At 67.1% G+C, this 57671-nt stretch carries 38 protein-coding genes; 13 read left to right on the forward strand and 25 right to left on the reverse strand.

Going from position 1 to position 57671, the window contains the following annotated elements:
* Positions 1-364, reverse strand: a 364-nt coding sequence (locus tag U0177_RS04775) for a hypothetical protein (RefSeq protein ID WP_409569457.1), incomplete at its 3' end; no start/stop codon positions are given.
* 324 nt (positions 365-688) lie between these two features.
* Between U0177_RS04775 and U0177_RS04780 the strand changes: the two genes are divergently transcribed.
* From U0177_RS04780 to U0177_RS04810, 7 genes are all read left to right on the forward strand, one after another.
* Positions 689-1993: an ATP-binding protein gene (locus tag U0177_RS04780; RefSeq protein ID WP_409569458.1), complete on the forward strand. Its 1305-nt coding sequence runs from the start codon at positions 689-691 to the stop codon at positions 1991-1993.
* Positions 1994-2428: 435 nt separating this feature from the next.
* Positions 2429-3547: a hypothetical protein gene (locus U0177_RS04785; RefSeq protein WP_409569459.1), complete on the forward strand. Its 1119-nt coding sequence runs from the start codon at positions 2429-2431 to the stop codon at positions 3545-3547.
* Positions 3532-4431, forward strand: a complete 900-nt coding sequence (locus U0177_RS04790) for an AAA family ATPase (protein ID WP_409569460.1) — start codon at positions 3532-3534, stop codon at positions 4429-4431. The genes U0177_RS04785 and U0177_RS04790 overlap by 16 nt, the downstream gene beginning before the upstream one ends.
* A gap of 3 nt (positions 4432-4434) precedes the next feature.
* The gene (locus U0177_RS04795) at positions 4435-5511 is read left to right on the forward strand and encodes a hypothetical protein (protein ID WP_409569461.1); all 1077 of its coding nucleotides are present in this window, start codon (positions 4435-4437) and stop codon (positions 5509-5511) included.
* Positions 5512-5571: 60 nt separating this feature from the next.
* Positions 5572-8559: a CHAT domain-containing protein gene (locus tag U0177_RS04800; RefSeq protein ID WP_409569462.1), complete on the forward strand. Its 2988-nt coding sequence runs from the start codon at positions 5572-5574 to the stop codon at positions 8557-8559.
* 13 nt (positions 8560-8572) lie between these two features.
* The gene (gene aat, locus U0177_RS04805) at positions 8573-9157 is read left to right on the forward strand and encodes a leucyl/phenylalanyl-tRNA--protein transferase (RefSeq protein WP_409569463.1); all 585 of its coding nucleotides are present in this window, start codon (positions 8573-8575) and stop codon (positions 9155-9157) included.
* 1163 nt (positions 9158-10320) lie between these two features.
* Positions 10321-11937, forward strand: a complete 1617-nt coding sequence (locus U0177_RS04810; RefSeq protein ID WP_409569464.1) for a DUF4173 domain-containing protein — start codon at positions 10321-10323, stop codon at positions 11935-11937.
* Between the two features lie 6 nt (positions 11938-11943).
* Here U0177_RS04810 and U0177_RS04815 read toward each other — a convergent pair whose 3' ends face one another.
* From U0177_RS04815 to U0177_RS04830, 4 genes are all read right to left on the reverse strand, one after another.
* Entirely contained in the window at positions 11944-12798 is an 855-nt protein-coding gene (locus tag U0177_RS04815) for a pyruvate, water dikinase regulatory protein (RefSeq protein WP_409569726.1), read from the reverse strand.
* A gap of 84 nt (positions 12799-12882) precedes the next feature.
* Entirely contained in the window at positions 12883-13344 is a 462-nt protein-coding gene (locus tag U0177_RS04820) for a hypothetical protein (RefSeq protein ID WP_409569465.1), read from the reverse strand.
* Positions 13345-13472: 128 nt separating this feature from the next.
* Positions 13473-16103 (reverse strand): DUF3656 domain-containing protein, encoded by a 2631-nt coding sequence (locus U0177_RS04825; RefSeq protein ID WP_409569466.1) that lies wholly within the window; start codon positions 16101-16103, stop codon positions 13473-13475.
* A 215-nt stretch (positions 16104-16318) separates the two neighbouring features.
* On the reverse strand, positions 16319-20380 hold the full coding sequence (locus tag U0177_RS04830; protein ID WP_409569467.1) for a hypothetical protein: 4062 nt from the start codon (positions 20378-20380) through the stop codon (positions 16319-16321).
* A 373-nt stretch (positions 20381-20753) separates the two neighbouring features.
* Here U0177_RS04830 and U0177_RS04835 point away from each other — a divergent pair, with 373 nt between their 5' ends.
* Positions 20754-21353, forward strand: coding sequence for a PKD domain-containing protein (locus tag U0177_RS04835; RefSeq protein ID WP_409569468.1), 600 nt, complete (start codon positions 20754-20756; stop codon positions 21351-21353).
* A 343-nt stretch (positions 21354-21696) separates the two neighbouring features.
* A complete protein-coding gene (locus tag U0177_RS04840; protein ID WP_409569469.1) occupies positions 21697-22077 on the forward strand; it encodes a PadR family transcriptional regulator in 381 nt (126 codons plus the stop codon).
* 141 nt (positions 22078-22218) lie between these two features.
* On the opposite strand, the gene U0177_RS04845 is transcribed toward U0177_RS04840, so the two are convergent.
* From U0177_RS04845 to U0177_RS04870, 6 genes are all read right to left on the reverse strand, one after another.
* The gene (locus U0177_RS04845; protein WP_409569470.1) at positions 22219-24267 is read right to left on the reverse strand and encodes a protein kinase domain-containing protein; all 2049 of its coding nucleotides are present in this window, start codon (positions 24265-24267) and stop codon (positions 22219-22221) included.
* Between the two features lie 61 nt (positions 24268-24328).
* Positions 24329-24628 (reverse strand): PadR family transcriptional regulator, encoded by a 300-nt coding sequence (locus U0177_RS04850; protein ID WP_409569471.1) that lies wholly within the window; start codon positions 24626-24628, stop codon positions 24329-24331.
* Between the two features lie 127 nt (positions 24629-24755).
* A complete protein-coding gene (locus tag U0177_RS04855; protein WP_409569472.1) occupies positions 24756-25232 on the reverse strand; it encodes a DNRLRE domain-containing protein in 477 nt (158 codons plus the stop codon).
* Positions 25233-25248: 16 nt separating this feature from the next.
* Complete coding sequence (locus U0177_RS04860) at positions 25249-25734, reverse strand: hypothetical protein (protein WP_409569473.1); 486 nt, start codon at positions 25732-25734, stop codon at positions 25249-25251.
* A 1503-nt stretch (positions 25735-27237) separates the two neighbouring features.
* Complete coding sequence (locus tag U0177_RS04865; RefSeq protein ID WP_409569474.1) at positions 27238-28032, reverse strand: ABC transporter permease subunit; 795 nt, start codon at positions 28030-28032, stop codon at positions 27238-27240.
* A gap of 170 nt (positions 28033-28202) precedes the next feature.
* On the reverse strand, positions 28203-29129 hold the full coding sequence (locus U0177_RS04870; protein WP_409569727.1) for an ATP-binding cassette domain-containing protein: 927 nt from the start codon (positions 29127-29129) through the stop codon (positions 28203-28205).
* Positions 29130-29297: 168 nt separating this feature from the next.
* Here U0177_RS04870 and U0177_RS04875 point away from each other — a divergent pair, with 168 nt between their 5' ends.
* Both U0177_RS04875 and U0177_RS04880 read left to right on the forward strand, forming a co-directional pair.
* On the forward strand, positions 29298-30686 hold the full coding sequence (locus U0177_RS04875) for an MFS transporter (RefSeq protein ID WP_409569475.1): 1389 nt from the start codon (positions 29298-29300) through the stop codon (positions 30684-30686).
* A 253-nt stretch (positions 30687-30939) separates the two neighbouring features.
* Complete coding sequence (locus U0177_RS04880) at positions 30940-31380, forward strand: hypothetical protein (protein WP_409569476.1); 441 nt, start codon at positions 30940-30942, stop codon at positions 31378-31380.
* Positions 31381-31571: 191 nt separating this feature from the next.
* Here the strand turns inward: U0177_RS04880 and U0177_RS04885 are convergent, their stop codons facing one another.
* From U0177_RS04885 to U0177_RS04930, 10 genes are all read right to left on the reverse strand, one after another.
* Complete coding sequence (locus U0177_RS04885; protein ID WP_409569477.1) at positions 31572-33047, reverse strand: NADH-quinone oxidoreductase subunit N; 1476 nt, start codon at positions 33045-33047, stop codon at positions 31572-31574.
* A gap of 154 nt (positions 33048-33201) precedes the next feature.
* Entirely contained in the window at positions 33202-34734 is a 1533-nt protein-coding gene (locus U0177_RS04890; protein WP_409569478.1) for a NuoM family protein, read from the reverse strand.
* Positions 34735-34824: 90 nt separating this feature from the next.
* Positions 34825-36825, reverse strand: a complete 2001-nt coding sequence (nuoL, locus tag U0177_RS04895; RefSeq protein WP_409569479.1) for an NADH-quinone oxidoreductase subunit L — start codon at positions 36823-36825, stop codon at positions 34825-34827.
* An 88-nt stretch (positions 36826-36913) separates the two neighbouring features.
* Positions 36914-37216, reverse strand: coding sequence for an NADH-quinone oxidoreductase subunit NuoK (gene nuoK, locus U0177_RS04900; RefSeq protein WP_409569728.1), 303 nt, complete (start codon positions 37214-37216; stop codon positions 36914-36916).
* Between the two features lie 76 nt (positions 37217-37292).
* Positions 37293-37808, reverse strand: coding sequence for an NADH-quinone oxidoreductase subunit J (locus U0177_RS04905; RefSeq protein ID WP_409569480.1), 516 nt, complete (start codon positions 37806-37808; stop codon positions 37293-37295).
* Between the two features lie 100 nt (positions 37809-37908).
* Positions 37909-38406, reverse strand: a complete 498-nt coding sequence (nuoI, locus tag U0177_RS04910) for an NADH-quinone oxidoreductase subunit NuoI (protein ID WP_409569481.1) — start codon at positions 38404-38406, stop codon at positions 37909-37911.
* A 48-nt stretch (positions 38407-38454) separates the two neighbouring features.
* Entirely contained in the window at positions 38455-39705 is a 1251-nt protein-coding gene (nuoH, locus tag U0177_RS04915; RefSeq protein WP_409569482.1) for an NADH-quinone oxidoreductase subunit NuoH, read from the reverse strand.
* Between the two features lie 54 nt (positions 39706-39759).
* Complete coding sequence (nuoG, locus tag U0177_RS04920) at positions 39760-42528, reverse strand: NADH-quinone oxidoreductase subunit NuoG (protein ID WP_409569483.1); 2769 nt, start codon at positions 42526-42528, stop codon at positions 39760-39762.
* A gap of 21 nt (positions 42529-42549) precedes the next feature.
* Positions 42550-43863 carry an NADH-quinone oxidoreductase subunit NuoF gene (gene nuoF / locus U0177_RS04925; protein WP_409569484.1) on the reverse strand — a complete coding sequence of 438 codons (1314 nt, stop codon included), beginning with the start codon at positions 43861-43863 and terminating at the stop codon, positions 42550-42552.
* A 230-nt stretch (positions 43864-44093) separates the two neighbouring features.
* A complete protein-coding gene (locus tag U0177_RS04930) occupies positions 44094-46397 on the reverse strand; it encodes a xanthine dehydrogenase family protein molybdopterin-binding subunit (protein WP_409569485.1) in 2304 nt (767 codons plus the stop codon).
* A gap of 410 nt (positions 46398-46807) precedes the next feature.
* Between U0177_RS04930 and U0177_RS04935 the strand changes: the two genes are divergently transcribed.
* Entirely contained in the window at positions 46808-48859 is a 2052-nt protein-coding gene (locus tag U0177_RS04935; RefSeq protein ID WP_409569486.1) for a polysaccharide deacetylase family protein, read from the forward strand.
* On the opposite strand, the gene U0177_RS04940 is transcribed toward U0177_RS04935, so the two are convergent.
* The 4 genes from U0177_RS04940 to U0177_RS04955 form a co-directional block, all read right to left on the reverse strand.
* The gene (locus U0177_RS04940) at positions 48840-49892 is read right to left on the reverse strand and encodes a UbiA family prenyltransferase (protein WP_409569487.1); all 1053 of its coding nucleotides are present in this window, start codon (positions 49890-49892) and stop codon (positions 48840-48842) included. The two genes, U0177_RS04935 and U0177_RS04940, sit on opposite strands and share 20 nt — an antisense overlap.
* Positions 49889-50947: a UbiA family prenyltransferase gene (locus tag U0177_RS04945; RefSeq protein WP_409569488.1), complete on the reverse strand. Its 1059-nt coding sequence runs from the start codon at positions 50945-50947 to the stop codon at positions 49889-49891. Before U0177_RS04945 ends, U0177_RS04940 begins: the two co-directional genes overlap by 4 nt.
* A 177-nt stretch (positions 50948-51124) precedes the next feature.
* Positions 51125-52117, reverse strand: a complete 993-nt coding sequence (locus U0177_RS04950) for a hypothetical protein (RefSeq protein WP_409569489.1) — start codon at positions 52115-52117, stop codon at positions 51125-51127.
* A gap of 267 nt (positions 52118-52384) precedes the next feature.
* On the reverse strand, positions 52385-56605 hold the full coding sequence (locus tag U0177_RS04955; protein WP_409569490.1) for an AAA family ATPase: 4221 nt from the start codon (positions 56603-56605) through the stop codon (positions 52385-52387).
* Between the two features lie 179 nt (positions 56606-56784).
* On the opposite strand from U0177_RS04955, the gene U0177_RS04960 reads away from it, so the two are divergent.
* Positions 56785-57624: a UbiA family prenyltransferase gene (locus U0177_RS04960; RefSeq protein WP_409569491.1), complete on the forward strand. Its 840-nt coding sequence runs from the start codon at positions 56785-56787 to the stop codon at positions 57622-57624.
* Positions 57625-57671: the final 47 nt, after the last annotated feature.

Raw genomic sequence — 57671 nt, forward strand, 5'->3', positions numbered from 1 at the left:
GCGACTGCTGCGCGCCGCAGGTTGCCAGCGCCCGGCCGAGGTCGGGCATCAGTGTGCTGGCCCACGTTGCGGCCGAAGGAAACCCAGGCGTAAACTCGGCGACCCAATCGAGCACAAGGTGATCGGGGGGCTGCGCCGTGTGGCCGGGAAACGTCACCAGGTCGACGTGAATTGCGCCCGGTGGCAGCAGCGCGTCAAGTTGCATGTTCAGCCTCTCGATCGCCGCGCGAATGTCGTCCATCTCGGTATGAATCTCGGGCGGCGTGCTCAGGCCAAGCTGGGCAGCCCTGAGCTCAAGCTGGTGCAGGCGCCGCTCGTGCTCGTTGCGGATCTGCTCGATCTGCTGGCGCTGATCAGATGTCATTGGCGTACGCCTTTCGCTGATAGTGCGCGGGCATCCTGCTGCCGGGCTGCGTGCTCGCACCCTGCTGCGCGAACAGATACACCATCGGCTCACTCCATCGGTAGCTCACGGATCGGCGTTGCAGGGATTTACTATAGAACGTGGCTCAACGAATTTTTAGGAGATGCATGGCAGGTCTTTTTTTGGTAGCGTGCGGCGGGCTTCGCCAACCGAGCCGTGCGCGCACCATTGCGATGCGGCACCCGCTATGCTATACTGCCAGGGCAGCCGAGGCGCAGCAGAGCGCCAACACGGCACAACCACACGCTACACCTGGAGGCGGCAATGCAACAACCATTGACCTCTTTGCCCCTGACGGATACAGCCCACCGGCCGCACCAGCTGCCGCCGCGCCCGCGCAGCATCGAGGAAACCGGCCTGGCGATGACCTTCATCTCGGACATGATCGTCCGCGCGCTGTACCTGATCGGCGAAATGACCGGCCAGCAGATCGTTGACCTGCTGCACCTGCCCTACGACAACGTGATCGACCAGGCGATCACCTACCTGCGCCGCGAGCAGATGTGCGAGATCAAGGGCACCGGCGGCATCGGCGAGAAGGCCTACCGCTACCAGGCCACCGCCCGCGGCATCGAGCGCGCCAAAGAGATCGGCGAGCGCACGCAGTACCTCGGCCCCGCGCCGGTGACGCTGGCGGCCTACACTAGCATGATGGCCGAGCAGAGCACCCAGGGCCTGATTATTACCGAGGACTCGATCCGCCAGGCGTTCGCGCACCTGGTGATCGGCGAGTCGCTGCTGCAGCAGCTCGGCCCGGCGATCAACTCCGGCAAGTCGATCTTCCTGTTCGGCCACGCCGGCAATGGCAAAACCAGCATCGCCGAGGCTGTGTCGAAGCTCATGTCCGACACGATCATGATCCCCCACGCCGTGATCATCGACGGCCAGATCATCCGCGTCTTCGACCCGATCCACCACGACCGCGTGCCGGTGGCGGCGAACCTCGAGCATACCTACGACAAGCGCTGGGTGCTCTCGAAGCGCCCGATCGTGATCGCCGGCGGCGAGCTGAACCTCGACTCGCTCGACCTGGTGTACGACGAGTACAGCAAATACTACGAGGCGCCGCTGCAGATGAAGGCCAACGGCGGCCTGTTCCTGATCGACGACTTCGGCCGCCAGCAGGTGCGCCCGCGCGAGCTGCTGAACCGCTGGATTGTGCCGCTCGAGAAGCGCCAGGATTTCCTGACGCTGCACACTGGCAAGAAGATCGAGGTGCCGTTCGACCAGCTGATCATTTTCTCGACGAACATCGAGCCCAAGCAGCTCGTCGACGAGGCGTTCCTGCGCCGCATCCGCTACAAGGTCGAGGTCGGCAATCCCTCGCCGCCCGAGTTCCGCGAGATCCTGCGGCGCATCTGCAAGGCCAAGAACGTGCCCTATAGCGACGAGGGCCTGCGCTATTTGCTCGAGCAAGAGTACGGCAAGCGCAATATAGAGCTGCGCGCCTGCCACCCGCGCGACCTGATCGACCAGCTGATCGACATCGCGCGCTTCACCCGCACCCAGCCGACGATGTCGCGCGAGCTGCTGGCGGCTGCATGTAAGTCGTACTTTGTCGAGGTGTAGCGGGGAGCGGTCGAGCGGTCGAGCGGAGAGCGGGGGCGAGCACAAGGCTCGCCCTTACGGTGGGATACGGTGGGATGTGGCACACTACATCTGCTAGAGCGGGGGTGAGCACAAGGCTCGCGCTTACGGTGGGATGTGGCACACCACATGTGCTAGAGCGGGGGGCGAGCACAAGGCTCGCCCTTACGGTGGGATGTGGCACACCACATCTGCTGTCGCGCCACGAGGCATGTGCCGCCGACGGTGCACACGTGAGGGCGTTCATTATGGGGTCTGGGGCGTAGCCCCAGCAGGGGGATGCAAGGGGCGGCTGCCCGCCCCTTGCGCGGGGTACGGGGGCGCAGCCCCCGAAAGACCTCCGCGCGGGGTACGGGGGCGCAGCCCCCGAAAGACCTCCGCGCAGGACAGGGGGCGCAGCCCCGAAAGACCTCCGCTATGCCTAGCCAGGAAGAGATCACCACACAGCTCGAGCTGCTGCGCACCAACCGCCGCACCCTGGCCTATGGCCTCGAGCAGCTGGGCCGGTTTGGCCCATCGTATACGCCGCCGAACGTGCGCGCCGACATCGACGACGCGCGCGCGGCGATCGGCCGCATCAAGCAGACGCTGCGCGGCTGGCAGGTGGCCGTCGACGACCTGCCCGACGACGCGCCGGCCGCCTCGGCCGCCTCGGCCGCGCCGGCCGTGCCGGATCTGGCGCAGCAGCTCGCGGCGCTTGGCATCGCGCCCGGCGCTGGCATCAACCCGAACGACCTGCAAACCCTGGCGCGCGCGCTGCAGGCCCAGAGCCAGGCCTCAGGCGACGGCAACCTCTACCGCGCGCTGCTCAACCTCGACTACCGCTCGCAGACCGGCACATTCGCGCAGTCGGTCGCGCCGCGCAGCCTCGCGGCCTACCTGATCGACGGCCCGCGCCTGTTCGGCCAGCGCTGGCTGCTCAACCGCCTGCTCAAGCGCTACGAGCGCTCGATCCAGCCGATCTCGATCGACCTGCGCCGGCTCGGCCGCGGCAAGAGCGTGGCCGACCTGTGCCAGGAGATCGGGCGCAAGGCCGGCGTGGCCGCCAGCACGCCCGAGCAGATCGCCACGGTGCTGTGCAAGTGGTGGGAGACGCAGCACACCATCCTGATCTTTCACTCGATCGACCTCGTGGGCGAGGCCGCGCTGAACGCGATCCTCAGCGGCTTCTGGGCGCCGATCGTCGCAATCGCCCGCCAGTCGCCCTGCTGCGCCGGCAGCAACAAGCTGCTGCTGTTCCTCGTCGATAACCAGGGGTCGTCGGCCGGCTGGAATGTGCCGATCGCGCAGGGCCCGGCCGACGACCCCGCGCGGCCGGTGCGCCTGCCGACAATCGCGCGCTTCTCGAGTGCCGACCTGGCCGACTGGATCGAGGCGTCGCTGATCGATCTGCCCGACGACTTCAGCACCCGCACCGACCCCGAGACCATCCTGGCCCACTCGGACGACGGCATCCCCGAGAGCGTGCTGGAAGAGATCTGCGTTGTGTGCGACTATGATTGGAACGAGGGAGCGAGCCGATGGCTGAAGCATTGAACCGCCCCGCGCTGGAGTACGGCACGCAGCCGCGCCAGGCGGCCGGGTCGCCGCCATACCTCCCCAGCCAGGCGCTGGCCGAGGCCGTGAACCTGGCGATCTTTCTCGGGCGCCCGCTGCTGATCAAGGGCGAGCCGGGCAGCGGCAAGACGCGCCTGGCGCGCGCGGTGGCCGAGTACCTGGGCCTGCCGTACGAAGAGTGGCACATCAAATCGACCAGCCGCGCGCGCGATGGCCTGTATACCTACGACGTCGTCGGCCGGCTGCGCGACGCCCACCTGGCCGCCAATGCCGCCGCCGACCCCGGCGCGCTCGAGCGCAGCAAGAGCCCGGTAAACTATGTGCATATGGGCCCGATCGGCCGCGCCTACGCCAGCGAGCAGCGCACCGTGCTGCTGATCGACGAGGTCGACAAGGCCGATATCGACTTCCCCAACGACCTGCTGCTCGAGCTCGATCAGCAGCGCTTTATTGTCGAAGAAACTGGCGCCACGGTCGAAGCGCGCCAGCCGCCGATCGTGCTGATCACCAGCAACGACGAGAAAGACCTGCCCGACGCGTTTCTGCGGCGCTGCCTGTTCTACTACATCGACTTCCCCAGCCCCGAGCGGCTGCGCGCGATCGTGCTGGCGCACTTCCCCGACGCCTCGGCGGACGTGGTCGCCGCCGCAGTTGAGCGCTTCAATGCGCTGCGCGCGCGCATGCTGCAAGACAAAGGCGCCACCGGCAAGCGCGTCAGTACCAGCGAGCTGATCGACTGGTTCCGCGTGCTCCAGCGCTTCCCGCACGACGAAGCGCTGCGCCGCCTGGGTGGCGAGCTGCCGTTTGCCGGCGTGCTGCTGAAGAGCTGGGAAGATCACCAGCGCTACCTGGCCCAGGGCTAAGCCATGACGAGCACAGAACTGCCGCTGCTCGAGCTGTTCGCCGAGCTGCGCCGCGCCGGCATGCAGCTCGGCGTCGATGAGTATATGCTGGCGCTGCGCGCGCTGCGCGGCGGCTTCGGCCTGGACGGCCGCGAGTCGCTGCGGCGGATGTGCCATACGCTGTGGGCCAACACGCCCGACGAGCAGCGCCTGCTCGATTACCACTTCGACCGGATCATCGCCCAGGACGCGCCGCCGCCGCCGATGCTCGGCGAGGCGGGCGCCGGCCCTGCGGCGGCGCCGCGCGTCGAGGATATTCAGCTCGCGGCGCCGGCTGCCGCCAACGCTGGTGCTGCCGCGCCTGCGCCCGCGCCGGCCCCGACCGCCCAGGCGGCGCGCGTGCTGGCGCGCATGGGCGCGGCCGGCGGCCCGCTGGCGGTGTTCGCCAGCGCCGGCGAGCATTTCCCGCTCACGCGCCGCCAGATGAAGCAGGCCTGGCGCCACCTGCGCCGCCCGACGCGCATTGGCCCGCCGGTCGAGCTCGACCTCGACGCGACAATCGCGCGGATCGCGCGCGATGGCATGCTGGTGATGCCGGTGCTGCGCCCGCGCCGCGTCAACCGCGCCGAGCTGCTGCTGCTGATCGACCGCAACGGCTCGATGGTGCCGTTTCACGGCCTGAGCCAGCAGCTGATCGAAACCGCCACGCGCGGCGGGCGCCTCGGCCAGGCCGGCGTCGGCTACTTCCACAACTGCCCCGCCGACTACCTGTACCACGACGCCGGGCAGCAGCGCGCCGAGCCGATCGGCGAGTGGCTGGCGCGCCTCAGCGGCGAGCGCGTGTCGGTGATGATTATGAGCGACGCAGGTGCCGCGCGCGGCGGCTTCAGCCCCGAGCGCGCGCTGCTCACCGCCGCGTTCCTCAGCCAGCTCAAAGCGCGCTTCGCGCGGGTCGCCTGGCTCAACCCGATGCCGCGCGCGCGCTGGCAGGGCACCACCGCCGAAGTGATCGCCCGGCTGGTGCCGATGTTCGAGCTGGGCCGTATTGGGCTGGACGGCGCGATCGACGCGCTGCGCGGCCGCGCCAGCCGGGGAATGTAGGCGGAAGCGAGCGGCCCGCGAGATCCGCTGTGTCCGGCCGAGAACCTGCGACGTTGAACCATGAGCGAACCCGCTACAACCAGCGCCCGGCCCGCGTTCCCGCGCCACCCGCGCCTGCGCTCGTTTGCGCGCAAGTTTGGCCGCGCGTACGTCGACCTGGCCTGCCACGCGGCGTTCCCGATCGCGCTGACGCCCGACCTGCTGTATATGCTGTGGGGCGGCTTCCCGCGCGACGTGCTCGACCAGCCGATCGGCGCGCCGTGGGTGGCCGTGGCCGACCTGCTGCTCTCGAGCATGTGCGACGAGGTCGGCCACGAGCTGTACGAGCTCGACCCGGCCGTGCGCGAGGAGCTGCTGGCCGAGCTGCGGGCCAACCCGCGCTTTGGCCCGCAGCGCGCCGCCGAGCTCTCGGACTTTGTGGCGCGCTATGTCGAGCAGCAGCTGCGCAGCAGCGACCCGTTCGTGCGCGACTTTGCCGAGGCCCAGCACTGGGCCGCGCGCGCCGCCGTCGACCCGGCCGCCGCCGCCGCCGAGCTAGCGCGCGCCTACGCCGAGGTTCAGGGCGACGATCGCGAGCGGCTGCTGCGCCTCGAGGCGATCGTCGCGGCGCTGGCCCGCCCCGAGCGCGCCGGCGAGATCGAGTCGCTGCTGCCCTACGCCCGCGCGCTGGCCGACTGGGCGCGCGGCGACACCGCGCGCGCCGCCACGGTGCTGCGCGCCATGGCCACCGCCGGCGGACAGATCCAGATTGGCGGCGTGGTGCTGCCGGTGCCGCAGGATCTCGCTACGCCTCCCGCGCCCCAGGCAGCGAGCGCCGCCGCGCAGCAGGCGGATTTCGGCGAAGCGGCGCAGCAGGCCGCGTCAGCGCCCAACGCCCCGCAGGTGCCAGCTGAACCGAGCGAAGAGCTACTGCTGCTACTCCAGCGGCGCGAGGCCACGCTGCGCCGGCTGCGCGCGCTCGAGCAGCAGCAGGCGTATTTTGGTCTCAATAGCCCGGTGGCACTTCTGAACGATCTTCAAGAGGCCCAGAAAGAAATCAGCAATCTGGATACGCAAATCCAGTTGCTTGGCGGTACGCCCGTAAGGTCAGGCGAATTGGCCGAAGAGATCGCGCATCTGCAGGCGCTCTACGCCACCCAGCAGCGGCGACTGCACATCCTCGAAGAGCAGGTCGCTAGGTTCTCGGAGCAGCTGGCGCCGCCACAAACCATGGCCGAGCTGCGCGCGGTGCAGGAGGATATCGCCGCTACCTCCCGGCGCCTGCGCGAGCTGGGCGTGGCGCCAGAGGCAGCCGAGGCCCAGCCGCCGGCCGAAGCCGCGCCCCAGCCGCTGGGCGACGACGAGCGCGAGCAGCTTGAACAGCTGCGCCAGGCCCACCGCCGCACGCTGTATATGCTAGAAGAGCAGCAGGCGCGGTATGGCATGCAGGCGCCGGCCAATCTTGTTTTGCAGGCCGAAGACACGCGCGCGCGGCTCGCCGAGCTGGATCGCCAGCTTGGCAGCGCGCTGCCGCTCGACGACGAAGAGCGCGCGCATCTCGCGCGGCTGCAGGCCCTGCATGTGGCCAATCTGCAGAACCTTGAGACCCAGAGCGCCCGGTATGGCGCGAGCGTACCGTCGCATATCGCGCTCGAGATCGAAGATCTGCGCGCGCAGATCGCCGAGATCGATCGCCGGCTGGGCCAGGCGCCGCCAGCAGAGACGGCCGTGCCCAATGTTGGTGAGGTGCCGCAGGCTGCAGCACCCGCTGAGGCGCAGCCCGCAGCCGCACCCGCCGAGGCTGCGGCGCCGGGCGGCGCGATCACGCTGCACATTGCGCGGCAGGGCCAGGGCTTCAGCGCCGACCTGAACGACGGCACGGGCTGGCTGCGCGCGCGGCTCGTGCTCAGCGACGAGCAGCTTGGCGCGGCGGCGAGCGCCGCGCGCGAGGCGCTGAAGGAGATTGTGTTCACGCAGATCGGCGGCCAGTACACCTACCAGGTCGCATCCACCACCATCCCGGCCGAGGTGCACGCCCAGTCGCTGCAGAAGCTTGCGCGCGCCGGCGCGCAGCTGTACGAGCGGCTGTTCTACGCCCCCGGCGGCGACGGCGCGCGCCAGCTCGGCGACCGGCTGCGCGAGCTTTCGCGCGGCGCCCGCCTGCGCGTCCGGGTTGTCGCCGAGACATTCTTCATCCCCTGGGGCCTGCTGTACGACCGCGCGCTCGCCGACGCCGACCAGATCGACCCCGAGGGCTTCTGGGGCTTCCGCCACGTGATCGAGTGCCAGGTGCCTTCGAGCGAGGTGCGCTCGCCCACGGTGCTGAGCGAAGAGGCCGAGCCCGCCGCCACGCCGGCGATCGAGCCGCGCGAGCAGCTTGAGCTGGCGTTTGTCGGCAACAACGCCCTCGACACGCAGTTCAACCAGCTGCAGCAGCCGATCGTGCAGACGCAGCGGCAGTTCATGGCCGCGCTGCCGAATGTGCGCCTGGCCGAGTTCGCCACCGTGCCCGAGCTCTACGCGCTGCTGAGCGACGCCAGCAGCCCGGCCCAGCTGATCTACTTCTACTGCCAGCTGGTGCATAAGCGCGCCAGCGACGCCGGCGGCATCGACGCGTCAGCGCTGGGGCTCACCGACGCGCGCGTGAAGCTTTCTGAGCTGAAAGAGCGCACGCCCCCTGGCGCGCGGCTGCCCGGCGCGCCGCTGGTGTTCTTGAACACCGCCAGCAGCGCCGAGCTTGACCCGACCCGGTTCGAGGGATTCACGCCCTTCTTCCTGGCGCACGGCGCGCGCACGGTGGTCGGCAGCGAAACGAATATGCCGGCGGTCTTCGCCGCCGAGTTCGGCCAGGAGTTCGTGAAGCGCTTCGCGGCCGGCGAGCAGAGCGCCGGCAACCTGCTGCTGAACATGCGCCGCGCCTACCTGCAGCAGCGCAACAACCTGCTCGGGCTGCTGTACGCCTTGTATGGCGACGCCGACACCCAGGTGGTGTGGCCTGCGCCCGAGCCGCCGCGCGCCGCCAGCAAAGGCTCGCCGGCTCAGCGCAGCGGGCGCCCGCTGCCCCGCTAATGCGTGAGAAGCCATGCCGCTAACCCCCGACATGCTGATCGCCGGCTATTCCCAGGGGCTGTTTCCCATGGCCGGCGACGACGGCGCGATCAGCTGGTACGACGTGCGCCGCCGCGCGATCATCCCGCTGGACGCGTTTCACGTGCCCAGGCGGCTGGCGCGGCGCGTGCGCAACGGCGGCCTGGCGATCCGCGTCGACACATGCTTCCGCGACGTGATGCTGGCCTGCGCCGCGCCGCGCCCCGGCCACGACGGCACCTGGATCTCGGGCGAGATGGTGGATGCCTACACCGAGCTGCACCGCCTCGGCTTCGCGCACAGCGTCGAGGCCTGGCGCGGCGGCGAGCTGGTGGGTGGGCTGTATGGCGTGGCCGTGCGCGGCCTGTTCGCCGGCGAAAGCATGTTCAGCCGCGAAACCGACGCCAGCAAAGTCGCGCTGGTGCACCTGGTCGAGCGGCTGCGGCGCGGCGGGTTTGTAATGCTCGACTCGCAGTACATCGTCGGCGAACACATGCTGCAGTTCGGCACAGTCGAGATCTCGCGCGCCGAGTACCAGCGCCGCCTCGCGCAGGCCCTCGCTGTTGCGGCAGTGTTTTGATGGCTGGGAGCTTCTCTAGCTGGTCATGCTGGGGCGGTGCGCCCCCGGCCCCGCAGGTGGTCATATCGGGGCGCTGCGCTCCCGGCCCCCCCGCGTAGGGTTGGCTTGCGCTTCGTCTTGGCTCCTTGCACGCCTCGTGGGTTGGTCATATCGGGGCGCTGCGCCCCCGGCCCCCCGCGTAGGAAAACCCTGCCGGTTTTCCTACAACCTTTCCGGCTGAAAGAAGGCCGTGCCAGTTTCAACGCCGTACGCTCGTGCCTCAGGGCAAACCAACAGATCGTTTCGCGCCACGAGGCAAGCCTTGTGGGATGGAGCGACATGCTGGTTTGCCACGAGGCATGCGCCACGAAGGGTGAGCATATCGAGGCATTCTTTACGGGGTCTGGGGCAGCGCCCCAGCGCGGGGTGCAGGGGCTGGCGGCAGCCCCTGTTGCGGGGCACGGGGGCGCATAGCTCCCCGGCTCATCCCGACGGGAGAAGGGCGCGCACGATGCGCGCCCTACGGAAAGAAGGCCGTGCCAGTTTCAACGCCGTACGCTCATGCCTCAGGGCGAACCAACAGATCGTTTTGCGCCACGAGGCAAGCCTTGTGGATGGAGCGACATGCCGGTTTGCCACGAGGCATGCGCCACGAAGGTGAGCCGAGGCATTCTTTACGGGGTCTGGGCAGCGCCCCAGCGCGGGGCAGGGGCTGGCGGCAGCCCTGTTGCGGGGCACGGGGGCGCATAGCCCCCGGCTCATCCCGACGGGGAGAAGGCGCGCACGATGCGCGCCCTACGGGAAAGAAGGCCGTGCCAGTTTCAACGCCGTACGCCCATGCCTCAGGGCAACCAACAAATCTTCTACGCCACGAGGCATGCGCCACGAAGGAGCATATCAAGGCATTCTTTACGGGGTCTGGGGCAGCGCCCCAGCGCGGGGTGCAGGGGCTGGCGGCAGCCCCTGCTGCGGGGCACGGGGCGCATAGCCCCCGAAAAACCTAGCAGGCACGGGGCGCATAGCCCCCGAAAAGCCTAGCAGGCACGGGGCGCATAGCCCCCGAAAAACCTAGCAGGCCCGTCAAGCACCCGGGTGCGCCCGCGCCCACACCCATAGGGTTTCGCCGCGCGCGCCGCTGCGCTATACATAGCATGACGATGTTTGCATTGCACTGGAGCCTTGTCATGCCGAACTTGCTTCGCCCCTACCGCGTGTTGGTCGCCGCGCTGCTGCTCGGCGCCGCCGCCGACTACCTGTTCAACGGCCGGGCGCTCGGCGTCTCGGCGCCGCTGTTTGTGGCGCTAGGCCTGGCGCTGCTGGCCCGGCTCGGCGTCGACGAGCGCCGGCCCGCCACGCGCGCCAACCTGTGGCTCGGCGGCGCGGCGCTGTTCTTCGCGCTGTGCCTGGCTTGGCGCGCCTCGGCCACGCTGACGGCGCTGAACGCCGCGGCGGTGGCCGGGCTGCTGGCGCTGCTGGCGCTGAGCTACCGCGCTGCGCCGCTGCACGCGCGGCACCCCGCCGAGCTGCTGGCTGGGCTGGCCGGCGGCCTGGGCGACATGCTGTTTCAGCCAGGGGCGCTGGCTGCCGGTGCGCTGCGCGCTGCGCCCGCGCCGCGCCTGCGGCTCGCCTCGGCCGGGCGCGTCGGCTGCGGGCTGCTGCTGGCGCTGCCGGTGCTGTTCATCTTCACCGGCCTGCTGATGGCCGCCGACGCGGTGTTCGCCAGCTACGTCGAGCAGCTGCTGAGCTTCGACATCCCGTTCGATCTGGCCGACCTGCTCGGGCACGCGCTGTTCGCTGGGGCGGCCGCGTGGGCCTGCGCCGGCGGGCTGCTGGTGGCGCTGGTGGCCGACGAGCGCTGGGTGGTGGGGCGCGCGCTGGCCGCGCTGGCGCGCGCGCTCGTCGGCCTGGTGTATGTCGAGCCGGCCGAGGCCGCCGGCGTCGAGGATCTGCCGGCCGAGGGCGACACCCAGCGGCTGCGCGCGGCCCGGCGCGCGCCAATCGCGATCGGCGCGACCGAGGCGCTCACCGTGCTGGCGCTGGTCGATCTGCTGTTTGGCGGGTTTGTGGCGATCCAGGGCGCGTATTTCTTCGGCGGGCTCGACACGCTGGCGCGCACCGGCATGACCTACGCCGAGTACGCGCGGCGCGGCTTCTTCGAGCTGCTGGCGGTGGCCTGCCTGTCGCTTGGGCTGCTGTGCGCGCTGGCGGTCGTCACGCGCCGGCCGGCTGCGCGCGTGCGGCGGGCGTTCAACGCCGCCAGCGCCGCGATGATCGCGCTGGTGCTTGGGCTGCTGGCCTCGGCCTTCGAGCGCATGGCGCTCTACGAGCAGGCCTACGGCTACACCGAGCTGCGCGTCTACACCCACACGTTTATGATCTGGCTGGCGCTGGTGCTGGGGCTGTTTCTGCTGGCGCTGTTCCGCGCGCGCCCGCAGATCTTCACCTTTGGCGGGCTGGTGTCGCTGGTGGTGTACCTGGCGGCGCTGAACCTGGCCAACCCCGACGCGCTGATCGTGCGCGAGAACATCGCCAGGGTGGGCCGTGCGGCCGCCTATAGCCATCGCGGCGAAGAGGTTGACGTATTCTACCTCACGCAGCTCTCGCCCGACGCCACGCCGGCGCTGGCCGCGTCGCTCGGCCAGCTCAACGGCGAGTCCTGGCTTGTGGTGGCTGCGGCGCTCGGCGGCCGGCACGACGAGCTGGCCAGGCAGCAGGCCGCCGACGGCTGGCCGAGCTGGCACCTCGGGCGCGCCAGCGCGCTCTGGGCGATCGAGCGCACCGGCCTGGCGCGCCCGCAGTAGGCGCGCCTACGGCCGCGTGATCAACGCCGGAACCGCCAGGCGGTGCTCGAACCAGCGCGAGATCAGCGCGATCACCTGGTCGGCGCTCTCCTCGATCGGCTTGTTCGTCACGTTGATCGAGGTGAAGCCGCCGCGGCGGAAGATCCGCCGCGCGTACTCGACCTCGTCGTACAGCGCCTCGGGGTCGGAGTACGCCCGGCCGCCCATGCCGGCCATGTTCTGCTGGCGCCAGCGCCGGTGCTGCATCAGCATATCGACGTCGATCGTCAGGCCGACGACGCGGTGGCGGTCGATCTCGAACAGCTCGGGCGGCGGCGCCACCGCCTGCACCAGCGGCACGTTGGCCACCTTCCAGCCCAGCACCGAGAGGTAGATGCTCAGCGGCGTCTTGCCCACGCGCGAAACGCCCGTCAGCACCACGTCGGCCTGGTCGAGCTCGTGCGGGTTGCGGCCGTCGTCATGGTCGACAGTATACTCGATCGCTTTGATCCGCTCGAGGTACACGTTCTCCTGGCCCTGGTACAGCCCCGGCTGGCCCAGCGGCGCCTGGCCGAACACCGCCGCCACCTGGGCCAGCGGGTCGCCGATTGTGTCGAGCGCGACGAGCTGGTGCTCGCGGGCTTTCTCGATCAGCAGCGCGCGCAGCCGTGGCTCGACCATGGTGTGGATGACGATGCCGCGGCGCGCGGCGGCCTGCTCGACTGCTTCGGTCAGCTGCTCGGTGTTCGACACCTGCGGGATGATGATCACCTCGGGGAATTTGCCGGGGAACTGGGCCAGCACCACCCGCGCGATATGCTTGCCAAGCGCGCCGGCGCCGCCCGAGATAATGAAGATCGGCGCTATCGGTTCCATTGCCAGCCTCCCGCCATTCGCTGCTACTACGCGCTACAATAGCATCGGCGCGGCTGGCGGCCGTGGAAGTTCGGCAACGTGTTGTGGCGATCACTCTACTGGCGCGGGGCCAAGCAGCGCGTCGAGCTCGGCGGCGATGCCAAGCGCCGCTGCCTCGATCGCGCGGCCGTCGCCGCTGTCGCGCGCGGCCGCGCCTTGCAGCGCGCGGCCCCATTCCGCCAGGTTGGGGCGGCCCTGCAGAAACGTGGAGTAGATCCGCCGGCAGGCGCTGTCTTTGGCCCACTCGCCGGCGATGCGCCGGCCGGCCGCGTGCATGAGGGCCGCGAGCCGCGCGTGGGCTGCCGGGTCGCGCACGCGCGCTAGCAGCGCGTCGCTCTGCGCCAGCCAGCCAGGGTAGCCCGCGCCGCCTTCGAGCAGGTAGGTTCTCACCCAGCGCCAGTACTCGTCGAAGCTCTGCCTCGCGGCGTTGCGCCGGTCGCGGGCGTAGGCCGCCGCGAAGTACTGCCGCCACGAGTCCACCAGCGCGGTCTGTTCGGGTGTGGCAGGTGCCATTTGGCTGCTTTCTCGTACGCGCCGGGCTGGCGCGGTGTCGGGATATGCGAGCGTGTGCGAGCGCGAGGGTTGCTTCGGCTGGCTTGGCGCGTGGCGAAGGCCGAATGCGCCTACTTTGCCGCGCTGCGCTACTGCGCCAGCGGGATTATCAGGTGCTCGTCGGGCACGAACAGGCTGCCCTCGGTGGCGCCCTGCGGCGCGACGCGCGCCAGCTGGCGCGCCAGCTCGTGGCTGGCCATGCGCCCGGCCAGCGCCTCGCGCCACGCCTGGCCCACGCGCCGCACCTGATCGCCGGTCTCGTGTACGAACTCGAGCCGGAAGTGGCCGATCCCCGCCTCGCGCCATGCGTCGAGGTGCCGGCTGGCATCCTGGGCCTGGGCTCCAAACACAGTGTTGCGGCAGCCCACGTCGGCCATCACCGGGTGGGCGCGGCCGCTCACGTCGCGCAGCGCCACGCGGTGCTGCTCGCAGGGGTGGCCGCAGTCTTTGTAGCTGGTGCCCGCCGAGAGAAAGCGGCAGAACACGCAGTGCTCGGTGTGAAACACCGGCAGGTGCTGGTAGGCCACCACCTCGAGCTTTTCGGCGCCCAGGCTGGCGGCCAGATCGGCCACCTGGGCGGCGTTCAGATCGTGCGTAGGGGTGATGCGCGCAAGCCCAAGCTGCATGAAGGTCGCGGCCGTCAGGGTGTTCGCGGCGTTCAGGCTGAAGTCGCCGATCAGCTCGGGGCAATCTTCCTGCTGCAGCGCCTCGAGCAGCCCGCTCGAGCGCACCACGATCGCGCAGCCGAGCTTCAGCAGAAATCGCACGACGCGCTGCTCGCTGGGCTTGAGCACGCGCGGGCTGGCCACCCGCGCAGCGATTCCGTGCTCCTGCACGCGCTCGACTGCCGGCCGCAGCCCGTAGAGCTCGAGGTAGTCGAGCGTGATGCTGGCCGGGCGCAGCTCGATCGCGGCCTCGAGCTGCTCGGGCGTGCGCACCAGCAGGTGCAGTTCATGTTGAATAGACGGCCGCGAAGCTGCCAGCAAGGCATCAGGGCGCGAAGGTTCCTCTGCAATCGTATCTGGTTCAGGTATTCTTGGTGTCTTGGTGTCTTGGTGGCTAGGCAGCTCGTGAGTTTGTTTTAGCCAAGGACGCGCGCTGAGCGCAGCAAGCGCCTGTTCCGGGTCGTTGATCGCTATCCAGCGCGCTGTGGCCTGCAGCTCGGCCAGCTGCTCGGTGGCGGAGCGGCGCAGGCTGTTCAGCAGCGAGCTGGGCGCAAACGGTTGGCCGCGCAGGTCGAGCTCCAGCTCGGCCAGCTGGTAGGGCGTATTGCCGAGGCGGCCAAGCTGCTCGCGCAGGAACTCGGCGCTGAGCGCGCGGCTCTGCGCCGGCCCGAGCGGCTCGTCCGAGCGCACCGTCACGCGCAGATCGGGCCGGCGCGCCAGCACCCACTCGATCGCCAGCGGCGCGCCCTCGTGCGCCACCACGCGCAGGCGCAGCGGCTGCTTCTGCACTGGCGCGGCGGCCTGCGTAAAAGGCCGCGCGGCGCGGTCGAGGTCGGGGTCGTGCGTGCGCCACACCAGGTCGCCGGCGCGAATGCGCGCCGTGTCGATCGCGCCAGGGCCGAAGCGCAGCTCGAGCTGGCCATCGCGCGCCGCCGCGACGCCGTAGAGGCGCCCGCCCTCCTCGGGCTGCTCGGGGCTGCGCCAGCCGGCCGCGTCGAACACCATGCCGTCGCCTGGCTTCAGCGGCGCGGCGGCGATCGCCGGGTCGGGCGCCAGCAGCACGCGGTCGGGCAGCACCCGCGCCACGCGGCCGGCCAGCACCCCGCGGTGGCGCGGCGTACGGCCGCTCACCACCGACTGGTGGTTGGTGCCGCTCACAAAGTGCGCGCCCAGGCCGCGCGAGTACACCTGCTCGATGCGCAGCTCGTCGGCGCGGCCGATACTCAGCGACACGCCGGCCCAGGCTTCGTCCACGGCCTTGCGGTACGCGCTGGTGGTGATCGCCACGTAGTTCGCGTCCTTGTAGCGGCCCTCGATCTTCAGCGCCGACACGCCCAGGCGTACGATCTCGGGCACCAGCGGCAGGGCGTACAGGTCGCCGGGCGAAAGCAGGTAGCGCGCGTCGCCCAGCGGGCGCAGGCGGCCGTCGACCAGCAGCTCGTAGGGCAGGCGGCAGGCCTGCGCGCACTGGCCGCGGTTGGCGCTGCGCCCGCCCCAGGCCTCCGACGAAAAGCACTGCCCCGAGTACGAGACGCACAGCGCGCCATGGACAAACATCTCGAGCTCGCAGTCCGTCTGGGCGCGGATGGCGCGAATATCGTCGAGCGACAGCTCGCGCGCCAGCACCACCCGGCTCACGCCAAAGCGCCGCGCCAGCTCCACGCCCTCGGCCGAGGTGATGCTCATCTGGGTGCTGCCGTGGATCTCGAGCTCTGGCGCGATCTGGCGCGCCAGCCGCGCTATGCCCACGTCCTGCACGATGATCGAGTCGGCCCCAGCTGCGGCGATCTCGGCCAGCGCGTGGGCCGCCTCGTGCAGCTCGCGCTCGAACACCAGCGTGTTGAAGGTGACATAGCCCTTCACGCCGCGCTGGTGCAGCGTGCGCATCACCTCGGGCAGCTCGCCGGGTTCGAACCCGACCTTGGCGCGCGCGGTGAAGTGCTTCAGGCCAAAGTACACCGCGTCGGCGCCTGCCTCGATCGCGGCGTGGAGCTGCGGCCAGTAGCCGGCCGGGCTCATTACTTCTGGCTTGGCTGGGGCTGTCGCTTCTGGCATCGTGGCTCCCGCTCTGCTCGCGCCCGATCGCGCGGCCCATAGGATACCACAAATACCGCTTGCCAGGGGAACAAAAGGCAGTGTGGCGATTTCGGCAAAGCTGAAACCGCCACACTGCCTTGTGCTCACCACGCTTCCGAGCGCGGGAGCGGGGGGTATTGTTGGCGTCGTGGTGCAGTGGCTTTGCGACCGCACCACGACGCCAAAACGGAATACTAGCGGCTGGCCACCGGCACAAACACGCGCCCGTCCGAGACGATCGTGGCGCTGTTGGTCGGGTTCTCGGCGTCGGCGTAGCCGAATGTGCCGCTGCCGCTCACCTGGCGCTTGTATGTCGCGCCGGCGGCGAGCAGGCCACTGTCCCAGCTGTTCGCGCCGCCGCCGTCCAGCTGCACGTCGCGCGCGCTCTGGGCCGATGCGCCGCTGCCGGTGATCGTGTGACCCTGCGTGTCGGTGTTGACCCACACGATCACCGTGCCGGGCCGCACCTTCACCACCGGCGGCTCGAAGCCGTTCGGGCCGACCGTGACGGTGACGGTAGCGCTGCCGGCGATCTTGGGCGTCAGCGCGATGTTATACTCCACCGGCGTGTTGCTCACTACGATATCGCGGCTGCGGTACGGCTGGTAGCCGGCCTTGCTGGCTTCGAGCCGGTAGGTGCCGGGCGGCGTGTAGAAGCTGAAGAAGCCGTTGGCCGCGGTTGTCTGCGGGTTGGTTTGCCCGAAGTCGCTCGCCGGCCATAGCCCGAACGATGTCGCGCCGCTCGCGCTGGTCTGCGCCTGGCTACACGTCACTGTGGCGCCGGCCAGCTTGCCGGCCGTGGGGCCGAGCCGCGCGTCGTATACCACGCCTTCCGGATCGATCAGCACCTGGCCGTCGGAGCAGCGCCGCACCAGGTTGCACGTGACGCAGATGCGCAAGCTGCTGCTGCCCAGCTCGGCGCGGTCGCCGGTGGTGAAGGTCGTTTGGAACACGTGGTTGTTATCCGGGTCGGCCAGGCTCACCGTGCCGGCGGTCGGAACGTCGAGCGTTACGGTGGCGCTCGGGTCGGTGCAGCACAGCTTCACCGTCACGGTGTAGGTGGTGTGCGCGCGCAGAAACACATTCCAGCCGTCCTGGTCGGTGCGGCCGCTCTTGTCGCGCGGGATGAACGCGCGCCCGCCGTCGTCGGTGAACCGCAAGCTCAGCGGGCTCCAGCCCAGCGTGCTGTCGACCATGACCGTTGCGGTTGGCGAGGGCTGGCTGGCGACGCCGCCGAGCCGCGCTACGGCGTAGATGTCGTGCGCGCCGTTCGCCAGTGTGGCTGGCTGCGACCAGACCCCGGCGTTGCTGGCGGTTTGCGAGCCGAGCAGCGCGCCGTCGACGTAGACGTCCACCGCCGCGCCGGGCTGGGCGCGCCCGCTGATGCTGATCGTGGTCTCGCAGGTGGTGCCTGGCGTTGGGTAGACGATCACCGGCGGCAGCAGCGGCACTGTGACACTCGCCACGGCGGTGTTGTTGGCCGTGTTGCTGTCGCTGGCGCTCTGGATCGTCACCGTATTGCTGAGGATCGTGCCGGGCGGCGTGGTTATTGGCGCGCTGGTCTGCAGCACAATCACGCCGGCCTGGCCGGGGCCAAGGTCGCCGAGCGCGAAGCTGGTGATCGCGCCCGCGTCGCTGTGCGGCAGATTCGGCACCGCCAGCACCTCGCCGCGCGTCTGCGGGCCGCTGAGGGTATCGGTCAGGGCCACGCCGCCGGCCGCGCCAGCGCCGTGGTTCTGGTAGCCGATGCGCCAGCTGATCCGCCAGATCGGCGTGTCGCCGTTTGGCCCATCGCTGCGAAACTCGGGGAAGATACTGCCGCTCTTCTCGACGGCGGGGTCGGCCGGGGCGCTCTCGCCGCGCGATACTAGCAGGTAGTCTTCGGTTTCGCCGAGGCGGAACGGCTGATCGTAGCCGCGCCCGTCGCCGTAGCTGCAGGCCAGGCCCGTGCAGCCCGCCGGCAGCACCTTGTTCGCGGGCCGGTCGCTGAGCGTGACGCGCAGCCACGCCGGTTTGCCGGCCAGCTGCTGCGGCCAGGCCACCGGCCCGCTGGTGCTGGCCAGCAGATCTTGCGTGCCGGCGATCTTGGTGGTGTCGATCGGCATGTCGATCACGATGTGCTCGCGCGCAAGCGCCGGGCCGTTGCCGCTGGCGGCGGGGCACTCGAACGAGTCGGCCCAGTCGCCGTCGCGGTTGCTGTCGAGCCACACATTCAGGTAGGCTATGCCGCTGGTCGCCGTGAGCCAGCCGCTCGCCTGCGGGTCGACGCTGACCTTGATCGGCAGCTGCGCAGTGGCGCAGTTGCTGAACTGCACCTTGTCGCGCGCCAGCCCGTCGTCGCCCTTGTCGAGGTCGGCCGCGCCACTCGCGGGCTCGAGGTTGTGGGCGCCGTCGCTGTCGAAGCCGACATCGGCCTCGTCCTCGGCGGTCACGGCGGTGCCAAGCCGCAGCGGGCCGGCGATCAGGTGCTCGGGGCCGTGCGGCGCTGCGCTGTTGAAGACCGTCGGGAACTGGCCGGGCACGCCGGGGTAGGCCATGATCGGCATGGTGTTGAAGTGGTTGCTGCTATCGGGGGCGTCGCCGAGGTCGTGGCACGCAAGCCGCAGCATGGTCGCGTTGCTCTGGCCCTGCTCGTTGCTGGTGTACCAGCGCGCGGTGTTCACTAGCTGATCTTCGCAGCGCACGTCGCCTGTGAGCCGTACGCGCAGCTTGACGTGCACCGGAGCGCCAGGCGCCACCGTGCCGTCCCAGGTCGCGGTGCCGCCGTCGCCGACGATATGCGCCTCGCCGCGCTCGGCGGCCGCGTCGATGCCCTGCAAGCCCAGCGGCAGCACGTCGCTGATATGCACCGTATGCGACACATTCGTCGTGGCCAGCGTCAGCATGTACGTCGCTTCCTGGCCGGGCAGGATGCCGCGGTCGATCACCAGCGCGGGCTGGCCGTTATTCTCGGCCACAATCCGCTTCTCGAGCGTGATCTGGCCGGTGGGCGGCGGCTGGCAGCTCACCGGCACCTGGATGTCGGCGCTCTGGATGGGCGCGCGGTTGAGCTGCTGGGCGCGCGCGACATTGTGGATCACGCGGTTGGGCTGGCCGTCGGGGCACTGCGTCAGCTTCACCTGGAAGCTCACGCGCAGCTTGGCCTGGGGCGCCAGCGCGCCCTTCCAGCCGATCGTGCCGCGCGGCCCGGCGCCGGCGTCGAAGTAGGCCACCAGCGGGCTGGCGCCCGGCGCGATCTCGCTGACGCTTGGCCCGCTCACGAGCTGCACGTTGGGCGAGAGCGTGTCGGACATCACCGCTAGCGCGGCGGGGCTGCCGGCCGCGCCGGTGTTGGCGATGTCGATCGTGTAGCCGAGCACCGCGTTCAGGCCGGGCGTGCCGCTGGCGCTGGTGGCCTTGCTGATCGTGATCGGGCCGGGCTCGCCCTGGCCGGGCGCGGGCGGCGTAAACAGGTAGTCTTCGGTCTCGCCCTCGGCGTAGCTGTTTGGCGCGGCTGGGCCGCGCCCGTCGGCGATGCCGCCGTCGGCGGTGGGGGCCGGCTGCTCGCTCAGGCTGAAGCGCACCCAGGCGGGCGCGCTTGGCGCGGCGTTCAGCACCAGCATTGTCGGGATGGTGAAATCCTGCGAGGGCGCCGCGAACGTGCTGGTATCGATCACGAAGTTGCGCACGATCCACTCGGAGGTCACGCTCTGGCCGCCCGGGCAGGCGCGCTGGTCGGCCCAATCGCCGTCGCGGTTGCCGTCGAACCAGACGTTCAGAAACATGCGGCCGGTCGGCGGCTGGGCGTTGAGGTTCTTCGATACACGCACGCTGAGCGTGCTCTCGCGGCAGTCGCCGATCAGCGCGCTGCTCTGGTTCAGCCAGCCGTCATCGCCGCCGTCGTTGTTGGCGTTATCGGCGCCGCCGGCCAGAATATTATTTTTGCCGTCGGCGTCGGCGCCGGTGTCGGCCTCGTCCTCGCCGGTGACACTGGCGCCGAGCCAGGTGCGGCCGGTGTTGGCGTGGCGCGGGCCGGAGGGCGCGGGCGTACCCGAATTCCAGACGGTCGGGAAGCGGCCGGGAACGCCGGGGTAGGCAGTGTTGGCAATCCCGGCGTGGTTGTTGTCGCTGTCGGGGGCGTCGCCCAGGTCGGCAGGCGCCGCCGCGGCGCTGGCGGCGGGCGTGCGCGCGCCGGTCGCCAGGGCCAGGATGACCAGAAGCGTGATAGGGGCCAGCCGGCGCAGCGCGCCGCGCGGCCTGGTGGTCGTGAAGGGCATGCCAATCTCCTGTCGCGAAATGTTGGCGTCGACGTAGTAGCCAGGTAGATCGAGAACCCTCGAATGCCTTTTCTTCTGCTCCTTTACGAGGCTCGCCTCGGGCGATCGGCGCCGACGCTGCTGGGCGCGGTGGCGGCGCACTGCTTCAGCAAGCGGAAATACGCTGTGTCAAGCCTACGGTAGCGCGGCGCGGCTGTCAATACCCGGCGGTACCGGGTCGTGATAGGCCGCTGGTCCCACTCGCGGCTGAGAGCAAGGTACTATCTGGGGCGCTGGGAAGGCGAAACTGGCACGTGGCCCCGTTCTTGCTTACATCCACGCGGGCGCACAGCAAGGCCTGCGCCCGATTGCGAAGAGATAAAGGAACAATGCCATGCGAAAAATACTCGCACCCCTCGCGCTCGGCGCCGCGCTGCTGCTGAGCGCCTGCGGCGGCCCGGCGGTGAACGACGCCGCCAGCCAGGCGGCCACGGCCGCGAGCGGCCCCACCGCCGGCGCCGCGCTTGATCAGATCGCCACCGCAGCCTCCGACCCGACCAACGCCGCGCTGGCGAATAGCGCGCTCGATCAGGGCGCCACTGCGCTGGCCGAGCCAACCACCGTCGCCGCGCTGAACGAGGCGGCCACGGCGCTCGCCGGCCCCGAGGCGGCCACGGCCGTGAGCGACGCAGCCGGCGCGCTGAGCGCCGCCGCCAGCGACGTGACGCTGCAGCAGGGCCAGGCGCTGGTGCTCGACGCCAGCAAGTCGGCCGGCGATATCAAAGACTACAAGTGGACGATCACCAAGGCGCCGGCGGGCGCCGAGGCAGTCGTGGGCCAGGTGATCAAGGAGAACTCGAGCGGCAATGTGTCGATCGACCCGGCCGACTACGCCAAGTACTTCCCGAAGAGCGGCGACTACACCGTGCAGCTGGCGGTCACCGATAGCGCCGGCAAAACCGCCACCAACGACTTCGCGGTGACGGTGCCGTAGCCGGCGTTCGCTCGATCTGATCCACAGGGCGCATGGCGCGCGGGGGCGTGTTCCTCCGCGCGCCATGTAGCTTTATGCCCGTGTGGCGCCGCGGCCGCCGCCGAGTCTATGGCCGAGGTGGGATGAAGGTACCGAGCAAGATAGGACTTTTATGTGATAGCCGGCGCGCTGCGGCAGGTGTATAACCAACCGTGCCAGCGCGGTGTTGTCACCGTTCTGTAACCTGGAAGCGCTGGCGCATTGAGGCAAGGTAGGCTATGCTGTTCCTCCCTAAATAACCCCCTGGTCGCACAGGGCATCTAGGCGATTTCCAGCATCACAGTCATAACTATCGAGATGGAGTATGGACGCAACTACGCGCGATCCGGCGGCTTTCCTACCCCTGACGCAGGCCGAGTTTCAGATCATGTTGGCGTTGGCAGAGGCCGAGATGCACGGCTACGGCATTATGCAGGAGATCGCGGCGCGCGCGGGGTACCACGCGCGGCTTGGCCCGGCCACGCTATACCGCTCGCTCAGGCGCCTGCTTGAGGCCGAGCTGATCGCCGAGGCCGAAGACCGCCCCGACCCAGCCGTCGACGACGAGCGGCGGCGCTACTACCGGCTGACGCCGCTGGGCCGCCAGGTGGCCCGCGCCGAGGTCGAGCGCCTGAAGCAGCTGGTGAGCGAAGCCTACCGCACCGAGCTTATGTACGAGTGCCCGGGCGAGGCGGGGAAGAGGTGAAGCTGGAAATAGGAAAGGAAACGTAATAAATTATATTTTCATTTAAAACATAATAGAGTCTAAAGTATAGCCAATCTGAACTGATATTGTAAGGGCGCGATATATCACGCCCTTACAGTTTATTAAGGGAAAACTCGCCAGTTAGTAATACTTTACAAAGTAAAATATAAGCGCAGTGAAAAAAGTTAAAACCGCTAAATATAACATAATTATTTTATAAGAATTATGTTTACTATTTACAGGAATTCGAATTGCCTGTACTCTAATGCGTAGTAGCTCATCTCCTTCCTTTTTTACGAATATGAATTCATTCAAAGCAGGCTTATTTGGCAGACGATGTTCATTAAGTGCAAGTGATATCGTAATTGGTCGATAGGGATATAGTTCGATTGTTGGGTGGTTTATTATAATCCACTCAGGATAGTCAATTCTAGCGCGTAAGTATCGACGACTTGTATTCGTAATATTAATAGTTAGTTCTTTCGGGTTATCTTTCTCTATATTTCCAAAGTTTAGGGCAGGATTATCTGCTGAGATTAAGTATGGGCCATTGCCGTAAAAATCTTGATCTATGAGCAGTAATATAGTATCGAGAAGGATATTTTGAGGGATCAAACTGTCGCTAACAAGATCGCGAACTTTATCAGAAAGTTCAGTTTTACCCCAATTATTTCGTAGTTGATTGTGTAGATCTGAACGTGCCCATTGCACTCCGGTCTCCCAGTTATTTATACACCACATCACTAATTCGCGCGATGTTTCTATTACTTTGCCATCAGGAGCATGAACAGGTGCTGATCCTCTGAGTGATTGAATAATAATATTCAAACGATTAAGAAATACTTGTGCATTTGGACGATCTTCTATTCGCGTGCTCCAGCTTTCTGTGATAAGTTGGTCAACCTCAGGCGGTATATTTGGATTTACTTTGCTAGCTAAAGGTAAAGGTCGACCAGCACTGAGATAATGTTGCTTACCTGTTAATAATACGTATAGTGTTACAGCCAAAGTATAAATATCCGAACGTGGTTCAGTTTGACCTTCCAACTGTTCAGGAGCCATAAATCCACGCGTTCCGCCGTAGTCATAGACGCCGCCCGTACTATATTCACGCGATAGTAATTTACCCAAACCAAAGTCTATCAGCCAGATGCGCCCATCTCGTCCCCGCATAATATTAGAGGGTGTAATATCCCGATGAATAATAATGGGCCTATGCGTGTGTAAGCGAACTAATATATCACATACTTTTTGTATGTAACTCAATGCATTGATAAGTGGTAAAGCCCGACCATTAGCTTGTTCGAGTAGTTCATTTAGATTGGCACCTTCAATATAATCCATAACAAAGCTATCATGCTTTTCAAGGAGATCCCAGATTTTAGGGATACCTTCTGTATGTTCGTCACTTAGCTCTTTAAGTATTCTCACTTCTTCCTTAAAGGTATGGCGTACATTACGGCGTTCATCGTCACTCATTTCTGGAGTTAAAGTTAAACGTTTGATAACGTATTTGCGCTTTAGCGGTAAATCCTCGGCTAAATAAGCAGTTGCGAAACCACCCTTTCCAAGTGGTCTAATAATCCGGTAGCGCTGTCCTTCACCGACGGTAGCGTTTTCTATAAATGGATCGGCAAATGGTAATAATAGCGGTGGTATTGGCGAAACGGATGACATGCTTGCATCGGTTTCTTTTTCTGTTCCTTCATGTACTTCCGATTCTGTTGGAAAATCAGGAATAGGTACTTCAAATTCAATATTTTTATTTTTGCGGATATTCGAGCTACTATTAGTTATTTTTTGAATAATCTGCTGAAGTTTTTGTTCGCGCATAGAATAGTTTGTAAGATCGATACAATCCAATATCTCAAGTCGTTTTGGTAATGTAAATACTTCCAACTTAACTGGTATGATTCGGTTTCGTATCGTGTTGTTGGGATCGCCGTTTCGTGCTATTAGTTCGGTGAATTCGGTAAATTCACTAAGTAGCCAATCTTCGGTAAGTATTAATAATATTTTGTGACTATTATCTACTGCATTCTCAATATTGCGCATTTTTGGGTGGCCAAATACGAAATCGCGGTAATCAACACATACTGTTAGCCCAGCATTCTCAAGACGTTGGAGAAGCCAATCTTTTACCCACGTGCGATCTTTTTTACTATAAGAAATATATACATCGTATTTCATTGCGACTCCAGTATGCCCATTTATTTTATTGAAACGTGATTTGAATTTTATATTAAAGATCCTAATGTATATTTGTAGATTGTTGTCGTCTTATCTCTTCCAGCATGATCTGCCTTCCTCTATATGTTATTTGATAATATCTTCGATGATTTTCATTATTTTTAAGATTAGCATTATCGCTCACTTCCTCGATAACCCCGTCATTTAGCATTTTATCTATAGTATAGTACAATGTAAATGGATGTATAAAACGTGACATTCTATTGGAATCATTAAATAAACTTAATATAATATCATATCCATGTTTGGGAGTGCCATCTAATTTCCTGAGTATGCGATACACTAACGTGTTTGTATACATTATCGTCTCCTTACTTAGCTTACTTTGTGTATAATTGATTTTATTATTTATTGTAAAAGAAAAGTTGAAGAGTATTCCGCTTTTTGCAGTTCTGCGGAATATATAACAGCTTCTGCTCACAATAAAACTATCTAAAAGATATATCTAACCCCGGCGGCGTAGTGCCCTCGCGACTCCAGAAGCGCACCATGCGCCGGGCGGTGGTTCCATCGGCTATCACGAGCGTGATGCTACGCTCGCCACGATCAAGTGTCGCGTTGATGTAATCGGTGATGTCGAATTCGATATCGCCAAGCTGGCTGATCTCGGCGCTGAGAAATGGCACCGCACTGTTAATCGGCGGGCGATTGTTCCAGGTAATCGTGTCTTCCTGCCAGTTGTTGTCGGAAACATACAGCTTCACAGGTGCGGGCTCGCCATTGGGCAGGCGCTCAACTGTTAGAGTGAGAATGGCTCGTACCACTGGCCCGGACACTGACGGGAGGTCGAAGCGGATATAAGCATTTCGGTCGTACTCATCGCTGCCGTCTTTAACAATGAGCAGGGTATCTGCGCCGTGGTTCGTATCTGCTTCGTCGCCATTGCGCACATACGCGTCTGCCACTGGGAAGCGCGTTTCGTCATCTGATGGCGTCGGTGTGTGGGTTGGCGTGTCGGTCGGCGTCGGCGTATCGGTGACAGTTGGCGTGTCGGTCGGCGTCGGTGTATCGGTGACAGTTGGCGTGTCGGTCGGCGTCGGTGTATCGGTGACAGTTGGCGTGTCGGTCGGCGTCGGCGTGTCGGTTGGTGTCAGCGTTGGCGTTCGGGTCAGGCTTGGGATAACCGTTGACGTTGGCGTTCGTGTTGGTCTGCGCGTTCGGGATGGCGTAGCAGTTGATGTTCTCGTCGCCGTTCGCGTGGGCGTTGGTGTGCAAATCTTCAGCGGGCAAGCGGTTGCCGTCGGCGTACTCGTAGCAGTGCGTGTCGCCGTTCGTGTGGGCGTCGGCGTGCAAATCTTCAGCGGGCAAGCGGTTGCCGTCGGCGTACTCGTAGCAGTGCGTGTCGGTGTTCTCGTCGGCGTGAGCGTCCTGGTTGCCGTACGGGTTGGTGGCCAGGTTGGGCGGCAAAGCCAGAGCGGGCAGGGTGTACGTGTTGGGGTCGGAGAGAGAGTGCGGGTCGCGGTGGGAGTTGCCGTTCGGCTCGCCGTCGGCGTGCGCGTCGGCGATGCTGTTCGTGTCCTTGTTGGCGTGTTTGTTGACGGCAGCGTCGGCGTGCTCGTTCGGGTTCTTGTAGGTGTATTTGTTCGGGTTTTGGTTGGAGTTGGCGTGCAGGCTTTTGGCCGGCAGGGCGTGGCTGTAGCCGTGTTGCTTGGCGTGGCGGTACGTGTTGCAGTGCTAGTGTTGGTTGGTGTACGCGTGGGCGTGTGAGTTGGCGTATTTGTTACAGTGCGCGTGGGCGTGTGGGTTGGCGTATTTGTTACAGTGCGCGTGAGAGTGTGGGTTGGCGTATTTGTTACAGTGCGCGTGGGTGTGTGGGTTGGCGTGTTCGTGACGGTGCGCGTGGGCGTGTGGGTTGGCGTGGTTGTCGGCGTGAAGGTCTTCACACCGGATGGCGGCAGCGGTGTGGCTGTAGGCTTCACAGCCAGCGGCGATGCGATGATCTGGGTGACATTAGTACCATTTGATGTAGTAGGTGTAATAAGGTGTAACAACGGGGTCGCAGTGATATAGGTTGGAGAAGGTGTTATAGCCGGTGTTATGGTTGGGAAAACAGGCTGGGTTATTTGGGTTAGTGGTACATTAAAAGGTGAAGGTGTGGGATCAATCACCAAACTGGCTGTAGTAGCTACCACCGATGTGCTTGTTGATGGTGGGGAAGGAAAAATCGGCGGTAAAATTCTGAAATGCCACATGCCCACGCCGATCGTGGCAACCAGTAGGGCCGCAAGCAATATTCTGCCAGCAGTAGACGCCCAAATTGTGCTCAAGCGGTCGAGCGCGACGCCTTGGGCCAGGCCAAGGCCATCAAAGAGTATGCGTTTGAATAACCCGAGGTATTTATAATTGCTTTGGCGGTACGCTGTTTGTGCAAGCGCCTCAAGGTCAAGCAAGATCTCGCTGCGGTATTGCCTGCGCATTGGCGCTGTGGCCGCTAGCAGCAACCATCCGCAAACGCCAATATACCAACCGATGATCCGCTGGTGGAGCGTGCCTGGCGAAGATGCACTGGACATAGGCGTGCCTTTGGGTGCAATGCCTGCGGCTTCTTCGTGGTCGGGTAGGGTAGGCTGTGCCTAACGGCCGCCGTGGGCCTGACGGCAAATCGCCAACTAGCGCGTGCTCGTAAGCACACGCCGTGTACAGCCTTGTGGGAACGATCGGCGCCTACTCCGACCCTTCTGATATGTGTGAATATAGTCGCTGCGGACTACGTCTGTGGCGAAGGAAGACTATGCTAAATGGCTCAAGAGGTATGATGAGGCAGTATACTATAAGGTTGCAAAATTGTGAAGAGGAGATTTATATATACTAAATGGATATATCATAACGCATTGATACGCGCTATAATAGTACAAATGTGCTGATACCTATGCGAATTACGGGCCTCTGTAGGAAAGCGCTTGTCTGCCCTCATGCCCAGCGCGTCAGTATCGCCTCGCGCGCGAACAGCAGCGTGGCGCCCCAGATCGCCAGCGCGGCGATGATTGCAAGCACCAGTGTGGCGGCCAGCGCCACGGCCGGGCTGAGCGTTACCAGGCCGCTGACCTGCCCAAAGAACACCGCGAGAAACGGCACCACCAGCCAGGCCGAGTACTGCTGCGCGGTGCGCGGGTCGTTTACGCGCGCCGAGATCGCCACCATCGCGGCGATCGCGATCAGCGCTAGCAGTGGCGTGCACAGCGCGAACACGGTGAGCCAGCCGGGGCTGACGATTGCGCTGAACACGCGCGGGCTCAGCGCCGCTATGCGCGCGGCGGCCACAAAGACCGCGCCGAATGCCCACGTGAGCAGCATGGTCGGCACTAGCGCGGCCAGCATCTTGCCGGCCATCAGCTCCCAGGTTTTGATTGGCGTCGCCAGCAGCGGCTCGAGCGTGCGGCTGCTTTTTTCGCCAACGATGCTATAGGCCGCGATGATGCTCGGCAGGATCATGGGGATCAGCAGGTACATCGACGAGAACGCTTGCCCCGGCAGCGCCTGCGCCAGCTCGGCCTGCGACATGCCGCTCAGCGCCGGGTTCAGCCGCGCGACTTGCCGGGAGAATTCGTCGCCGCTGGCTTGCCCTGGCGCGAAGCGGATGCCGAATAGCACCACGGCCGGGATGATCGTCAGCATGAGCGGCAGCACCACAATGCTCAAGATCAGCCCGCGCTGCTTGCGCAGGTCGAGCCACTCTTTGCCTAGCAGGATCTGAATATTGCGCATCGTGTCACCCCTGTAACTTTCATGAGCTACGCGGTTGGCCGTTTTGCCTTCGGTAGAGCGGTATTTCTTATGGTGCTGCAATGTTCGCGCGGAGCGCGAACATTGCAGCACAGACTGCCGCAGGTTGCATCAGCACACCACGCGTGCGGCCGCGTAGATCGTGTAGCTTTTCAACCGGCGTCTTCCTGGATCAGCTCCAGGTAGACGTCTTCCAGCGAATGGCTGATTGGCTCGACATAACGGATGGGCGCGCCGGCACTTGCCAGCGCCAGCACCAGCGCCGGGTTGTGCTCGTCGGGCGCGTCGACGCGCAGCTCCAGCGTGTCGCCCTGGGCGCTGGCCGCGCGCACCGCCGGCTGGGCGCGCGCCAGGTCGAGCCAGCGCTGTGCGTCGCCGGCCAGGCGCACGCGTGTGCCGCTGCCGAACAGGCCGGCGCGCAGGTTGGCCGGCGTGTCGAGCTTGAGCAGGTGGCCGCGAAATACTCCAATCAGGTCGCATAGCTCGTCGGCCTCGGGCAGGTTATGGGTGGTGAGAAAGATCGTGCGTCCGCCGGCGCGCAGGCTCTTGATGAACTCGCGCACCATGCGGCTGGCCTCGGGGTCGAGCCCGGCGGTCGGCTCGTCGAGAAACACCACTGCCGGCTCGTGCAGCAGCGCGCGGGCGATGGCGATCTTCTGGCGCATGCCCTTCGAAAAGCTGCCCACCCGGTCGTCGCGCCGATCCCACAGCCCCAGCAGGCGTAGGTAGCGCTCGGCCTGAGCGTCGGCGCGCGCGTTGCCGAGGCCGTACAGCCGCGCGAAGAACACCAGGTTCTGGCGCGCGCTGAGCCGCTCATACAGGCCGGGCGTCTCGGTGAGGATGCCGACGGCGCGGCGGATCGCGTCGTTCTCGCGGCCGAGCTGGCGCCCAAGAACCAGCGCCTCGCCGGAGGTTGGCGCGATCAGCGCGGTGAGCATGCGCACCGTGGTGGTCTTGCCGGCGCCGTTCGGCCCCAGGAAGCCAAACACCGTGCCGGCCGGAATGCTCAGCGTGAGCTTCTCGACTGCGGTGCGCGGCCCGAAGGCGCGCGTTAGCTCGTGCGTCTCGATTGCATTCAGCGATGGTACGGGCATTGCTGCCATCGTGTGGCCCTCCTGCTGCCGGCCTGCCCATCCGATCAGGTCACATCCGGGCCGCCAGGCCGAGCTATGCGTGCCCATTATGCGCTATAGTGATGTTCTCAGCAACCGGCGCGCCGCGCCGCTAGAGAAGCGGAATACAATCGTATGCTTCAAGAATTGACACAGCCCCAGCCGCACGCCACAGCCGGCGCTAGCATCTGGGGCCGCGCGCACCGCCAGCTGACGATCGGGCTGATCCTGACGGTCTCGGGCACGGCGTTCGAGGCGCTGGCGGTGGCCACAACCCTGCCCGCCACCGTGCGCGACCTGGGCGGGCTGGGGCTGTATGGCTGGGCCTTCAGCGCGTTTATGCTCGCCAATCTGATCGGCATTATTCTCACCGGCGCTACCGCCGACCGGCACGGGCCTGCCCGGCCATTTCTGCTTGGCAGCGGCGTGTTCGTGCTTGGCCTGCTGGTGGTGGGCCTGGCGCCCTCAATGCCGGCGGTGATCGCCGGGCGCGCGGTGCAGGGCTTTGGCGCCGGCGTGCTTTCGTCGGTGGCCTACGTGACGATCGGGCGCGGCTACCCCGAGGCGCTCAAGCCGCGCATGCTTGCGGTGGTGTCGAGCGCCTGGGTGGTGCCGGGGCTGGTTGGCCCCGCCGCCGCCGGCCTGATCGCCGACAGCGTCGGCTGGCGCTGGGTGTTTCTCGGCCTGGTGCCGCTGGTGCTGTGTGGCGCCGCGCTCGCGCTGCCGGGGCTGCGCGGGCTGGCCGGTAGCGGCCAGGGCTCGCGCGAGTGGGCTACCAGCCTGGCCGCGCTGGCGCTCGCCGGCGGCGCTGGGCTGGCGCTGGCTGGGCTGAGCGGTGGATCGCTGCCACTGCGCGCGGCGCTGATCGTGGCGGGCCTGGCGCTGGCGCTGCCGGCGCTGCGCCGCCTGCTGCCCCCCGGCACCCTGCGCGCCGCGCCGGGCCTGCCGGCTGCGGTGGCGGCCCACGGCCTGCTGAACCTGGCATTTTTCGGCGTCGACTCGTTCATCCCGCTGGCGCTGACCAGCCGTGGCCAGAGCGCGAGCCTGGCCGGGCTGGCGCTCACCGCCGCGACGCTGACGTGGACCACCGGCTCGTGGGTGCAGGCGCACTTGGCAGCGCGCCAGAGCCGCCGCGTGATGGTGGTGGCCGGGCTGGCGCTGATCGCGCTCGGCAGCGCCGGCATTGCCGCGACACAGGCGGCGCTGGCGCCGCTGCTGCTGGCGCCGCTGGCCTGGGGTGTCGCCGGCCTGGGCATGGGCATCGCCTTCTCGACCAACGCGCTGGTGGTGCTCGAAGCCGCGCCGCCCGGCCAGGAAGGCAGCGCGTCGTCGGCGCTGCAGCTGGCGAATGTGCTGGGCGTGGCGCTGGGCGCGGGCCTGGGCGGCGCGATTATTGGCGGCGCGAGCACGGCCGCGGGTGTTTCGCAGGCCGGGCTGCTGACGCAAGATGCGATCATGATCGGCGTGGCGCTGGCCGGTATGTTGGTGGCGCGGCGCCTGCCGTCGCGTGCACCACAGCGCTAGCCTGGCTCCTGGCGCGGCCACCTGAGGCTGCCGGGCAGCGCCCAAGCTCGAGGATCAAAGCCAGGCCGTGCCGGCAAGCCAGGCCGTGCGCGCATGCTCAGGGCGCGAAATGGCCTGCTGGCGCTCCCTGAGGCATGCGCCACCGGCGCTGAAGCCGCGCCGGCCTTTGTTCTCGCACCAGCGCGGGCCGCGCGGGGTTTTGTGGTACACTAGCGGGCGTTTGTCGGATTACGCACGAAAGGAACCCTCGGATATGCGACGCGCGCTCGTAGTGCTGATACTGCTCGGGCTGGCGCTGGCCGGCTGTGGCGGCTCGACCGCCGATGTTGCAGTGCCCGATCCGCCCAAGGCCACTGCCTTAGAAAAGGGCGACAACCAGAAGATCAACCAGATTATCGAGGGCTGGCAGGCCCAGGTGCCGGGCGTACTTGAGCAGTACCAGATCAAGAAAGATACCATCCAGGAGAAGGTCTACCAGTCGAGCGCGAGCTTGCAAGAGGTGGTGGACTTCTACAAGCAGCAGATCACCAGCGCGAACGGCTGGGTCGAGGCGCGGGGCATGCCAGGCCAGCAGGGCGGCATCTTTCTGAACGCCTACGACCACGGCACCATCAGCCTGGTGATTGGCGCGTTCGACGCCACGCAGGCGGGCGGAACCGGGACGGTGATCTACACCGCGAAGGGTACTAAATAGGCTGGCGGCCTTCGCTCTCGCAAAAAGAGGGGTTCAGGGCGTTGAAGCCGTCCTGAACCCCTTTCGCTCTTTAGAGTGGTGGTTTGGGGGTGGCGAAGCCGCCCCCGAAGTTTCTTTTTATGATGCCCTGCCCGGCGAAGCCTGGCAGGGCATACAAGCAAGCGATCAGACGGAGTTAGTGCTATAGGCTGCTAGCGCCCCAGCGCCAGCACCGAGCTTTGCACCAGGTCGATCACCGGCGTAGGGATAATGCCGAACACAATCACGCCAAGCGCCGCCAGGCCCACGCCGATCGCCAGGTTGCGATCGAGCACCGGGCGCACATCGCGCACTGGGTCGCGCATGAACATCTGCACGATGATCCGCAGGTAAAAGAACGCCGCGATCGCCGAGGTGATCACGCCGACAATCGCCAGCCACTGCAACCCGGCCTCCCAGGCGGCGGCGAAGACGTAGAACTTGCCCCAGAAGCCGGCGGTAGGCGGCACGCCGGCCAGCGAGAACATGCACAGCGCCATGGCTACCGCCAGGAACGGCTGGCGGTGCCACAGCCCGGCGAAGTCGCCCATATCCCAGGCGGCCTCGCCGCGCTGCTCGAGCGCGATCAGCACCGCGAACGCGCCAAGGTTGGTGAGCGAGTAGGCCAGCAGGTAGAACAGGAAGCCCTCGACGCCGCGGCTGGCGCCGGCCGCGCCGCCCGCCGCCAGCACGCCCATGAGGATGTAGCCGGCGTGGCCGATGCTCGAGTAGGCCAGCATGCGCTTGACGTTCGTCTGCGCCACCGCCGAGATATTGCCGATCAGCATGGTGATGGCCGCCAGGATGGCCAGGATGACCGCCCATGTGGCGTACTGCGAGCCGAGCGCCACCAGCAGCAGCCGCGCCAGCGCGGCGAAGCCCGCGCCCTTGGTGCCCACCGACATAAACGCCGCCACCGGCGTAGGCGAGCCCTCGTAGACGTCGGGCGTCCACATGTGGAACGGCGCCATCGAGATTTTGTAGCCGAAGCCGATGATTACCAGCGCCGCGCCCGCCAGCATAAACGCCACGTCGTCGGCCGCCAGCCCGCTGCCAAGCTTCTGGGCGATGCCCACCAGGCTCGAGGTGCCGGTGGCGCCGTACAGCAGCGCAATGCCGAACACCAGGAAGCCGGCGGCGAAGGCGCCGATCAGCAGGTACTTCATCGCCGCCTCTTCCGAGGTGAGGCGCGGGTAGGCGAAGCCGGCCAATACATACAGCGTGATCGACAGCAGCTCGAGCCCCAGGAACAGCACGATCAGGTCGGTGCCCTGCGCCAGCAGCATCATGCCGCCGGCCGCGAACAGCACCAGCGCGTAGTACTCGCCGCGCTCGATCCCCTGGCGCGGCAGGTAGTCGAGCGAGATGAAGATCGTGATCGCGGTGCTGAGCAGGAAGATCCAGTTCAGCGTCAGCGCGAAGTTGTCGAGCACCAGCATGCCGCCGAATGTGCTGCCGTTGCCGTTCCAGAGGGGCACGCCGGCCGCCGCTGCGCCGGCCACAACCAGCAGCGCCAGGTAGCCGATCAAGCGCTTGCTGCCCGGCCCCGTGAAGAGATCGGCCATCAGCAGCACCATGGCGCCGCCGAATACGATCAGGAGCTGGAGCGACACGCCGATGTCAACCGCAGGAATTTGAATTGGAGGCATAGAAAACCTTTAACAAATCGTTTGTTGGTTGATGGTACCTGTCGATCTTCTCTGCGCGATTTTCCCAACGCAGCGCGGAAAATTGCACACGATGCATCGGATAGTACCGCTCTGCCGAAGGCCGAGCACACCAACTGCGTAAGTTCTACAATGCCTAGCGCACGCTCGCCACCACGGCCGAAAGCGTCTGCGCGATGCCTTCGATCGAGGGCTGCATTGGCGCGAACAGCAGGTTCGGGTACACGCCGATCACCACGATCGGCACCAGCAGCAGCACCAGCAGCGCCGTCTCGCGCGGGCTGATGTCGCGCAGCTCGGCGTTCTCAGGGGTAGTCACATCGCCCATGAACGTGAGCCGGAACATGCGCAGCAGGTAGGTGGCCGCGAAGATCACGCCGATCACCGCGAAGGCTACAAACCCGCCGCCGAGCGCCTCGGAGAGGTATGTGCCCTGCATGATCGTGTACTCGCCGACAAAGCCGTTCAGGCCCGGCAGGCCCACCGACGACATCACCATCGCCAGCGCCAGGCCGCCGTACACCGGCATGACCTTCCACAGCCCGCCGAACGCCGACATCTCGCGGGTGTGGCGGCGCTCGTAGATGTAGCCCACCACCAGGAACAGCGCGCCGGTCGAGAGGCCGTGGTTCACCATCTGCAGTAGCGCGCCAGCGATGCCCTGCTGGTTCAGCGCGAAGATGCCCAGCACCACAAAGCCGAGGTGGCTCACCGACGAGTAGGCCACCAGCTTTTTCATATCGGTCTGAGCGAACGAGACCATCGCGCCGTACAGGATGCCGATCACCGCCAGCACGCCAATCGCCGGGGCGGCCCAGCGCGCGGCCTCGGGGAACAGCTGCAGGTTAAAGCGGATCAGGCCGTAGCCGCCGAGCTTCAGCAGCACGCCAGCCAGGATCACCGAGCCGGCGGTGGGCGCCTCGGTGTGCGCCAGCGGCAGCCAGGTGTGGAATGGCCACAGCGGCACCTTGATCGCGAACGCCAGGAAGAACGAGGCGAACAGCAGCCGGCCGGCGGTGGTATCGAGCTTGAGCGCGCCGCTGGCCAGGTTCTGCTGGAGCGTGGCGATGTCGAAGGTGCCGGTGCCGGTGGCCTGGCGGTTGAGCAGGTACAGCGCGATGATGCCGAGCAGCATGAACACCGAGCCGGCGAAGGTATACAGGAAGAACTTCACCGCCGCGCGCACGCGGTTGGCGCTGCCCCAGATGCCGATCAGCAGCGCCATGGGGATGAGCGTGAACTCCCAGAAGATATAGAACAGAAACAGATCCTGCGCCACGAACACGCCGATCATGCCGGTTTCGAGCAGCAGCATGAGGATCTGAAAGCTGCGGAAGTCCTTGTGCACCGAGTCCCATGTCGAGATCAGCGTGATCGGGGTAAGGAAGGTGGTAAGCAGCACCAGCCACAGGCTCACGCCGTCGATCGACACGCCGTAGCCAATACCCCACGAGGGCACCCACGGCAGGGCGTCGGCGAACTGGAAGCCCTTGCCAAGCTCGAACAGGAAGTACAGCGGCAGCGAGGCCGCCAGCGCCGCCAGCGCGAACAGCAGCGCCAGAATGCGCTGTGCGCCGACGTTCTCGCGCGGCACCAGCAGCAGCGCCAGCGCGCCGAGCGTGGGCAGCCAGAGCACGAGCGAGAGCAGAGGAAAGCCTAGCTGGTTCACATTAGTCCCCAGTTCTGAAAGTTATGAGCTACGAGTGATGAGCGTTGTGTTGCTGTGAATACTTCAGAACTCGTAGCCCATAGCTCATAGCTACACGAACGCGAAGTAGCCGACGAGCACAACCACGCCCACAAAGAACACCCAGGCATAGTTGCGGATATAGCCAGTCTGGCCGCGCCGGAACAGGCTTGCCAGGCTGCCGAACACCCGGCCGACGCCGTCGACCAGGATGCCATCGATGCCCTGCTGGTCGAACACGCTGGCCAGGAAGCCGGCGAGCATGCGGTAGCCGCGCACGATCACGCGGCTGTAGAACCAGTCGAAGCCCCAGGCCAGCTCGGCGCCGCGCCAGATATCGCCGGCGTAGCGGAAGCCGGGGTCGTCTTTGCCGGGCTTGATCTTGGCCTCGAGCACGCGGGCATACAGGTACCAGCCGCCATACATCGACGCGCCGGCCAGCAGCGTCACCACAGCGGCCAGCACGCCCTTGCCGATCGTATATGGCGCGGGCTCTTCGCCCAGCACCGGATGCAGGTAGCTATCGAGCCAGTGCAGGCCGGGCAGGTTCATCACCCCGGCGATGATCGCGCCGACGCCCAGGATGATCAGCACGATCTTCATGCCGCCGGTGCTCTCGTGCGCGTGCTCGGCGTGCGCGTCGCGCGGCTTGCCCCAGAACACCAGCGCCACCTGGCGGCCCATATAGAAGGCCGTGAGCAGCGAGGAGATGATCAGGACGATGCCGGTGAGCGGGCTGCCAGTATCGAACGCCTGCGCGATGATCTCGTCTTTGCTCCAGAAGCCGGCGAACGGGAAGATGCCGGCCAGCGCCAGCGCGCCGACCATGTACGTCCAGAAGGTCGTGGGCATCTTGGCGCGCAGCCCGCCCATCCGCCGCATGTCTTGCGTCTCGTGGGTGCCGTGGATGATCGACGCCGAGCCGAGGAACAGCAGTGCCTTGAACACACCGTGCGTGAGCAGATGGAACATGCCGGCCACGTAGGCGCCCATGCCCACCGCCGCAACCATGTAGCCCAGCTGCGAGACGGTGGAGTACGCCAGCACGCGCTTGATATCCCACTGGGTGACCGCCGCGCTGGCCGCGAGCAGCGCCGTGAGCACGCCGATGCCGACAACCCACGGGGCGGTGCCGCTGGCGAGGTCGCTGAACAGCGTGTGGTTGCGCGCGATCAGGTACACGCCCGACGTGACCATGGTGGCGGCGTGGATCAGCGCCGACACTGGGGTGGGGCCAGCCATGGCGTCGGGCAGCCACACAAACAGCGGCACCTGCGCCGACTTGCCGGTGACGCCCACCAGCATCAGCAGGGTGATCAGCGTGAGGATGCTCATCTGGCCGAGGATGCCGACATTCACTACCTGGCGGCCTACCTCGGCGGTGCGCTCGAGGTAGCCGGCATCGCCGCCCGCCTGGCCGTAGAATGTGAGCGTGCCGAGGCTAGCGAAGATCGCCATCATGGCCAGCAGCATGCCGGCGTCGCCGACGCGGTTGGCCACAAACGCCTTCACTGCGGCCTCGGAGGGCACAATCCCCGGCGGCACGCTTTTGCGGTCGAACCAGTGGCTGATCAGCAGGAACGAGCACAGGCCCACGCCCTCCCAGCCCAGAAACAGCAGCAGCAGATTGTCGCCCATGATCAGGAACAGCATGGCGACGATGAACAGGTTGAGGTAGGCGAAGTAGCGCACCGGCCGCGCGTCGCCGTGCATATAGCCGATTGAGAAGACGTGAATGAGCCCGCCCACGCCGGTGACGAGCAGCGCCATCACGGCGGTCAGCTGGTCGAACAGCAGGCCGAACGGAACGCGGAACGTGCCGATCGTCATCCACTCCCACAGCACGAAGTCGATGTGGTGCTTGGCCTCGGCGGCGGCTTCGGCGCCTGCGCCGGCCACCTGCAGCGATTGCAGCACCGCGATCGAGGCAAGCGTGGCGACAAACGACAGCGCCACCATCGCGCTCGCCAGCAGCCCGGCCTGGCGCTCGTTGCGGATCACAAAGGTGTTCAGCAAAAAGCCCAGCAGCGGGAATGCTGGGATCAACACGACAATCCAGGTCAGATCAGACATTGAAGTTCCTCGACAATACCGGCCACCGACCATCGGCCACGGCCGCAGCGAGCGTGTTGCGGCCGCCGTCCATCGGTCGTCGGTCGTCCTAACCCCGTAAGGTGTTGATCTCGTCGATGTCGGTGGTGCGTTTCGCGCGGAAGATCGTCACCAGCAGCGCCAGGCCCACTGCCACCTCGGCGGCGGCCACGGTGATCACGAAGAACACCAGGATCTGGCCATTGGCCGACTGCCAGCGCTGCGCGAAGGCCACCAGCGCGAGGTTCGCCGAGTTCAGCATCATCTCGACCGACATAAACACGATCAGCGCGTTGCGGCGCGTCAGCACACCCACCACGCCGATTGCGAACAGCGCCGCACTGAGCAGTACATAGTAGCTGGTTGGAACCATCATTCGCTCCGAAGTGTTGAGTTTTGAATGTTGAGCTACGTCTTCGGCAATTCAAAACCCAACACCCAAAATTGCTTTAGCTCTCGGCGGCCTGGCGGTGCTGGTGCAGCACAACCACACCCACCAGCGCCGCCAGCAAGATCACCGAGGTGATCTCGAATGGCAGCAGGTAGGTGCTGAACAAGGCTTCGCCGATCTTCACCGGCGTGGCAAAATCTTCGGTTGGTGTGGCCGGGCTGGCCAGCGAGGTGTTGGCGCGCGCGAAGAACACGTACAGCGCCTCGCCCAGCAGCAGCGCAGCCATCAGGATCGCCAGCGGCCGCTGCCACGCGATCCGGTCGCGGTCGTCTTCGGCGCGCTCGGCGCCCAGCAGCATCACCACAAACAGGAACAGCACGATGATCGCGCCGGCGTAGACGATCAGCTGCACCGCGAACAGGAACGGCGCGCGCAGCAGCAGGTACAGCACGGCGATCGAGCTGAAGTTCAGCAGCATGAACAGCGCGCTGTGCACCGCGTTTTTGCTCAGCAGCATGGCCACGGCGCCAACCAGCGCCACCAGCGCGGTGATGGTGAAGACGACTAGCTCCATATATTTCTCTCCGACCAAGGGCGAAAGAACAATGACGAAGGAGGCAACGCCAGCGTTTCATCTTGGCCGTCGGTCACTCGCCCTTCGTCATTCGTCGCTACTACAGGTCTATCTGCGCGGGCGGGCTTGGCCGGCGGTTGAGCTGCTGCAAGATCGGCGGGATCTCGCCGTGGCCCTTCTCCGGCGGCACCAGCAGCATCTCTTTGGTATAGATCGACGACTTGCGGTCGTAGAACGATAGCTCGTACTGATGCTCAAGCACGATCGCGTTGGTCGGGCAGGCGTCTTCGCAGTAGCCGCAGAAGATGCAGCGCAGCATGTTGATCTCGTAGGTGGCGGCATAGCGCTCGCCCGGCGAGTTCGGGTGCTCGGGGTTGTTCTCGGCCGGCACCACCAGGATCGCGTCGGCCGGGCAGGCCGCTGCGCACAGCGCGCAGCCGATGCAGCGCTCCATGCCATTTTCGAAGCGCTTCAGCTCGTGCCTGCCGCGGAAGCGCTCGCGCACCGGGCGCTTGACCTCGGGGTACTGCACCGTGACTGGCTTTTTGAACAGGTATTTGAGTGTTGTGCCAAGACCTTTGACGATTTCCCCAAGCATATGCGTTTCTCCGAATATTTCGGCCTGTGCGGGTGGGCGATTTTCGCCTTACCGGCTGGCTTCTTTCTTCACCAGCGTTACCTGGCTAGCCGGCGGCTTGCGCGGCCCGCGCATGCTCGCCACCACCACCACTGCGATCAGCCCGACCACAAAGGCAATGCCGCCGCTGATGTAGCGATTGTCGGGGATCAGCACATTCAGCACGGCGGTGAGCGCCACGTTGAACAGCGCCAGCGGCAGCAGGATCTTCCAGCCGAGGTACATCAGCTGGTCGTAGCGCACGCGTGGCACTGTCGCGCGGATCCACACCGACAGGAACGACAGCAGCGTGACCTTCAGCAGGAACGCGCCGAGCGAGAGCAGGCCGAACACGGCGTTGCCGGCGAACTGGCCGGCATTCGCCGTCACGAACTGCGCGAGCGTGTACAGGCCGGGGAAGTGCCAGCCCCCCAGAAACAGCGTGACGGCGATGGCGTTCATCGCCACCAGCTTGATATATTCCGACATGAAGAACAGCGCGAACTTCATGCTGCCGAATTCGGTGTTGTAGCCGCCCACCAGCTCCTGCTCGGCTTCGACGAGGTCGAACGGCGCGCGCACCACCTCGGCGGTGGAAGAGAGCAGGAAGATCACGAAGCCCAAAAACTGCGGCACGATGAACCACCAGCCCCACTGGCGGTTGACGATCTCGGCGGTGCTGAAGCTCTCGGCCTGCATCACGACTGCGAGCACCGAGAGGCCCAGCGCCAGCTCGTACGAGATCACCTGGGCCGAGGCGCGCACGCCGCCGAGCATCGAGTACTTGTTGTTCGACGACCAGCCGGCGATGGCGATGCCGTACACGCCCACCGAGGTGACCGCCAGCAGGTACAGGATGCCAACGCTGATCTCGGCCAGCTGCAGGAAGTTGCTGCCGCCGGCGGGGGCGCAGCCGCCAAGCGGCAGCACGCCATCGCCGCCCGAAGGCCAGCAGCCCAGCGGAATGGTGGCCCAGATGATCAGCGCGGGAACGGTAGCGAACGCCGGCGAGATCAGGTAGACCCACTTATCGGCGAGCGCCGGGGTGACATCTTCCTTGAAAAAGAGCTTGACCGCGTCGGCGGCAGGCTGGAGCCAGCCACCGAGGATCTTGCGGCCGCCCGGCAGCGGGATGTAGCCGGCGCGGTTCGGCCCTATGCGGTTCTGCAGTCGCGCCAGCAGCAGGCGCTCGAACAGCGTAAAGTAGGCGAACAGTGTTGTTGCGGCCAGCGCCAGTACGAGCGCCTTGACGATCAGGATGATGATGTCGAGAAAGGCCATAGTATGTATCCTATACGTAGCCGGAGCGCGATACCCAATGTTGCCACAGGCGCGTCATCCAAGCTTGCTGAGCGCCACGCGCGTCTGCGGCCCGCTGAGCAGGCCAGCCAGGTCAACGCCGCTCACCAGCGGCAGCAGCACCACGCCCGCGCTCAGGCCGGCGTCGATCTGCGCGCGCAGCTCAAGCGCGCCGGTGGCCGAGCTTATGCGCACCGTCTCGCCGATGCCCACGCCGAGCGCCTGCGCGTCGGCGACGCTCAGGATGACGTGAGCCGGCACGGCGCGCGGCAGTAGCTTCGAGCCGCGCATCCAGCCGCCGCCGTCGTAGGCACGCACCGCCGCGACGAGCGTGAGCGGGAAGCTTGCGTCGGCGGCGGACGCGGCGGGCTCGCGGTAGGCCAGCTGGAACATGCTTTTGCCATCGTCGGCGAGGGTTGCGAGCTGCACGCCCAGGCCCTCGCTGTTTTCGTAGGATGTGCCGTCGTAGTAGAACGCCTCGTTGGGTTGGCGCCCCCACGATTTGCGCGTAAGGTCGAGGCTGGTGTAGCTTGTGGCGGTGTAGCCGGCCACGCGCGTGCTGATCTCGTCCGCGATATCGCTGGCCACCACGTACTCCCAGCCGGCTGGCGGCGCGGCCACTGCCACGGCGCTAGCGGCTTCGGCGGCGCGGGCCTTGGCGCTCTTCTTGTTGGCGGCGGCCGGCGCGGGCGCGGCCGGGCTGATCGCCTGCACCGCGCGCGCGACCTCCTGGAACGCCTGCCAGTCGGCCGGGGCGTCGCCGGGGGCGCGGCGGGCCGCGCGGAAGCGCTGGACGCGCCGCTCGGCGTTGGTGAAGGTGCCGTCGCGCTCGGCGACGGTGGCCACCGGCAGCACCACGTGCGCGAGCTGGGCGGTCTCGGTCAGGTAGAGATCTTGCACCACCAGAAATTCGAGCTGGCCGAGCGCTTCGGCGGCGGCGTTGTTCGACTTCGCTGGATTGAGGCCGGCGATATACATGCCCTTCAGCGTACCCGCCCTGGCGGCGGCCCACATCTCGCGGGCGCTCAGGCCGGCGGTGGTGGCGCTACCGCCTGGGCCACGATCGGGCCGCACGCCCATATCGAGCGCGCCGCGAGTATTGCCGGCGGCCGTCAGCGCGATCATGCCGCTGTTGGCGCGGCCGGCCTTGCCGGCGACGAGCGCGAGGTTGGCCAGCGCCTGGGCCAGCGCCGGGCCAGCGGCTGCAGCGGCGGCGCCATAGACGATGATGCCGTTCTCGGCGGCGGCGAACGAGCGAGCGATTGCGCGGATGCTGGCCTCGGCCACGCCCGACGCGGCTATCAGGTCGGCCAGCGGCGTCTTGCCGACGCTGCGCTTCAGGTCGTCGAGGCCGCGCAGGCGCGCCGCGAGCGCGTCGTTTTGCAGGCCCTCTTCGAAGATTACGCCAAGCAGCGCCTGAGCGAAGGCGGCCTCGGCGCCGGCCCGCACGATCGCCCGGTTGGCGGCGAAGCGCGCCAGCTTGGTGGGGTAGCTGTTCACCACGCTCAGCTCGCCGCCGCGGTCGGCGATGCCGCGCAGGCGCAGCACATACAGCGGGGCCTCTTCCTCGGGGTCGGCGCCGAACACCAGCACGGCGGTGCCTTTGCCCAGGCTCAGCAGGTTGGTGCCCGCGCCCACGCCGAGGATGTTCGGCATATCGTCGAGCGCGGCCGGCTCGGCCACCGAGCCCTTGCGGTGGTCGAGGTTGTTTGAGCCGAGCGTCTCGCGGAACAGCTTCTGGAAGGTGTACAGGTCTTCGTTGGGCAGCTGGGCGCCCGCCAGGCCGCCGAGCGCGGCCGCGCCATAGTTCGCGCGCAGCAGCGTCAGGCGATCGGCGACGTACTGGTAGGCTTCGTCCCAGCTCACCTTGGCCCAGCCGCCGGCGCGGCGTATCAGGGGCGCATCGAGCCGGTCGGCGCCGGCGATATAGCGCATGCCATAGCGGCCCTTGTCGCACGTCCAGATCTCGTTGACAAAGTCGTTCTCGCGCGGCATCACGCGCATCAAGTCGTTGTAGCGCATATCGAGCGAGATATCGCAGCCGACCGAGCAGTGGTTGCAGACGCTAGGCACCGAGCGCAGCTCCCAGACGCGCGCCTTGAAGCGGAAGTCGGAGCTGGTAAGCGCGCCGACCGGGCAGATATCGGTGGTATTGCCCGAGAACTTCGAGTCGAAGGCCGGGTCGCTCTTCGAGATGATCTCCCAATCGCGGCCACGGTTATCGAAGCCAAGCACCGGGTCGCCGGCGATCTCGTCCTGGAAGCGCACGCAGCGGGCGCACAGGATGCAGCGCTCGCGGTCGAGGTAGATCAGGTCGCCGAGGGCGATCGGCTTGACATTATGGTGCTTGTCGGAGTAGTCGTAGCGCGAGTTGCCGGGGCCCCACTCCATCGTCAGGTTCTGGAGCGGGCACTCGCCGCCCTTGTCGCACACCGGGCAGTCGAGCGGGTGCGAGGTGAGCAGGAACTCGAGCACGCCGCGCTGGGCGAACTCGACGCGCTCGCCGACGGTTTTCACGACCATGCCCTCGCTGACGGGCGTGACGCAGCCGGCCTGGAGCTTGCCCATCATCAGGGCCAGCTCGGGCTTGCCGTCGGCGCCGATCACCGGCTGGCGGGTGGCGGGGTCGATCTTGGGGGTATAGACTTCGACCAGGCACATGCGGCACATGCCCACGGGCTTCATCTTGGGGTGGTAGCAGAACACCGGCACTGCCACGCCGCCGACACGCGCCGCGTCGACGATATTGGTGCCGGCTGGCACCGTGACCGCCTGGCCGTCGATTACAAGGTTCACATCGGGCATAGGTTCTTGCCTTTGTAGCTGTTAATGGCGGGCCGGCATCAGCGGGATGGCCATCTTGCCATTGGTAGGCGCCGGTGCGGCGCCGATGGTTGCCTCGAACTCGTGCGGGAACAGCCTCAGCGCGCTCTTGATCGGCATCACCGCGCTCTCGCCCAGCAGGCAGAAGCAGTTGCCGGCCATCTGGTTGTAGATGTCGTGAAGCGTCGGGATATCGGAGGCGCGGCCGTGGCCCTCGTGCATGCGGTGCAGCACGCGCACCAGCCAGGTGGTGCCTTCGCGGCAGGGCGTGCACTTGCCGCACGACTCGTGCTTGAAGAATTCGTCCATCTTATAGGCCGTCTCGACGGCGCTGGTGGTCTCGTCGAGCACAATCACCGCGCCCGAGCCGAGCATCGAGCCGGCCGCGGCCACGCCTTCGTAGTCGAGCGTGATGTCGAGGTGCTGCTCGGTGAGCCAGGGCGCCGAGGCCCCGCCGGGAATGATGATCTTGACCTTGCGGTCGCCGCGCATGCCCGCGCCATAGGCCGGGTCGTAGATCAGCTCGCGCAGCGTGCGGCCGAACGGCAGCTCGTAGTTGCCAGGCTTGTTGACGTGGCCCGAGAGCGAGAACGCCTTGGTGCCGGGGCTCTTCTCGGTGCCGAACGAGCGGTACCAGGCCACGCCCTTCTCGATGATCCGCGGCACGTTGGTGAGCGTCTCGACGTTGTTGATGATCGTGGGCTTGGCGTACAGGCCGGCCACCGCCGGGAATGGCGGCTTGAGGCGCGGCTGGCCGATCTTGCCCTCGAGCGACTCCATGAGCGCGGTTTCTTCGCCGCAGATATACGCGCCGGCGCCGCGGTGCACGAAGATGTCGAGGTCGTAGCCGGTGCCGAGGATATCTTTGCCGAGGAAGCCCTTGGCGTAGGCCGCCTCGATCGCGCGCTCAAGCGTACGCGCGCCGTGGGCAAACTCGCCGCGGATGTAGATATAGGCGGTGTGGCACTCGATCGCGTAGGCCGAGATCGCGATGCCTTCGATCAGCTGGTGCGGGTTTTTGTCGATGATCTGGTGGTTGTTGAACGTGCCTGGCTCGCTCTCGTCGGCGTTGCAGAGCAGGTAGCGCGGGTAGACGCCCTTGGGCAGGAAGCTCCACTTCACGCCGGTGGGAAAGCCGGCGCCGCCGCGCCCGCGCAGGCCCGCGTCTTTGACCATCTGGACGATGTCGGCGGGCGTTTTTTCTTTCAGCGCCACGCGCAGCGACTCGTAGCCGCCGTGCTGGAGGTAAACCTCGAAATCGCCAATGTTGGGGATGTCGAGGTCGCGCATCACGATATGTTCAGTCAGCGGGGGCATGTGTCACACACTTTCCAGGCCGATAACGGGCGCACGTCTACTGCGATACACACACGTATAGAAGGGCCGCTTCGCGCCCGCTAATGTACCATTCTCAAGCCTTCGTGTCAAATCGCACAAACATCAATTGAGACTTCATCGAGTTTGTGTCTTGGGCACAAAAAGAAGGATTCTTGGAGGGTCTGTGACCCTCCAAACCTCCTGCCTAGCGGGCGGGCGCGTAGGCTGAGCTACGCATCGCCGGCAGCCTGCAAGGCGCGCCACAGCGACTCGGCCCGGATGGGCGTCTCGGTGACGCGCGCGCCCACCGCGTCGCGGATGGCGTTGGCAAGCGCCGCAGCCCCGGCAGTGATCGGCGGCTCGCCGATGCCGCGCGCGCCAAACGGCCCGTGCGGCGCCGGGTTCTCGACGAAGATCGCCTCAATTTCCGGCACGCCGTCGATCTTGGGCAGGTCGTAGTCCATGAAGCTGCCGGTGAGGAGCTGGCCATACTCGTCGTAGACCATCGCCTCGTGCAGGCCCCAGCCGAGGCCCTGCACCACGCCGCCGTGCACCTGGCCGGTGACCATGGTCGGGTTGATTGCAAAGCCGACATCCTGCACGGCCACGTACTGCAGCGGCGTCACCTGGCCAGTCTCGCGGTCGACGCGCACCCTCGCGAGGTGGGCTACAAAGCCGGGCGCATTCTGCTCGACGGCGGCGTTGCCCTCGCCGACCAGCGGGCCGGGGCCGCCGGCCTTGCTCTCGCCGATCGCCACCAGCCGGCCGATCGGCAGCGCGCTGGCGGGGACGCCCTTCACCTGGGCCTTGCCGTCTTTGATCTCGATATCGCCGATCGCGGCCTCGAAATGGTCGGCGGCGAGGTCGAGCAGCTTGCGGCGCACCTCGCGCGCGGCGTTGGCCACCGCCCCCGAGACGCTGTAGGTCGTCTGGCTGCCGCCGCTCGGCCCGGCGAACGGCGCGCTCTGGGTGTCGCCTTGGAGGATCTCGACCTGCTCGGGCGGCACGCCCAGCACCTCGGCGGCCACCAGCACCAGGCTGCTGTTCACGCCCGAGATATCGACCGAGCCGACGTGGATGCGGATGGTGCCGTCGGTGTCGGCGCGGCAGACTGCGGCGGCCGGCGACATGCCGCACAGCCAGCCGCCCACCGCCAGGCCGACGCCCTCGGCATAGCGGCCGCCGTCCGGGGAAGGCGCGGCGTCGCCGGCGCGCGCCTGCCAGAGCGGGTGCTCGCGCATGCGCTCGAGGCACTGGCGCAGGCCGATGTTGGGCCAGGCATCGCCATTGCCCATCGGGTCGCCGCCCTCGGCGGCATTGCGCAGCCGGAACTCGAGCGGGTCGATGCCGAGCGCGCGCGCCAGCTCGTCGATGTTCGACTCGATCGCGAAGGTGGCGTTAGGCGCGCCGGGCGCGCGGTAGGCGCCGGCCTGCGGCTTGTTGGTGAACACCTCGTAGCAGTCGATCGCCAGGTTCTCGCACTTGTAGTAGCCGCCGAGCAGAATGCCGACCAGGCCGGCGATTGCGAACGGGAACACGCCGTTGTCGGAGGTGACGCGGGCCTGGATGGCGCAGAGCGTGCCGTCGCGGCGTGCGCCGGTCTTCAGCTCGACCTGCACGGCCGGCGCGGGCGTGGTGGTAAGGAAATCTTCGGCGCGCGTCAGCACGACGCGCAGCGGCTGGCCCAGCGCCACGGCGGCTGCGGCCACCAGCGCCTCGATAATGCCGTACTTTGCGCCAAAGCCGCCGCCGACAGTCATGGGCACCACGCGCACCTTGCGCTTGGGCAGGCTCAGCAGGCGCGCCACCTCGTCGCGCAGGCCGAACTGGCCCTGCGTGCTGACGTACAGCGTCACGCCGCCGCCGACCGGGTCGGGCTCGGCGACGACCGCGCTGGGCTCGAGGTAGCTCTGGTGGACGATCGGCATGCGGTAGGTGCGCTCGACCACTGCGTCGGCGGCGGCGAAGCCGGCGGCGATATCGCCGCGCGCGTAGTGATTCTCGGCGTGGATGTTCGAGGGCGCGCGCTCTTTTTCTTCGGTGTCTTTGTCGACGGCGGCGTGCGCGGCGGTGAGATCCATGCCCTCTTTGGGCAGGCCGCGCGGCCAGATCACCGGCGCGCCGGGGGCGATGGCCTGCGCCACGTCGACGACCGCCGGGAGCGGGCTGTACTCGACGCGCACGAGGTCGGCCGCGTCGCGGGCGATCGCCTCGCTCTCGGCCACCACCAGCGCCACCGGCTGGCCGACAAACACCACCTTCTCGCGCGCCAGCACGGCGCTGTGGCGCGAATTGATCGCCCGGTCGCGCGTCGGCAGGTCGGTGGCCGTAAGCACCGCCACCACGCCGGGCAGGCGGCGGGCCGCGTCGGCGTCGATCGCGCGGATCTCGGCGTGGGCGTACTGGCTGAGGATCGGGCGGGCGTGCAGCATGCCGGGCAGTCGTATGTCGGCGACATAGCGCGCGCGCCCCGTGATCTTCTCGAGGCCGTCGATCGATTTGTGACCTTTGCCGAGGTACTGATAATTGGACATTCCTGCTCCCTGCTAGCTCTGCTCGTGTGCGTGCGTCTATTGTACACGACCGGAGCGTGTATTGCCGTTGCCAGGGGAGCGGGAAACGATGCCAACACAAATCCCATTCTCCCGTGCACGGGAGAGCGGGGTGCGGGGAGGGCATGGCGTCGCACGAGCCCTCGAACAAGCGCCAGGGCTCGTGCAAAATCTGTCGACCCCTCCCCCTACCCCTCCCCTGTCAGGGGAGGGGGGAAACACATCTGGCTGTGTGGTGCGGTCGCGGCGGCGACCGCGCGCACACAGCCAATTAATAATCCCCCTCTCCCGCAGGCGGGAGGGGTAGGGGGTGAGGGCCGACGTTGCACGAGCCCTCGAACAAGCGCACAGCGCCTTGCAAAGCCATGCCGCTCCATGCTATGATAGCCACGATGAACCAGAACGTCAGCGCATTTCATATTGCGATCGGCCCGCGCACGCTTGGCGATGCCTACCCGGTGCGCGCGGCGGCCGGGCGCGCCGAGAGCACCAGCGATATGGTGCTGCCCACGCCGCTGCGGCTGCTGGCGGATCGTCTGCCCCAGGCAGGCGGGCTGCCGCTTGGCGACCCGGCCGAGCTTGGGCGCGCGCTTGGCCGCGCGCTCTTCACCCCGACGCTGCGCGACATGCTGCTGCGCAGCGCGCGCACTGCGGCGCGCGAGGGCAAGCGCATGCAGCTGCAGCTGCAGATCGGGCCGCCCGAGCTGGCCGCGCTGCCCTGGGAGTGGCTGACTGTCGGCGTGGATCGCGCGTGGTCGCCGGCGCTGCGCGCCGACTACGCCCTGGCGCGCGTAAGCCGCAGCGTCGCCGCGGCCGGGCCGCAGCCGCTGGCTGGCCCGCTGCGCGTGCTGGCGGTGGCGGCGCCCGGCGAAGAGCTTCAGCTGGCGGCGCTCGAGCGCGCGCTGGCGCCGGCGGTGCGCGCCGGTACGATCGAGCTGCGGCTGCTCGGCGACGCTACGCCGGCCACGCTCGAGCACGGCCTGATCGACGGGCCGGTGCACGTGCTGCACTGCGCCGCGCCGGTGGCGTACACCGAGCGCGGCACGCCGCGCCTGCTGCTGCGCCGTGGCATGGATCTGTTCGACCTGGCCGGGCTGCTGGCCGACGCCGCGCGGCTGCGGCTGGTGACGCTCACCGGCCCGCAGGGCGACGGATCCTCGGCCAGCGCGGCGCTGCCGGCGCTGGCCTCGGCGCTGCTCACGCCCGCGCTTCCTGCCACGATCGCATTCGGCGGCGCGCTGCCGGCGCGGCTTTCGGCGCATTTCGCGGCGGCGTGCTATGCCGACCTGGCGGCTGGCCAGCCGATCGACCTGGCGGTGACGGCTGGCCGGCGCGCGCTGGCCGAGCTGGGCGAGGGGCGCGGCTGGGGTGTGCCGCAGCTGCGACTCGCCGCCGGCGGCGAGCTGCTGTTCACGCCGCGCGCGCCGCGGCCGGCCCTGGCGCGGCGCCTGGCGATGCTGGGCGGCGGGCTGGCGCTGGCGGGCGGGCTGGCGCTGGCGGGCATGCAGCTGGTGGGCGGGCGGGCGAATGCGCTTGTGAGCAGCAGCCTGTTTGAGGCCACTGCGGTGCCGACTGCGGCGCTGCCAGTGGCTCGGCCGGTGGTGGTGGCCGTGCTGCCGACAGTAACCCCGGCGCCGCCGACTGCCGAGCCGACCGTGACGCCGCCGCCCGCGGCAGTGGCCGCGCCGGCCAGCTATGCGACCTACATCACCGCGCCCGGCGACACGCTCGAGGGCATCGCGGAGCGCATGGGCAGTGAGGCTGGGGCGATCGCCCGGCTGAACTTTGTTGATGGCGAGGCGCTGCGCGGCGATCGCCCGCTGGTGATCCCGGTGTACCACGCCGCCGAACCGGGCGCGGGCGGGCTGGTGATCCGCCGCGGCAACCCGGCCGCGCGCAAGATCGCGCTGACATTCGACATCGAGATCGACGACAAGACGCTCTTCCAGATACTCGATATTCTGCGGCAGCGCGGGCTGCACGGCACCTTCTTCGTCACCGGCCGCTGGGTCACGGCCTTCCCCGACGCCGCGCGCGCGATCGTGGCGGCCGGCCACGAGATCAGCAACCACTCGCTGACGCACCCGTTTTTCTCGCGCATCGGCCTCGACGGCGCCGCAGCCGAGATCGAGCAGACCGAAAAGCTCATCCACGAGATCACCGGCGTCTCGTCGCGGCCGTACTTCCGCTTCCCCTACGGCGATTTCACGGCTGCCACGGCCGCGCTGGTGGCGCGCGAGGGCTATGTGGCCTACCACTGGAGCGCCGACGACCCGGCGATCGCCGGCTGGATCGACTGGGCCGCTCAGCACCCGGCCGACGCCAACGGCGGCATTCTGCTGATGCACGGCCGCCCCGAGACCGTGGCGAACCTGCCGGGCTGGCTTGATCGGCTGGCGGCGCAGGGGCTAGAGGTAGCCACGCTCACCGAGACGCTGCGCTGACGAGCGCGGGCCGGCAGCGGCGCCAGAGCCAGCCAACCACGCGGTAGAACGAGTCGTGCACTACCAGTGGGCCGAAGTAGCTCGCGAGCACGAACGCGCGCGCCGTAGGGGCGAGGTATGGCCCGAACAGGACGATCAGGCCGACCAGCGAGAGAATGATGTAGCCCATCACCGGCGCCACGATGCTCAGGCCCGCGCGCGGCCAGAACAGCAGCGCCGAGCACCACGCGCAGGCCGCCTGGATCGCCAGCGTGGCGGCGAATACCCCGGCCCATTCCCCACCGGCATAGCCGAAGCTGCCGCCGAGCAGCGGCCAGAGCGCCAGCGCGGCCAGCGCGGCCTGCAGCGCGGCGGTGTAGCCGAGCAGCCGGAGCGGCGCGCGCGCGCCCGGCCGCGCGCCCAGCAGGATCGCCGTGGTGAGCGCGCCCGCCGCCGTGTCGCTGGCCAGGTCGCGCAGGCTGCCGTGCACGCCATTCACCAGCACGATGTAGAGCACCACCCACGCGGCCAGGATCCAGCTTAGCCTGGCTGGCGCGCCGCCCGCGACGATCGCGCCATACAGCGCCAGCGCGGCCCAGCCCAGCCCCTGCAGCGCGTCGGTGAGCGGCGGCAGGCGCGTGCGCTTGCCCCACATGTCGTAGACGCCGAGGCCGAGAAACGCGGCCGCGAGCGCGGCGTAGGCCCACACCCCCGCGCCGAGCCAGGCCGAGATGGCGAAGGCCAGCGGGATCTGCGCCAGCGCGTAGGCCAGCGCATGCCAGGGTTTCAGCCAGCCGCGCACCAGCGGGTAGCCGGCGCGGCCGGGATGCAGCCGGTCGATCGGCAGGTCGATCACGTCGTTCAGCACATAGCCGAACTGGTGGAACGCCAGCGTCGCGCCGAGCAGCCCCCACAGCCGCCAGGCCGGCAAGCCGGGCGCGACACTGGCCGCGCCGAGCAGCGCGAGCAGCGCGCTGAAGCCGAAAGCCGGCAGCCGGATGAAGCGCTGCAGCGCGAGAAACACCTCGTACGCGGCGGCGAGCGAGCGCATCATGGGCGCCGCCGGGGCAGCGCCGCGAGCTTGCGCATCTGGCGCGCCCACCACTGCGTGGGCAGCAGCGGGGCGATGCAGGCCGCCAGCAGCAGCGCCAGCGCGCCAGGCGTCAGCGCAGCCACGAACAGCGCCACCAGCATGGCCAGCGACAGAAACACGTGCGACTGTGCCGGCGCGATCAGATCGGCCTGGGCAACGCCGTCGGCCAGCATAGCCGCCAGCAGCTGCAGGCAGCGCGCCGCCAGCAGCGCCAGCGCCAGCGCGGTGGCGGCCCAGGCTAGCGCGCCGTACCCGAGGTCGTTGCGCAGCAGCGGCCAGGCCAGCAGGCCGATCAGCGCGTACTGAAGCGCGAAGGCGTAGAAGCGCAGCCGCGCCGGGATGTGCAGCTGGGTTGCGCCGAGCGGCCGCGCGCCCAGCAAGATCGCCGTCGAGCGCTTGCCGCAGGCGAAGTCGTTGGCGAGGTCGCGCAGGCTGCCGTGGATGGAGTTGATCAGCATCACATACAGCACCACATACGCGCTCAGCAGGAATGTCAGGCCGGTGGGCGCGCCGGCCGCGACGATCGCGCCATACAGCGCCAGCGCGGCCCAGGCCAGCCCCTGGGCCATGTCGGTGGACACCGGCAGAGCCACGCGCTTGCCCCACAGGTTGTACACCGTCATCAGCGCGAAGCCGGCCGCCAGCGCGAGGTAGGCCGTAGCCGGCGCGCCCAGCCAGAACGTCAGCGCCAGCGCCAGCGGCACCTGTGCCAGCGCGAACGCCAGCGCCACGGCAGGGCTGATCGCCCCGCGCACCAGCGGGTCGGCCTGGCGCAGCGGCTGCCGGCGATCGAGCGGCAGGTCGATCACATCGTTCTCGACGTAGCTAAAGCTGTGGAACGCCAGCGCCAGCGCCAGCAAGCCGGCCAGCTGCGCGGGCGCCAGGCGCGGCGCGGCCGAGGCGGCGCCAAGGAATGGCAGGATGACCGTGAAGCCAAATGCCGGGAAGCGGATGAATAGCTGAAATTGCAGCATGGCGCGCCAGATGCGGGCGGGCGGGCTCGCCAACTCGGCCATGGATGCCTCCGGTGTGGTTTTCAGAGCCTGTTTGAAAAGGGGGTGCGCGAGGGGCTATGCCCCTCGCACTCCCTTCTGGCGGGTGGCGGCCACGAATGTGGCCGCCACCCGCCAGAAAAGTGGATACTTGGAGGGACGAAGTCCCTCCAAACCACCCTTTTCAAACAACTTCTCAGATCAGGCCGGGCTGCCGCTCGACTGGCGCGCGGCCGAGCGCTGCCAGTAGGGCAGCGTGAAGCCTATGCCGGCGATGACGAACAGCACCAGCCACAGCGCCAGCAGCAGCGGCCGCAGCTGGTACAGGCCGCTCAGCAGCAGCGCGCCGAGCGTGAACAGCATCAGAAAGCCCGGCACCGCCAGCAATGTCCAGTCGATCGGGCTGTCGTGGCGCAGGGCCGCCGCGCCGCGCAGCAGCACCAGCACCGCCGCAGCGATCATGATCGAAAACACGATCCACTGCTGGCCGAACAGCAAGTTGACCAGCAGGGTGTAGATCTCGACCACGACGAATAGCACCAGCTGGGTGGCCACCACCGCGGCCAGCGCCGCGGCCAGCTTGCCTGCCAGGCCCGGCCAGCGCGGCTGAATCCAGCGGCGGCAGGCGCGCAGCACGAACGAGAACACAGCGGTGCCGAGGAACCAGCCGGCGAAGTTGTTCAGGTTCACACCCAGCGTAGCCTCTTGCGGCGGCCGCACCTGCCAGATCCAGAAGCCCAGGCCGTGCAGATTCAGCTGCGGCAGGTCGGCCGTGAGGCACTTCGTGCCAATGCTCACCACCGGATCGAGCGCGAAGTCGATCGTCATGGCCAGCAGGCCGTCGAGCAGCGGGCGCAGCCGCCACGAAAGGTTGAGCTGGTCGGTGGTGCTCATGGCGGCGTAGATCAGCACGCCCTCGAGCAGCGGCACCACCAGCGGCACGCAGCCGTTCGGCGCGACGCACTTCACCGCCACGCCCCAGCCGCCAGGGTTGCTGCACAGCATGATCAGGAAACGGTTGTAGTAGTATTCGTGCAGCCGGGTGATCGCCACATTTTCGGTGACGAAGCCGTGGATGCAGCCGGCCACGATGCCGAGCACCAGGTGCAGGCCGCGCCGCCAGGCGTGGATCAGGCAGAGCACCGCCAGCACGTACAGGCCGATCTCAAAGATCACGAAGCTCGGTGAGGGCATGGGCACGGCTCCTGTTAACATTAGGATCTACGCAATTGCCTTGTTCGGCTCCCGCAATCGGGCGCTTTTGCCAACGGCAGCTGTGTGCGATTTTTCCGCGCGGAGCGCGGAAAAATCGCACACCTCTAGAGAATCAGGTGCCGCTCTGCCGAAGGCTGAGCCCGCCAACGGCGGAAGTCGTAAACACTTATTGCTCGGGCCTGGGGCTTGGTCGTCGAAGCTTCTCCAGGCCACCTTTCTGAGACAGCTGCCGGTGGCGCGCGGCATTTATGCGAGCAGCGCGCGCACCTCGGCGAGCGCGTGGGCGCCGCCTGTCTGCTCGAACAGCTCGCGGGCGCGGTGCAGCTGCGCGCGCTGCTCGGGCAGATCGGCCGGCAGGTGGCGGCCGATCTCGAAGTGCGCCAGGCCCTGGTGGTAGCGCATCTGCATGCGGCGGGCTAGGTCGGCGCTGGTGTGCCAGGCCGCGTGCGCGCGCTCCGGCCGGCCGTTCAGCCAGTGAAATTGGCCCTGGTGCATCCAGGCGCGCGGCAGCGCGATCGGGTAGATCCGCGCGAAGCGCCACAGCGCCCGGCATGCCTGGCGCGCCGCCGCGCGCAGCGACGCGGCATCGTCTGTCGCGGCCGACCGCGCTTTCTCCCACAGCATCAGGTAGACTTCGGCCACACTCATGTAGCTTTCAAACACCGCGTAGCTGGTGCGCCCCGAGGCCGGCAGCAGCCTCGCCGTCACGTCGGCCAGCTGGCGCGCTTCGGCGTGGTTGCCGCGCCACAGCTGCGCCGTGGCCATCACGCCATAGGCCGTGATGCGGTTCAGCTCATCGGCCACGCCGGTCGCGTCGATCCGCGCCAGGCACTGCGTGGCCATCTCGAACGCCTGGTCGATCTGCCCGAGCAGCAGCTTGCTCGACGCCAGCTGGCTCAGGCCCCAGACCTCGTGCAGCTGGTGGCTGTTGCGCCGGGCCGTATCGTACAGCTCGCCGGCCAGCTGATCGCTCGCGACAAGGTTGCCGGTGAAGCCGGTGCTGCCGCGCATGATCGCCACCGCCTCGCCCCACAGCGCCTGGTCGCCAAGGCGCTCGGCGATGGCGATTGCCTGGCGGCAATCGCGGATCACGCTCTCCCACTGGCCCACCCCGCCGCGGTACAGGCTCACGCGCGTGAACACAAACGCCGAGGTGGTCAGCCGGTCGAGCTGGTGGGCTGTGGCTTCGGCCAGGCGCGCGTAGGTTTCGGCAGTGTTGTGCAGCGGGATGAGGCCGGCCACCACGGCCATGCCCGAATACGCCTCGGCCAGCTCGGGCGAAGGGCCGGCGCGCTCGGCCAGGTTCACCGCCTGCAGCAGCGTATACAGCACCAGACCAATCTCGTTCAGCACATAATACAGCGAAGACAGCGTCAGGTAAACATGCGAGGCTTCGAGCTCGACCGCGCGCGTCGCGGCGTCGGGGTGGCCCACGCCGCCCAGGCGAACGCGCCGCCCGGCCTGGCGCAGCATGGCCGCGAGCATGCCGGCGACCTGGGCGCGTGCGTTTGTCGGCAGCGGCCGGCCGAGAATGCTCAGCGCGCGCTCGAGCTGCTCGCGGCTCTCGGCCAGCATGCCGATATTCTTATAGGCCTCGCCGAGCTGGCGCGCCCAGTGCGCCAGGCGCAGCTGCTCGATCCGCGGCGCCTCGGGCGCCTGCGGCAGCGACTGAGCGAGCTCGAGCGCCTGGCCGAAAAAGCGGATGGCCTCCTGGTTGGCGTAGCTGCGCAGGGCGTGCTCGCCGGCCTTTTCCAGGTAGTCGATCGCCTTCAGCACCAGCGCCACGTCGGCCTGGCGCGACTCGACGGCGCTCAGCCAGTGGTGCGCCAGCAGCGGGTAGTAGGGCGCCAGATCGTCGGCGTAGGTTTGCTCGTACCACTCGGCGATATGGCGGTGCAGCTCCCAGCGCTGTGCGAACAGCAGCATGTTGTAGGCGACATCCTGGATGATCGCGTGCTTGAAGATATACGCCAGGTCGGGCTCGGGCCGCTCGAGCGGGGTGATGTCGAGGCGCTCAAGCGCACTGAGGTAATCGTGCAGGTATGGCCGGTCGCTCTCGATCGGGTGGACGCTCTGGAGCGTGCGCTGCAGAAAGATCCGGCCGATCACGCTGGCGACCTTCAGCGTCAGCTGCTGCGAGAGCGGCAGCCGGTCGATGCGGCTGGTGATCACGCCCTGGATCGTCTGGGGGAAGTCGAGCGCGCGCAGGTCGCCGGCCTCGGGCGCGAGCGAGCACTGGCCGCCGCTGACGCGGATCAGGCCGGCGTCGCGCAGCGCGAAGGCCAGCTCTTCGCTGAAGAACGGGTGGCCCTCGGCGCGCTGGCGGATGAGCTCGGCGACCTGGTGCGGGATGCTGGCCACGCCGAGGCGCTGGCACACGAGCGCAATGGTCTCGCCGGCGCCGAGCGCGCCGAGCAGGAGGCGCTCGGCGGCGGGCGCGGCCATGAGCCGGCGGTAGCCTTCGGGCGCGGCCGAGCCGGGGCCAAGCTCGAGCGGGCGGCTGGTGAGCACCAGCAGCATATCGGGCAGGTCGCGCTGGGCCTGCAGCGCCAGCGCCCACGAGGCCGAGTCGATCCAGTGGGCGTCTTCGAGCACCACCAGCAGCGCGGCGGTGGCGCGTGGCGCGCGGGCCAGGATGCCGATCAGCAGCTCCTGGGTGTTGGCGATCCGCACCTCGCCGCTCATCTGGCTGGTCAGGGCGCTATCGGGCAGCGCCAGCGGCAGCACTGCGTTCAGCAGCGGCAGGCGCTCGTTCAGCGCGGATGCGTCGGGCAGGCGCGCGCGCACATGCGCCAGCGCTGTGGCCGCGTCGGCGCTGTCGTCGAGGCCGAACAGCTGGCGGTAGATCGGGCGCCAGGCGTAGTAGGGCGTAGCTGCCTCGATCGACTCGCCGGCGCCGTGGAGCACGGTGATGCCAAGCGCCGCAGCATGCTCGGCCAGGTCGGCGGCCAGGCGCGATTTGCCGATGCCAGCCTCGCCCTCGATCAGCAGCGTGCCGCCGAGGCCGGCCAGGGCGGCGTGCAGCCGATCGGCCAGGCGCGCGCGCTCATCGGCGCGGCCGACCATGGCGGTGAGCGCCCGGCCCTTGAGCTGGGCATCGGGGCGCTCGGGGCGGCGGCCGACCACGGCGTACACCTGGATCGCCTCGGGGTGGCCTTTGAGCGTCACCGCGCCGAGGTCGTCGAACTCGTATAGCTGCGCGGCCGCGAGCGCGGCGCGCTGGGTGGCGAGGATCTGGCCTGGGCGGGCGAAGGTCATCAGCCGCGCGGCGACATTCACATCGTTGCCGAGCACGCCGTAGGTGCGGCGGGTTGGGCCGCCATACGCGCCGGCGTGCATCTGGCCCTGGCTGATGCCCACGCGTATGTCGTGGATGAAGCTCAGCTCGGGCGGCGTGGCCAGCAGCGCCAGCGCGGCGGCGATCGCGCGGGCGGGATCGTCTTCGTGGGCGGTCGGCGCGCCAAACGAGGCGTACAGGTAGCTACCCTTGTCGCCAACCGTCAGCTGCAGCAGGTGGCCCTCGTACTGGGCCAGGCGCGCCTGCGCCCAGCTCACAAACGCGTCGAGCCGGGCGCCGGCGTCGGGGTCGTGGTCGTAGTTCACGCCGCTGAAGGTAAGGAACAGCGCGGTTGTGGCGCGCAGCTCGGCCAGGAACTGGCCCTCGCCACGGCGCAGGCGCTGGTAGACCGGCGGCAGCAGCCACTCGCGCGCCGCCTCGGGGCCGAGCGCGGGCAGCGCCGGCCAGGGCTGCGGCGCCACCGGCTGCGCCAGGCTGGCCACCACGGCGAACTCGCGGCTGTCGGCGCCGGGGCGCCAGCCGCGCAGGCGCAGGGCCGCGCCCAGCACGCGCGCCTCGTCGGCGCCGATCAGCACGTCGCCGGGGAGCGCGTGCTGCTGCGCCGCCGAGATCCGGTCGAGGATCGACCCGGCCAGCACATCGATCAGCTGGATGTGCCGGTTGCCCACCAGGAAGCGGCGGCAGGTGCCCGAGCTGATCGCGATCTTGATCTGGATGGCGAAGCTGGCGCCGCCCGGCGTGGCCAGCGCCGCGAACTGGCGCATGGCCGCCTGCATCGCCAGGGCGCAGGCGGCGGCGCGCAGCGCGGCCGATGTTTGCGCCTTGCGCTTCGCGTTCTGCGCATCGGCGGCATCCGGCTCGGCGCTCAAAGCAGCGAGCTCGAAGCTTTCATCAAACCAGCAGGTGATCGCGTCGCCGCTGAACGAGATCACGCTGCCGCCGTAGCGCTCGACTTCGGCGATCAGCGCGCCGTAGACAAAGTTGAGCTGGCGCGTCAGCTCTTCGGCGCCGCGCTGCGGGCCAAGCTCGCGCGCCAGCGCCGAGGTGAGCGGGGTGAAGCCCGAGATATCGGCAAACAGCGCGGCGCCGCTGGCGCGATCGGCCAGATGCGCGCCCGACGCCAGGGCCAGCTGCCGATCCGGGGGCAGGTATGCAGCGAGCGTTTCCATAGCTTTCGAACCTCGCAGGCGGCGAATATGCAGGCCTCGTGGGGTGGGCGCTGGCGGTGTTGCTGGTGGCCGAGCCTGTCTATAGCAAAAACGTTGCGGGTACGCTATTATGACATAGGTGGCGCCAGCCAGCAAAATCGTCTCATCGGATTATCAGCAATGCGCTTGCGAGGATGCCTGTGCGACCGTACCTGGAGATCACGCGCTTCACACTGTGCGCGATTGTGTTCGCAATGGCGCTGGAGGGCTACTGGCTCGCGATCCGGCGCTTCGAGCCGTTTCAGCCCGAGGCGCTGCTGGCCGCGCTCACCGTGGCCTGCGCGATCGGCTTTGCCAACGCCTTCAACGACATTGTCGACGAGCCGGTCGACCGGGTGAACGCGCCGCGCCGCCCGATCCCCTCGGGGCGGATCGGCCTGGCCCAGGCCAAGTGGCTGGTGGCGCTGCTGTGCCTGCTGAGCGTAGCGTTGGGCGCGCTGGCCGGGCCGCGGATGCTGCTGCTGACGCTTGGCGCGCTGGCGGGCTCGGCGCTGTATAACCTGTGGGCGCGCCGGGTGCCGCTGCTGGGGAATGCGCTCGTGGCGCTGCTGTGCGCGCTGACGCTCTCGGCCGGCTATTGTGTCGCTCGGGATGGCGTGTTCCCGATCGTGCCGTTCGCCAGCTCGTTTACGTTTATTCTGGCGCGCGAGCTGCTAGGGACTGCTGGGGATGTGGCGGGCGACCGTGTCGGCGGCCGCGTGACGCTGGCGATGCTGCTGGGCGCGCGGCCGGTGCTGGGGCTGTGCCTGGGGCTGGCGCTGCTGGCGCTGCTGCTGCTGGCTTCGGCGGTGTGGTACGTGGCCTACCCGGCGTTCTACCTGGCCTGCCTGCTGCTCACCTCGCTGCTGCCGATCGGCCTGGCGGCACGCGCGCTCTGGCGCGACCACAGCCCCGAGCGCATTCGCGCGGTGTCGTACCGCATGCGCGTGGTGTTCGCCGCGAATATTGTGACGTTTTTGTTTCTGGTGCCGCGCGGCTAGCGGCGGTGCTTGGCAAGAGAGCGCGAGCGGTTGCCCGCTCGCGCTCT

Source organism: Kouleothrix sp. (genome assembly GCF_046328425.1).
Classification (GTDB): Bacteria; Chloroflexota; Chloroflexia; order Chloroflexales; family Roseiflexaceae; genus Kouleothrix.

What these genes read in the sequence shown, in the direction of transcription:
- U0177_RS04885 (WP_409569477.1), bottom strand. Translation starts at nt 33,047, where the DNA reads ATGCCTCCAATTCAAATTCCTGCGGTTGACATCGGCGTGTCGCTCCAG.
- U0177_RS04950 (WP_409569489.1), bottom strand. Translation starts at nt 52,117, where the DNA reads ATGCCCTCACCGAGCTTCGTGATCTTTGAGATCGGCCTGTACGTGCTG.
- U0177_RS04850 (WP_409569471.1), bottom strand. Translation starts at nt 24,628, where the DNA reads ATGTATACAAACACGTTAGTGTATCGCATACTCAGGAAATTAGATGGC.
- U0177_RS04835 (WP_409569468.1), top strand. Translation starts at nt 20,754, where the DNA reads ATGCGAAAAATACTCGCACCCCTCGCGCTCGGCGCCGCGCTGCTGCTG.
- U0177_RS04880 (WP_409569476.1), top strand. Translation starts at nt 30,940, where the DNA reads ATGCGACGCGCGCTCGTAGTGCTGATACTGCTCGGGCTGGCGCTGGCC.
- U0177_RS04790 (WP_409569460.1), top strand. Translation starts at nt 3,532, where the DNA reads ATGGCTGAAGCATTGAACCGCCCCGCGCTGGAGTACGGCACGCAGCCG.
- U0177_RS04875 (WP_409569475.1), top strand. Translation starts at nt 29,298, where the DNA reads ATGCTTCAAGAATTGACACAGCCCCAGCCGCACGCCACAGCCGGCGCT.
- U0177_RS04795 (WP_409569461.1), top strand. Translation starts at nt 4,435, where the DNA reads ATGACGAGCACAGAACTGCCGCTGCTCGAGCTGTTCGCCGAGCTGCGC.
- nuoG (WP_409569483.1), bottom strand. Translation starts at nt 42,528, where the DNA reads ATGCCCGATGTGAACCTTGTAATCGACGGCCAGGCGGTCACGGTGCCA.
- U0177_RS04785 (WP_409569459.1), top strand. Translation starts at nt 2,429, where the DNA reads ATGCCTAGCCAGGAAGAGATCACCACACAGCTCGAGCTGCTGCGCACC.
- U0177_RS04905 (WP_409569480.1), bottom strand. Translation starts at nt 37,808, where the DNA reads ATGGAGCTAGTCGTCTTCACCATCACCGCGCTGGTGGCGCTGGTTGGC.
- U0177_RS04930 (WP_409569485.1), bottom strand. Translation starts at nt 46,397, where the DNA reads ATGTCCAATTATCAGTACCTCGGCAAAGGTCACAAATCGATCGACGGC.
- nuoK (WP_409569728.1), bottom strand. Translation starts at nt 37,216, where the DNA reads ATGGTTCCAACCAGCTACTATGTACTGCTCAGTGCGGCGCTGTTCGCA.
- U0177_RS04840 (WP_409569469.1), top strand. Translation starts at nt 21,697, where the DNA reads ATGGACGCAACTACGCGCGATCCGGCGGCTTTCCTACCCCTGACGCAG.
- U0177_RS04780 (WP_409569458.1), top strand. Translation starts at nt 689, where the DNA reads ATGCAACAACCATTGACCTCTTTGCCCCTGACGGATACAGCCCACCGG.
- U0177_RS04820 (WP_409569465.1), bottom strand. Translation starts at nt 13,344, where the DNA reads ATGGCACCTGCCACACCCGAACAGACCGCGCTGGTGGACTCGTGGCGG.
- U0177_RS04865 (WP_409569474.1), bottom strand. Translation starts at nt 28,032, where the DNA reads ATGCGCAATATTCAGATCCTGCTAGGCAAAGAGTGGCTCGACCTGCGC.
- nuoL (WP_409569479.1), bottom strand. Translation starts at nt 36,825, where the DNA reads ATGTCTGATCTGACCTGGATTGTCGTGTTGATCCCAGCATTCCCGCTG.
- U0177_RS04955 (WP_409569490.1), bottom strand. Translation starts at nt 56,605, where the DNA reads ATGGAAACGCTCGCTGCATACCTGCCCCCGGATCGGCAGCTGGCCCTG.
- U0177_RS04800 (WP_409569462.1), top strand. Translation starts at nt 5,572, where the DNA reads ATGAGCGAACCCGCTACAACCAGCGCCCGGCCCGCGTTCCCGCGCCAC.
- U0177_RS04830 (WP_409569467.1), bottom strand. Translation starts at nt 20,380, where the DNA reads ATGCCCTTCACGACCACCAGGCCGCGCGGCGCGCTGCGCCGGCTGGCC.
- U0177_RS04945 (WP_409569488.1), bottom strand. Translation starts at nt 50,947, where the DNA reads ATGGCCGAGTTGGCGAGCCCGCCCGCCCGCATCTGGCGCGCCATGCTG.
- U0177_RS04825 (WP_409569466.1), bottom strand. Translation starts at nt 16,103, where the DNA reads ATGCCAGAAGCGACAGCCCCAGCCAAGCCAGAAGTAATGAGCCCGGCC.
- aat (WP_409569463.1), top strand. Translation starts at nt 8,573, where the DNA reads ATGCCGCTAACCCCCGACATGCTGATCGCCGGCTATTCCCAGGGGCTG.
- nuoI (WP_409569481.1), bottom strand. Translation starts at nt 38,406, where the DNA reads ATGCTTGGGGAAATCGTCAAAGGTCTTGGCACAACACTCAAATACCTG.
- U0177_RS04810 (WP_409569464.1), top strand. Translation starts at nt 10,321, where the DNA reads ATGCCGAACTTGCTTCGCCCCTACCGCGTGTTGGTCGCCGCGCTGCTG.
- U0177_RS04935 (WP_409569486.1), top strand. Translation starts at nt 46,808, where the DNA reads ATGAACCAGAACGTCAGCGCATTTCATATTGCGATCGGCCCGCGCACG.
- U0177_RS04845 (WP_409569470.1), bottom strand. Translation starts at nt 24,267, where the DNA reads ATGAAATACGATGTATATATTTCTTATAGTAAAAAAGATCGCACGTGG.
- nuoF (WP_409569484.1), bottom strand. Translation starts at nt 43,863, where the DNA reads ATGCCCCCGCTGACTGAACATATCGTGATGCGCGACCTCGACATCCCC.
- nuoH (WP_409569482.1), bottom strand. Translation starts at nt 39,705, where the DNA reads ATGGCCTTTCTCGACATCATCATCCTGATCGTCAAGGCGCTCGTACTG.
- U0177_RS04940 (WP_409569487.1), bottom strand. Translation starts at nt 49,892, where the DNA reads ATGATGCGCTCGCTCGCCGCCGCGTACGAGGTGTTTCTCGCGCTGCAG.